The sequence below is a fragment of the Arcicella lustrica genome (assembly GCF_034930985.1).
In the GTDB taxonomy this organism is placed as follows: Bacteria; Bacteroidota; Bacteroidia; order Cytophagales; family Spirosomataceae; genus Arcicella; species Arcicella lustrica.
Map to the genome: position 1 here is coordinate 57672 of NZ_JAYGIM010000017.1, position 57671 is coordinate 115342.

Annotated in this window: 51 protein-coding genes (2 of these 51 cut by a window edge); 29 read left to right on the forward strand and 22 right to left on the reverse strand. The window is 33.6% G+C overall.

The genetic code is table 11. The features are described 5' to 3' along the window. Nucleotides 1–452 carry the 5' portion of a septal ring lytic transglycosylase RlpA family protein gene (locus tag VB798_RS20735; RefSeq protein ID WP_323689149.1) on the reverse strand. 187 nt of this gene lie to the left of the window's left edge, so only the first 452 of its 639 coding nucleotides appear in the window; it begins with the start codon at nucleotides 450–452; its stop codon lies off the left edge, out of view. Between the two features lie 329 nt (nucleotides 453–781). Here VB798_RS20735 and VB798_RS20740 point away from each other — a divergent pair, with 329 nt between their 5' ends. Both VB798_RS20740 and ychF read left to right on the forward strand, forming a co-directional pair. Further along, entirely contained in the window at nucleotides 782–1108 is a 327-nt protein-coding gene (locus tag VB798_RS20740; protein WP_323689150.1) for a DUF3276 family protein, read from the forward strand. Between the two features lie 360 nt (nucleotides 1109–1468). Next, nucleotides 1469–2575: a redox-regulated ATPase YchF gene (ychF, locus tag VB798_RS20745; protein ID WP_323689151.1), complete on the forward strand. Its 1107-nt coding sequence runs from the start codon at nucleotides 1469–1471 to the stop codon at nucleotides 2573–2575. 54 nt (nucleotides 2576–2629) lie between these two features. On the opposite strand, the gene VB798_RS20750 is transcribed toward ychF, so the two are convergent. The 4 genes from VB798_RS20750 to VB798_RS20765 form a co-directional block, all read right to left on the reverse strand. Further along, nucleotides 2630–3928 (reverse strand): type IX secretion system plug protein, encoded by a 1299-nt coding sequence (locus VB798_RS20750; RefSeq protein ID WP_323689152.1) that lies wholly within the window; start codon nucleotides 3926–3928, stop codon nucleotides 2630–2632. 189 nt (nucleotides 3929–4117) lie between these two features. Beyond that, nucleotides 4118–6010, reverse strand: coding sequence for an ABC-F family ATP-binding cassette domain-containing protein (locus VB798_RS20755; protein WP_407654179.1), 1893 nt, complete (start codon nucleotides 6008–6010; stop codon nucleotides 4118–4120). A gap of 425 nt (nucleotides 6011–6435) precedes the next feature. Further along, on the reverse strand, nucleotides 6436–7998 hold the full coding sequence (locus tag VB798_RS20760) for an FMN-binding glutamate synthase family protein (RefSeq protein ID WP_323689154.1): 1563 nt from the start codon (nucleotides 7996–7998) through the stop codon (nucleotides 6436–6438). Nucleotides 7999–8147: 149 nt separating this feature from the next. Further along, entirely contained in the window at nucleotides 8148–8723 is a 576-nt protein-coding gene (locus VB798_RS20765; protein ID WP_323689155.1) for a DUF502 domain-containing protein, read from the reverse strand. Between the two features lie 346 nt (nucleotides 8724–9069). Between VB798_RS20765 and VB798_RS20770 the strand changes: the two genes are divergently transcribed. The 7 genes from VB798_RS20770 to VB798_RS20800 all read left to right on the forward strand — a co-directional run bounded on the left by VB798_RS20770 (nucleotide 9070) and on the right by VB798_RS20800 (nucleotide 14531). Then, nucleotides 9070–10140: an Ldh family oxidoreductase gene (locus VB798_RS20770; RefSeq protein WP_323689156.1), complete on the forward strand. Its 1071-nt coding sequence runs from the start codon at nucleotides 9070–9072 to the stop codon at nucleotides 10138–10140. Nucleotides 10141–10245: 105 nt separating this feature from the next. Then, nucleotides 10246–10494: a hypothetical protein gene (locus VB798_RS20775; RefSeq protein WP_323689157.1), complete on the forward strand. Its 249-nt coding sequence runs from the start codon at nucleotides 10246–10248 to the stop codon at nucleotides 10492–10494. Next, nucleotides 10482–10898 carry a PIN domain-containing protein gene (locus tag VB798_RS20780; RefSeq protein ID WP_323689158.1) on the forward strand — a complete coding sequence of 139 codons (417 nt, stop codon included), beginning with the start codon at nucleotides 10482–10484 and terminating at the stop codon, nucleotides 10896–10898. The genes VB798_RS20775 and VB798_RS20780 overlap by 13 nt, the downstream gene beginning before the upstream one ends. Nucleotides 10899–10983: 85 nt before the next feature. Beyond that, nucleotides 10984–12024 (forward strand): endolytic transglycosylase MltG, encoded by a 1041-nt coding sequence (gene mltG / locus VB798_RS20785; RefSeq protein ID WP_323689159.1) that lies wholly within the window; start codon nucleotides 10984–10986, stop codon nucleotides 12022–12024. 165 nt (nucleotides 12025–12189) lie between these two features. Next, the gene (locus VB798_RS20790; RefSeq protein ID WP_323689160.1) at nucleotides 12190–12597 is read left to right on the forward strand and encodes an acyl-CoA thioesterase; all 408 of its coding nucleotides are present in this window, start codon (nucleotides 12190–12192) and stop codon (nucleotides 12595–12597) included. Between the two features lie 20 nt (nucleotides 12598–12617). Next, nucleotides 12618–13559, forward strand: a complete 942-nt coding sequence (locus VB798_RS20795) for a YihY/virulence factor BrkB family protein (protein WP_323689161.1) — start codon at nucleotides 12618–12620, stop codon at nucleotides 13557–13559. Nucleotides 13560–13580: 21 nt separating this feature from the next. Next, nucleotides 13581–14531 (forward strand): glycosyltransferase family 2 protein, encoded by a 951-nt coding sequence (locus VB798_RS20800; protein WP_323689162.1) that lies wholly within the window; start codon nucleotides 13581–13583, stop codon nucleotides 14529–14531. On the opposite strand, the gene VB798_RS20805 is transcribed toward VB798_RS20800, so the two are convergent. Beyond that, nucleotides 14528–15655 (reverse strand): glycosyltransferase, encoded by a 1128-nt coding sequence (locus VB798_RS20805; protein WP_323689163.1) that lies wholly within the window; start codon nucleotides 15653–15655, stop codon nucleotides 14528–14530. The genes VB798_RS20800 and VB798_RS20805 overlap by 4 nt on opposite strands. A gap of 41 nt (nucleotides 15656–15696) precedes the next feature. Between VB798_RS20805 and VB798_RS20810 the strand changes: the two genes are divergently transcribed. After that, entirely contained in the window at nucleotides 15697–16323 is a 627-nt protein-coding gene (locus VB798_RS20810) for an L-threonylcarbamoyladenylate synthase (protein ID WP_323689241.1), read from the forward strand. A 58-nt stretch (nucleotides 16324–16381) separates the two neighbouring features. On the opposite strand, the gene VB798_RS20815 is transcribed toward VB798_RS20810, so the two are convergent. Further along, the gene (locus tag VB798_RS20815) at nucleotides 16382–17239 is read right to left on the reverse strand and encodes a lysophospholipid acyltransferase family protein (RefSeq protein WP_323689164.1); all 858 of its coding nucleotides are present in this window, start codon (nucleotides 17237–17239) and stop codon (nucleotides 16382–16384) included. A gap of 93 nt (nucleotides 17240–17332) precedes the next feature. Between VB798_RS20815 and VB798_RS20820 the strand changes: the two genes are divergently transcribed. Together VB798_RS20820 and VB798_RS20825 are read left to right on the forward strand one after the other, a co-directional pair. Next, nucleotides 17333–17959 (forward strand): WbqC family protein, encoded by a 627-nt coding sequence (locus tag VB798_RS20820; protein ID WP_323689165.1) that lies wholly within the window; start codon nucleotides 17333–17335, stop codon nucleotides 17957–17959. 156 nt (nucleotides 17960–18115) lie between these two features. Continuing rightward, the gene (locus VB798_RS20825; protein WP_323689166.1) at nucleotides 18116–20659 is read left to right on the forward strand and encodes an ATP-dependent Clp protease ATP-binding subunit; all 2544 of its coding nucleotides are present in this window, start codon (nucleotides 18116–18118) and stop codon (nucleotides 20657–20659) included. Nucleotides 20660–20760: 101 nt separating this feature from the next. Here VB798_RS20825 and VB798_RS20830 read toward each other — a convergent pair whose 3' ends face one another. The 5 genes from VB798_RS20830 to VB798_RS20845 form a co-directional block, all read right to left on the reverse strand. Beyond that, the gene (locus VB798_RS20830; protein WP_323689167.1) at nucleotides 20761–21693 is read right to left on the reverse strand and encodes a bifunctional riboflavin kinase/FAD synthetase; all 933 of its coding nucleotides are present in this window, start codon (nucleotides 21691–21693) and stop codon (nucleotides 20761–20763) included. 95 nt (nucleotides 21694–21788) lie between these two features. Next, nucleotides 21789–22502, reverse strand: a complete 714-nt coding sequence (gene truB, locus VB798_RS20835) for a tRNA pseudouridine(55) synthase TruB (RefSeq protein ID WP_323689168.1) — start codon at nucleotides 22500–22502, stop codon at nucleotides 21789–21791. Between the two features lie 2 nt (nucleotides 22503–22504). Continuing rightward, nucleotides 22505–23293, reverse strand: coding sequence for an undecaprenyl-diphosphate phosphatase (locus VB798_RS20840; protein ID WP_323689169.1), 789 nt, complete (start codon nucleotides 23291–23293; stop codon nucleotides 22505–22507). A gap of 34 nt (nucleotides 23294–23327) precedes the next feature. After that, nucleotides 23328–23462, reverse strand: a complete 135-nt coding sequence (locus VB798_RS24385; RefSeq protein ID WP_407654180.1) for a T9SS type A sorting domain-containing protein — start codon at nucleotides 23460–23462, stop codon at nucleotides 23328–23330. 133 nt (nucleotides 23463–23595) lie between these two features. Then, complete coding sequence (locus VB798_RS20845; protein ID WP_323689170.1) at nucleotides 23596–25089, reverse strand: xylulokinase; 1494 nt, start codon at nucleotides 25087–25089, stop codon at nucleotides 23596–23598. Between the two features lie 141 nt (nucleotides 25090–25230). Between VB798_RS20845 and VB798_RS20850 the strand changes: the two genes are divergently transcribed. From VB798_RS20850 to VB798_RS20860, 3 genes are all read left to right on the forward strand, one after another. Continuing rightward, complete coding sequence (locus VB798_RS20850; protein WP_323689171.1) at nucleotides 25231–25857, forward strand: ABC transporter ATP-binding protein; 627 nt, start codon at nucleotides 25231–25233, stop codon at nucleotides 25855–25857. A 163-nt stretch (nucleotides 25858–26020) separates the two neighbouring features. Continuing rightward, nucleotides 26021–27664, forward strand: coding sequence for a hypothetical protein (locus VB798_RS20855; RefSeq protein WP_323689172.1), 1644 nt, complete (start codon nucleotides 26021–26023; stop codon nucleotides 27662–27664). Nucleotides 27665–27750: 86 nt separating this feature from the next. Then, nucleotides 27751–28515, forward strand: a complete 765-nt coding sequence (locus VB798_RS20860) for an ABC transporter ATP-binding protein (protein WP_323689173.1) — start codon at nucleotides 27751–27753, stop codon at nucleotides 28513–28515. On the opposite strand, the gene VB798_RS20865 is transcribed toward VB798_RS20860, so the two are convergent. From VB798_RS20865 to VB798_RS20890, 6 genes are all read right to left on the reverse strand, one after another. Further along, nucleotides 28494–29144 carry a SanA/YdcF family protein gene (locus VB798_RS20865; protein WP_323689174.1) on the reverse strand — a complete coding sequence of 217 codons (651 nt, stop codon included), beginning with the start codon at nucleotides 29142–29144 and terminating at the stop codon, nucleotides 28494–28496. The genes VB798_RS20860 and VB798_RS20865 overlap by 22 nt on opposite strands. Before the next feature lie 214 nt (nucleotides 29145–29358). After that, nucleotides 29359–32025: a DNA gyrase/topoisomerase IV subunit A gene (locus VB798_RS20870; RefSeq protein ID WP_323689175.1), complete on the reverse strand. Its 2667-nt coding sequence runs from the start codon at nucleotides 32023–32025 to the stop codon at nucleotides 29359–29361. A gap of 192 nt (nucleotides 32026–32217) precedes the next feature. Continuing rightward, nucleotides 32218–33945 (reverse strand): glycosyltransferase family protein, encoded by a 1728-nt coding sequence (locus tag VB798_RS20875; protein ID WP_323689176.1) that lies wholly within the window; start codon nucleotides 33943–33945, stop codon nucleotides 32218–32220. 84 nt (nucleotides 33946–34029) lie between these two features. Further along, nucleotides 34030–34665 (reverse strand): NUDIX hydrolase, encoded by a 636-nt coding sequence (locus VB798_RS20880; protein ID WP_323689177.1) that lies wholly within the window; start codon nucleotides 34663–34665, stop codon nucleotides 34030–34032. Between the two features lie 89 nt (nucleotides 34666–34754). Continuing rightward, entirely contained in the window at nucleotides 34755–36329 is a 1575-nt protein-coding gene (locus tag VB798_RS20885; protein WP_323689178.1) for an NAD(P)/FAD-dependent oxidoreductase, read from the reverse strand. 157 nt (nucleotides 36330–36486) lie between these two features. Next, nucleotides 36487–36927, reverse strand: a complete 441-nt coding sequence (locus VB798_RS20890; protein WP_323689179.1) for a hypothetical protein — start codon at nucleotides 36925–36927, stop codon at nucleotides 36487–36489. Nucleotides 36928–37041: 114 nt separating this feature from the next. On the opposite strand from VB798_RS20890, the gene VB798_RS20895 reads away from it, so the two are divergent. Together VB798_RS20895 and VB798_RS20900 are read left to right on the forward strand one after the other, a co-directional pair. Further along, nucleotides 37042–38661 carry a T9SS type A sorting domain-containing protein gene (locus VB798_RS20895; RefSeq protein ID WP_323689180.1) on the forward strand — a complete coding sequence of 540 codons (1620 nt, stop codon included), beginning with the start codon at nucleotides 37042–37044 and terminating at the stop codon, nucleotides 38659–38661. Next, entirely contained in the window at nucleotides 38661–40634 is a 1974-nt protein-coding gene (locus VB798_RS20900; RefSeq protein WP_323689181.1) for a thioredoxin domain-containing protein, read from the forward strand. Before VB798_RS20895 ends, VB798_RS20900 begins: the two co-directional genes overlap by 1 nt. Before the next feature lie 67 nt (nucleotides 40635–40701). On the opposite strand, the gene VB798_RS20905 is transcribed toward VB798_RS20900, so the two are convergent. Together VB798_RS20905 and ruvC are read right to left on the reverse strand one after the other, a co-directional pair. Next, complete coding sequence (locus VB798_RS20905) at nucleotides 40702–41874, reverse strand: hypothetical protein (protein WP_323689182.1); 1173 nt, start codon at nucleotides 41872–41874, stop codon at nucleotides 40702–40704. A gap of 156 nt (nucleotides 41875–42030) precedes the next feature. Then, the gene (gene ruvC / locus VB798_RS20910) at nucleotides 42031–42594 is read right to left on the reverse strand and encodes a crossover junction endodeoxyribonuclease RuvC (RefSeq protein WP_323689183.1); all 564 of its coding nucleotides are present in this window, start codon (nucleotides 42592–42594) and stop codon (nucleotides 42031–42033) included. A gap of 40 nt (nucleotides 42595–42634) precedes the next feature. On the opposite strand from ruvC, the gene VB798_RS20915 reads away from it, so the two are divergent. The 12 genes from VB798_RS20915 to VB798_RS20970 all read left to right on the forward strand — a co-directional run bounded on the left by VB798_RS20915 (nucleotide 42635) and on the right by VB798_RS20970 (nucleotide 54990). Next, entirely contained in the window at nucleotides 42635–43630 is a 996-nt protein-coding gene (locus tag VB798_RS20915) for a lysylphosphatidylglycerol synthase transmembrane domain-containing protein (protein WP_323689184.1), read from the forward strand. A gap of 193 nt (nucleotides 43631–43823) precedes the next feature. Next, complete coding sequence (locus VB798_RS20920; RefSeq protein ID WP_323689185.1) at nucleotides 43824–44936, forward strand: glycosyltransferase; 1113 nt, start codon at nucleotides 43824–43826, stop codon at nucleotides 44934–44936. 274 nt (nucleotides 44937–45210) lie between these two features. After that, on the forward strand, nucleotides 45211–47157 hold the full coding sequence (locus VB798_RS20925) for a tetratricopeptide repeat protein (protein ID WP_323689186.1): 1947 nt from the start codon (nucleotides 45211–45213) through the stop codon (nucleotides 47155–47157). Nucleotides 47158–47161: 4 nt separating this feature from the next. After that, nucleotides 47162–47626, forward strand: a complete 465-nt coding sequence (locus VB798_RS20930) for a hypothetical protein (RefSeq protein ID WP_323689187.1) — start codon at nucleotides 47162–47164, stop codon at nucleotides 47624–47626. Nucleotides 47627–47720: 94 nt separating this feature from the next. Then, nucleotides 47721–48605: a DUF6175 family protein gene (locus VB798_RS20935; RefSeq protein WP_323689188.1), complete on the forward strand. Its 885-nt coding sequence runs from the start codon at nucleotides 47721–47723 to the stop codon at nucleotides 48603–48605. 17 nt (nucleotides 48606–48622) lie between these two features. Next, entirely contained in the window at nucleotides 48623–49519 is an 897-nt protein-coding gene (locus VB798_RS20940) for a CsgG/HfaB family protein (RefSeq protein ID WP_323689189.1), read from the forward strand. A 39-nt stretch (nucleotides 49520–49558) separates the two neighbouring features. Then, a complete protein-coding gene (locus VB798_RS20945) occupies nucleotides 49559–50506 on the forward strand; it encodes a hypothetical protein (protein WP_323689190.1) in 948 nt (315 codons plus the stop codon). Nucleotides 50507–50530: 24 nt separating this feature from the next. After that, nucleotides 50531–51178: a hypothetical protein gene (locus VB798_RS20950; RefSeq protein ID WP_323689191.1), complete on the forward strand. Its 648-nt coding sequence runs from the start codon at nucleotides 50531–50533 to the stop codon at nucleotides 51176–51178. Nucleotides 51179–51306: 128 nt separating this feature from the next. Next, nucleotides 51307–51951 carry a polysaccharide deacetylase family protein gene (locus VB798_RS20955; RefSeq protein WP_323689192.1) on the forward strand — a complete coding sequence of 215 codons (645 nt, stop codon included), beginning with the start codon at nucleotides 51307–51309 and terminating at the stop codon, nucleotides 51949–51951. 15 nt (nucleotides 51952–51966) lie between these two features. Further along, entirely contained in the window at nucleotides 51967–52977 is a 1011-nt protein-coding gene (locus VB798_RS20960) for a glycosyltransferase (protein WP_323689193.1), read from the forward strand. Between the two features lie 120 nt (nucleotides 52978–53097). Continuing rightward, entirely contained in the window at nucleotides 53098–53877 is a 780-nt protein-coding gene (locus VB798_RS20965) for a TatD family hydrolase (RefSeq protein WP_323689194.1), read from the forward strand. A 48-nt stretch (nucleotides 53878–53925) separates the two neighbouring features. Then, nucleotides 53926–54990 (forward strand): asparaginase, encoded by a 1065-nt coding sequence (locus tag VB798_RS20970; protein WP_323689195.1) that lies wholly within the window; start codon nucleotides 53926–53928, stop codon nucleotides 54988–54990. 94 nt (nucleotides 54991–55084) lie between these two features. On the opposite strand, the gene VB798_RS20975 is transcribed toward VB798_RS20970, so the two are convergent. Both VB798_RS20975 and VB798_RS20980 read right to left on the reverse strand, forming a co-directional pair. Next, nucleotides 55085–55477 (reverse strand): MarR family winged helix-turn-helix transcriptional regulator, encoded by a 393-nt coding sequence (locus VB798_RS20975; RefSeq protein WP_323689196.1) that lies wholly within the window; start codon nucleotides 55475–55477, stop codon nucleotides 55085–55087. Between the two features lie 111 nt (nucleotides 55478–55588). Further along, nucleotides 55589–57671: the 3' portion of a lantibiotic dehydratase gene (locus tag VB798_RS20980; RefSeq protein WP_323689197.1), read on the reverse strand. Its footprint extends 1022 nt past the window's final position; the window shows 2083 of its 3105 coding nt (coding positions 1023–3105); its start codon lies beyond the right edge, outside the window; it ends in the stop codon at nucleotides 55589–55591.

Here is a 57671-nt window from a genome sequence, read left to right on the forward strand (position 1 = left end):
TTAGTTTTTTGATAGAATTTAGGTTCAAAATGTGGAGGAGCAACCAACCTCAACGAATCATAAGGTTCAAGCATGATGTCTCCATCAAAACCAACTACTTTCAGGCGAACTTTGGTAAGACCTTTGTTCGTCATTTTTAGCCATTTTGCTGGATTTTCAGTTAAATCAATAATCCTTCCCGGTTTAAAAGGTCCTCTGTCATTGATTCTAACAATCACAAAACGCTTGTTAGCAAGATTTGTTACTTCAACCATCGTTCCGAATGGCAAAGTCATGTGCGCAGCTGTATATTGATTTCTTTGAAGTATTTCTCCTGTTGAAGTAGGTTTTTGATAGAAATACTGAGCATAGAAAGAGGAAATTCCATAAGATTCATCTCCTAATTTTTGTGCATGGCTAACAGAACAGAAAAGGCAGAAAATTATAATAATTCCTAGAAGTGGTTTTGACATTTTGTGTGATTTAGTGGATTAAATTTAGTGGCTTTCTACACATTATCTACCAAAACTGGAATACAAAACTAGCCTTTTTCGGGAGAAATAAAAATATAAATTTTAGTGCTTATAATTTTGAAATACAGTAATTAAGCACAAAAAATAAAGTTTTTTACTTTAAATGGATTCAGATAAAAGGCTTTTAAAGCTAATCTGTTATAAATCTTCAAAACTTAGTATAGAAAGGATAAACGATGAAGCAGAAATTATTTTTTATGATTAACTTTTGAAACATTCAGAAAATTTATATTTTTACCAATCCGTAAACCCTAAATTGTCATAGCACAGTGGAAGAAAGAGAAAGAGAAGAATTGTTTTCGAAACGTATCAGAGCAGGAAAGCGAACGTATTTTTTTGATGTGAAATCGACCCGCTCAAACGACTACTACATTACTATTACTGAAAGTCGCCGTTATCAAAAGGATGATGGATTTGCTTACGAAAAACATAAAATGTTCTTGTACAAAGAAGATTTTGATAAATTTGTTGAAGGGCTACAAGAGGCTGTTGATCATGTGAAGCATGAATTATTGCCAGATGTAGATTTTACGCAATTTAATCGTGAAGATGAAGATGCTGTAGGTGGTTTTGGTAGCGATTTGAAATGGGAATAAACTAATTGAAGAATTGTATAAGCCTCTGAATTTTCAGAGGCTTTTTTGTTGTTGTAGGATTAAACTTGTAACTTTGCTCATATAGAAAAGCTCAAACAGACCTTATAATCTGCAAAAAATAGTTAAAATGTAAAAATCCCCATAAGTCTTCTTTTTTGAATGAAAATTCAAATTTAGCTGCATTGTCAGATTCATTATTCCCAAATTTTCAAGAAATGAATTGATAAACTTAGAAGTAGAATCTTCGATTTCTAAAGTTTAACACACAATAATAAGCAAGAGTTATGTTATATTCTATTTGCATGTTTAGTCTTGAGGTATACTTGATATTATAAATCTTTGAAATTAATAAGTAGATAAATGGGTCTTCAATGTGGAATCGTAGGTTTGCCTAATGTTGGTAAATCTACTTTATTTAGTGCAATTTCTTCAAATAAGGCGGAAGCCGCTAATTATCCTTTCTGTACAATCGAGCCTAATGTTGGCATTGTAACAGTTCCTGACGAACGTCTTAATATTTTAGAACAATTGGTAAACCCTCAAAGAGTTCTACCAACGGTTATTGAATTTATGGATATTGCGGGTTTGGTAAAAGGTGCATCGCAAGGTGCGGGTTTAGGAAACAAATTCTTGGCAAACATTCGTGAAGTAGATGCTATCTTGCACGTTGTTCGTTGTTTTACTGATGATAACATCGTTCACGTAGAAGGAAGAGTAAATCCTGTTTCGGATAAAGAAATTATCGATTATGAATTACAATTAAAAGATTTAGAATCTGTCGATAAAAAAATTCAAAAAGTAGAACGTGCAGCCAAAGCTGGCGATGCAAAATCTAGAGCACAATTAGCCATTCTTCAACAATATAAAGCTACTTTAGAAGCTGGTAAATCTGCAAGAACTGTTCAAGGTTTAGAACCTGATGCTAAATTTGAAGCAATCGGTGATTTATGTTTATTGACCGATAAACCAGTAATTTATGTTGCTAACGTAGATGAAGCTTCTATTGCAAAAGGTACAAACGAGTATGTAGAGCAATTGAAAGCTGCTGTAGCTGAAGAAGGAGCGGAGGTTGTAGTAATCTGTGCTGCTTTAGAAGCACAAATTGCTGAAATGGAAGATGAAGACGATCGTCAAATGTTTTTGGAAGAGTATAATTTGACTGAATCTGGTTTAGATAAACTAATCCGTAGCTCATATTATTTATTGAACTTGATTACTTATTTCACGGCAGGTGTGAAAGAAGTGCGTGCTTGGACAATCCAAAAAGGTTGGAAAGCTCCAGCCGCTGCTGGTGTTATTCACTCAGACTTTGAACGTGGTTTTATTCGTGCGGAAGTAATTAAATTTGCAGATTACCAACAATACAAATCTGAAAATGCTTGTAAAGAGGCAGGTAAACTATCGGTTGAAGGTAAAGAATACGTTGTAATTGATGGTGATATTATGCACTTCCGTTTTAACGTCTAATAACAATATTTAGTGATAAAAAAAAGCCTTCCAACATTCATTGGAAGGCTTTTTTTATTGATTTTTTATCAAAGTATAACCTACTAAAGCATCGGCTCTTGTTCCTATTGAACGATGGTATATCAAAATTTCATACACATTTTCAGTTTGTGAATGTGTGCCTTCTAGTTCTGCTTCGCTGATATTTCCTTCATTATCTTTTGTTACGTACAAATAATTGTACACTCCTTGTTTTAACTGAATAAAAGCTTCATAAGCTCCACTTTCTGGTACATAGTGCATTTGGTTTACTTCGTTAAGATTCCAATCGTTGAAAGCTCCGTTAATGAATACCTTTTTGTTTTCTAAGGAATCAGTTTTCAATAAAAAACTTACTCTTACATAATCCGATTCCGTATCGCCATGATTGGTTTCGTAATTATCTATCACGTACATTCCGTTGAAATCATTCGTCGCTACATAAGCCAAACCATTTTGTGGTTTTTCGGGACGAACCTCTATGATACTTTCTTTTTCTGCCTGAACAATTCTAGCAATATTCACTAATTTTTGTTGGGTACTTCTTCCATCAAACATTCTAAATTCATTACTGCCTTCTAATTGGTTTTCTCCTTCAAAAAACTGATAATCCATTTTACGATTGTAGGAATCAATCATAAATGGTTTAAGATTTGTAAGGGTTTTGTTGTCTCTAAAATTCTGGCGGATTACAATTTTCAAATCTTGCTTGGGGTCAATAATTTCGTAGCCACTATAATTTACACTAAAGTTTACCTGTTGATGAGTACGCCTTTTCTGAACATTATTCGGGAAAGTAACATTGCCAGCAACGCCTACACGATTCTGGAAAACCATAAATCTACGAGTAAGCACGATGTCGTCTTCATTACGGTTTTTATAAACCATTACCAAGTAGTTGCCTGCTAATTTGGTCTTAGGGATTTCTACAGCAAAATGGGTATATGGAATTTTGGTAGCAAATGAATTTCTATAATCGTTAATTGGGAAATCGTTGAATTCCGTCAAGTACTCAATATCATTCAATACAGAAGGTGTCCAATCTGCATTACAATGAAATATCTTTACTCTGAAACTCTGAAATTCAGGGGCTAAACAATCAAATTCTAGTTTTAAAATTTGATTTTCCTGTAAATTGATTACAGGTGGGTTTAAGGTTTCTTGAGGTGTTTTTGTAGCACTTAAAGAAGGATATAATTGAACAGTACGAATGTAAGGTTCATAAATATGATTATCGTAAATAATCTTTTTAGACTCGTATTGTACAGCTTTCTTTCTTTGCGCAAAAAAGGTAAATGGAATCAATAATAAGAATAAGATGGTTGAAATTTTCATAAAGAATAGCGAATGGATTGAGCGTCTAAGTGATAAAGCAAGATGTTTCTAATAACGAAAGGGAGACAAAATTATTCTGAAAGTAAACGAACAAAGGTTTAAAATCAAAAACGCAAATAAAGCAGTGTTTACCGTTTATTTGCGTTTTTAGAAAATTATTACTCAAAGTTTGTAGTCAATAATTAAACTTTACTGAAGTACACTTTCTGTTTCCTCAATCTCCAACATTACAGCTTCCCAAGTATCGCTTGCTTCTTCTAAAGAATTGAGAATTTTTTGGTAAGCAATGTTCTCTTTTTTCAATGTATCAGCATTGTTAAAAGTAATTGGGTCGGCAAGGGTTTTCTCTTTTTCGACTTTCTCTGCTTCTAATTTTGCGATTAAGCTTTCTGCATCAGTCAACTTTTGATTTAACTTCTTGAGATTCTTTTGTGCTTCCTTTTTGGCAAAATCATCTAAAACTGGCTTTTTCTCTACAACTTTCTCAACGGTCTTTTTCGGAGAACCTTCTTTTGGAAGTGTTCCATCTATTCTACGTTGTTCCATCCAAGTTTCATATTCATCATAAGTGCCTGGATATACTTTAATCTCTTCGTCTTCAATATACCAAATCTTATTAGCAATTTCAGAAACGAAGAACCTATCGTGAGAAACCACTACATAAGTACCTTCGTACTGTTGTAAAGCTTGAATCAAGATGTTTACAGACATCATGTCCAAGTGGTTAGTAGGCTCATCGAGTAATAAAAAGTTAGCCTCAGAGATTAATACTTTAGCCAAGGCTACTCTTGATTTTTCACCCCCCGAAAGTACTTTAATTTTCTTGAAAGCATCATCACCTGAGAACAAGAAACAACCTAAGATACTTCTTAATTCTGTTTCTAACTTCCCTGTTCCTGTCATTTTCAATTCATCCAACAGGGTATTGTTTACGTCTAAGCTTTCTAACTGATGTTGTGCATAAAATGAGTCGATAACATTATGCCCCAATTTGCGTTCACCTTCAAATTGCTCTGAACCATCAATGATTCTCAACACCGTAGATTTACCTTTACCATTGGCACCAATCAAAGCAATTTTATCTCCTCTTTCGATAACCGCATTGGTGCTAGTAAGAATCCTTTTTGGTCCATAAGCCTTTGTAATATCTTCCAAGTGCATGATGAAACGACCTGGCTGAGTACCGAAGTTGAACTTGAAGTTTACTTTCGCATTTTCATCCAAAACGTCATCAATCAATTCTAATCTTTCTAAAGCTTTTACTCTTGATTGTACCTGACGAGCTTTAGTCGCTTTTGCTTTGAAGCGAGTAATAAACTTTTCAGTTTGCTTTATTGCTTGTTGTTGGTTCTCGTAAGCACCTTTCTGTACTTCATTTCTCAAAGCTTTTTCTTCCATATAGTAAGAATAGTTGCCAGAATAAGAAACCAACTTCGAACCCGTTACTTCTACAATTGTAGTAACGGTGTTATCTAAGAAAAATCTATCGTGAGAAACAACAATAATTGCTCCCTCGTAAGTATTGATATAGTTTTCTACCCATTGAATAGACGGTAAGTCCAAGTGGTTGGTAGGCTCATCTAGCATCAATAGCGAAGGACGTTGTAAAAGCAATTTTGCTAACATTACACGCATTCTCCAACCTCCAGAAAACTTCTGTAAAGGCTGTGCTAATTCCTCGGTGCTGAATCCTAAACCTTCCAGAATTGCTTCTGCTTCCGACTGGATGGTATATCCGCCTAAAGCATCAAATTCATCTTGAAAACGAGCCAGTTTATTGACATCATCATCTTCAAAATTGGTTTCCATCTTATGTAAAACCTTATCGATTTCAGCTTGTAAGAAGTTCTGTCTTTCAAAAGCTTGCATCGCCACTGAAAGAATAGAATCGTCACTCTGATATGAAAGTAAGTCTTGATTTAAAAAACCAATAGTACAGTCGCCTGACTTAGAAATACTACCACCATCGGGTAAGTATTCACCATCTATTATACGAAGTAAAGTAGATTTACCAGTACCATTTGCCCCGATAAGACCGATTTTGTCTTTGGGCTTAATATGTAAGTTCGCCCCATCATACATTGGGCGAGAACCGAAATAAAACGAAAGATTATTGATAGATAACATACTACAAAGATAATGAAAATTGCCGAAAGAGCCGTCAATTGAGGTTATGGAAAGATGAATGAACGATATTTATCGAATTATCTCGAAAATTCACATCGTCTTTTTTAATCTTTTGTAATGTATTTTATTAATTCTGGGAGTCGTGTTGGCAATTCAAGCAGTCGGGTCGTCAATTCAAACAGTCATGTTGGCAATTCAAGCAGTCGGGTCGTTAATTCAAACAGTCATGCTGGCAATTCAAGCAGTCGGGTCGTCAATTCAAACAGTCATGCTGCCAATTCAAGCAGTCGGGTCGTTAATTCAAACAGTCAGGTTGCCAATATTAATTTGTTTTTTTACCAATAAAAAAGGATGGCTTTAAACCATCCTTTTTACAATTATTAATTAAGCTTTGCTTTTCCACCACCTAAATAAGGACTTTGCAATAATTTTTCTACACTTTCAAAAGGCACTTTAGTTTTATTGTATCCAAAGGTTGTTGCTAATGATTGTGTTTTGTTATTATCGCCCATTACCATATCAACATCTTGCATTGTCATCTGACTAGGGTGTTCATAACCACAAGCATGAGTAATCTCCAGAATTTCTTTGTTTAATGTCTTTACATAATTGTAAAAACGCTCGCTTTTAAGCGCTGGGTCGATTCCACCTTGTAACCAAGGACTTGAAGTAGCCACACCCGCTGGACAACGATTGGTATGACAAACCTGTGCCTGAATACAACCGATAGACATCATTGCTTCACGGGCTACATTGATTACATCACAACCCATAGCAAATGCCATCATTGCCTTTTCAGGAAAACCTAATTTACCAGAACCAATAAATACAATTTTATCTGCCAATTCATACTTCTGGAAAATCTTATAAACCCTTGTAAAACCATAATTAAAGGGTAAAGAAACGTGATCTGCAAAAGCATGAGGTGCAGCACCCGTTCCACCTTCGCCACCATCAATTGTAATAAAGTCTGGACCTTTTCCAGTTTTCACCATATACTGTGCAAGTTCTTCCCACATCTCTAATTTCCCTACTGCCGACTTAATTCCTACAGGTAAACCAGTTTTACTAGCCATTGATTCAATGAAATTAACCATTTCAGGAATGCTAGAGAACTCTGAATGAAATGCAGGAGAAAGAGCATCTTTACCCATCGGGATATGTCTGATTTCAGAGATTTCCTTCGTGATTTTAGCAGCGGGTAACATCCCACCTTTACCCGGTTTTGCACCTTGAGAAAGCTTTAGTTCCAATGCTCTGATGAATTGATTTTCTGAAGTCATTTTAATTAATTTCTCCATCGAAAAATTCCCATCATCATCTCTTACACCAAAGTAAGCAGTACCAATATTTACTACCACATCAGCACCATATTTATGATATGGCGAAAGTGAACCTTCGCCAGTGTTGTGATAACAGCCAAATTTTAAAGCTCCTTTATTTAACGATTCAATGGCTTTTGCAGACAAAGAACCGTAACTCATTCCAGAAATATTTACGACAGAATATGGTTTATAAGGACGCTTACGTTTATGGTATTCACCAATAGTTTTTGAACAAGGCACCGCACTTGGGTCTTTTTGATTGGGATGATTTGCCGAAACTTTATGCCCAAGCATGGCATGTTTAATAAAAATATATCCTGCTGCATTAAAATCTTGGTCAGAACCAAAACCTTGTAAATTGTTTTCTTTCTTAGAAGAAGCATACACCCAAGCTCTTTCTCCTCTGTTAAAAGGAAGTTCTTCACGGTTGTTGGCAACGATATATTGTCTGAGTTCAGGACCAATTTTTTCGAGCATATATCGAATATGACCGACCACTGGAAAGTTATGTTGAATGGTATGGCGATTTTGAAGAATGTCACGAAGTGCCAAAACGAGTAAGGCAATTGGAATAATGAACCACCAAGAAAAATTGGAAAAAATACTTATGAGAACCATAAATGATGAGCGTAAATTAGAATGTTAGAATTTTGTAAGAAAGCAAAATTAATCAATAGCAAAGCGCATTAACTTTTAAGGAGAATTACGCTTTGCAATCATTTAACTAAATAAGAAGATTAATGTTGTATAGAAATACCCAAAAAAAATTAAGGGGCGCTTGATAAAGAAACGCCACCTGAAACAATCATTTTCATGGCATCGGAAGCAGGAATATTCAATAAAGTAACATTGGCACTTGGAACAACAAAGATTTCACCAGAGAAAGCATAAGAATGTGGGCAGTAAACTAGCACTGCATCTTGAATATCTAAAAAACCTAAATCAGTCTGTGTAATGAAACCTAGCTTTTGGATACCATTTTCTTTGTTCAAAATAAATTTTACGGGTTGGTTAAACTTCTTTTTATCGCCAACAAACGCACCGATGAGGTCTTTTAAAGAAAAGTAAATTAAACCCACCAAAGGAAGTTTGGAAACCCCTTCTTCCAGAATTTGAATCAATGGCAAAGAAATGAACGTTGAACCTAAAAAGCCAACAATCATGATGATTGCCACCATAATGACTAAGCCAGTTCCACGGAAGTAAAAGTAAAATTCTTGGTCTAATGAATTCAGCAGGTTGAAAATGATGTAACCTGTTATGTAAACAGGGGCGAGTAAAAATAAACCTTTTACGAAATAGCCAAAAAGGCTGGCACTAATACGTTTGAATCTGAAAGACATTTTATTAAAATTTATATGCTCAATGGATGCTTGATTAACGTTTTACTAGATAGCTGGGTTCTTTGATTGAAAAGAAACAGTGACAATATTTTTCAATTTCTCACAAAAGTAAGTATTGATTGAGATTCTACTAAAGGAAAGTATTTATTTCACAAGGAATATACAAAATCTTCATTTATTTACCTTCCTGAACAAAGCAAGTTTGAGCAGATTTACAGGATAATCATCGTGATATTTCTGCTTTTTACTCGAAAAAAGACTTTCATCGAACAATTATTCGTAATTTTGCCCTCCTTGAATCTCAATAAATTCATTCAAATTTTAGAAAATAATCTCAAATTCATTTATGATTTACGAATATAGCTACCTGCAAAACTTTATTAAAAATGTATTTCTTTCGATAGGTTGTTCTGAAACAGATGCCGATTTGGCTTCGAAAGTATTAATTTCTGCTGATTTACGAGGAGTAGATTCACACGGGACAGCAAGACTAAGTGGCTATGTTCGTTTGTATGATAATGGAAGATTAAACCCAACGCCGAACATCAAAATCGTACATCAAACTCCTTCAACAGCAGTAATTGACGGCGACAAAGGTTTAGGCTTGGTTGTAGCACCGTTTGCGATGAAAATTGCGATGGAAAAAGCAACAAATGTAGGCTCTGGTTGGATTTCGGTACAAAATTCTAATCACTTTGGTATTGCAGGTTATCATGCCATGATGGCTTCAGACAATGATATGATTGGTTGGGCGATGACCAACGCCGCTCCATTGGTAACACCTACTTTTTCAAAAGAAAAGCTTTTAGGAACTAATCCCATTGCAGTAGCAGTTCCAGCAAAGAATAATCCTGCTTTCGTTGCAGACTTTGCCAGTACAGCAGTTGCTTATGGGAAAATGGAGATTTTACAAAGAAAAGGTTCGCCAGCACCAATTGGTTGGGTACAAGACAAAGAAGGGAATCCAACAGACGATTCTAATGCCGTAAAAAATGGAGGCGCATTATTACCCCTCGGTGGCGACCGTGAACATGGTTCGCATAAAGGTTATGGTTTAGGAGCGATTGTAGATATTTTCTCAGGCGTATTATCTGGTGCAAACTTTGGTCCTTGGGTTCCTCCGTTTGCAACCGCAGGTTTTATGACCGCAGGTGAACAAGTAGGAAAAGGAACAGGACATTTCTTGGGAGCAATGAGGGTTGATGCTTTCCGTCCAGCAGAAGAATTTAAAGCAGATATGGATAAATGGATTGACCGTTTCCATGCAGCCGACGCTGTAGAAGGCAAAAAAGTATTAGTGCCGGGTGATCCAGAAAGAGAAATAGAAGCTGAACGCAAAGCCAATGGGATTAATCTTTTAGAACCCGTTGTAAAAGATTTACAAGCTTTAGCAGATAGATTTGGGATAGCGTTTTAAGGATAGCGGTAAAATGTTTTATCTTTAATGGTGATTTTAGGGATTCATTAACAATAATTATTGTATTGTAACTTTATTGAAAACAACATTATTTATTTAAGAAATATGAACACAATCATCATTGAACCAAATTCTCAGGCAGATTATCAGCTTTTTATAGATTTGGCTAAAAGGTTGAAAGCTAAATTTAGAATTAGTGCTAGTGAAATAGACATAACAGATAATGTTTCGGATGAAAAGGCTTTTTATGCGTTAGCAGGAAGCTTTGATTTACCAGAGACAAGCGATGAATTGATAAAAATAATTGAAGAATCAAGGACAAATAAAGATATTGATACTTCATGGGCAGAATAAAGTATTTATTGGACTCAAATATTTGTATCCATTTTATCAAAAATGATTTCAATATTCCTGCTAAAATTTCTTCTGTAGGGGTAGAAAATTGTTTTATCTCAGAGTTGACTATCCTTGAGTTAATGTATGGAATAGCCAATAGCACTTCCACAAAGAAAGAAGAAAATCGGCTTAAATTAAAGCAGTTTACAGAAAGTTTTCAAAATAGAGTTTTACCTATTAGACCTGTTTTTGAAATCTTTGCAGAACAAAAAACTAGATTAAGAAGAATAGGAACTCCCATCAGTGATTTTGATTTGTTGATTGGTTGCACAGCAATATTAGAAGATTGTGTACTTGTAAGTCGAAATGTAAAAGAGATGATGAGGATTGAAGGACTAGTCTATGAAAATTGGATAGATTAAAAAGTTCTATAATTCTAAAAACAAATCATTAAAATAAAAACAATCATTTTAAAAGAACGCTTGCGTTTATTTCATTATCATCACAATGCAACAAAACAATAAATTATTACGCTACTTCTTTCTCGCATTCGCTTTATTTGCGACAATGTTTTCATATTATATTTGGCAAATTACCAAAACGCCTAATTATGAAGTAGATGAGAAAAAAGGCTTTGCCCTTTTGATTCCAAAAGGAGCAACTTTTGAAACCGTTTGGGATTCTTTGAGTAAACATAAAATTGTTAAAGACGAATTGTCATTCAAGTTTTTAGCAAAATTATTGAAGTATAAAGACAATGTTCGTGAAGGACGTTACGTCATTAAAGCAGACATGGGTAATTATGAAGTAATCAAAAAACTTCGTTCTGGAAACCAAGATGCCATTAAGCTTACTTTTAATAACATTCGTTTAAAGAAAGATTTAGTTCATAAAATCGGTAATCGCTTTGAATTTGATTCTACCGCTTTGGCAACAATGTTAGAAGACACTGCCGTTGCTAGAAAGTACGGATTCACCAAAGAAACAATTATGTGTATGTTCTTGCCAAATACTTATGAAGTATATTGGAATACAAGTCCCGATGAGTTAATGAATACCATGAAAACTTGGTATGATAAGTTTTGGACAGAAGAACGCAAAAGAAAAGCTACAGAAATTGGTTTAGACCCAATCAGAGCGCAAATCATGGCTTCGATTGTGGAGGCTGAAACAAAAAAAGCAGATGAAAAGCCAAGAGTAGCAGGTGTTTACATGAATCGCTTGAATACCAATATGCCTTTAGGAGCAGACCCAACCGTTATTTTTGCTCATCAAGATTTTTCTATTAAAAGAGTAACGAAGGCATTGTTACAAATTAATTCACCATATAATACTTATCGTGTTGTTGGTTTGCCTCCTGGCCCAATCAACTTACCAGATTTAGCATCTATTGATGCCGTTTTAAATTACGAACACCACAAGTATTTGTATTTCTGTGCGAAAGAAGATTTCTCAGGCTATCACAATTTTGCAGAAACCTTTGCTGATCATCTTAACAATGCCCGTATTTATCAAGAAGCATTGAATAAATTGAATATTAGGAAATAGCTTTTTTTGCTGTGAGCCTTGAGCTACGAGATTTGAGTTGTAAGCTGTGAGCTTTGAGCAAAATATAGCTGAAGACTAAAAAAATATTTATATTTTTTGCCAATTAGGAACTAATTAGCTCAAAGCTTATAGCTCAATACTCACAGCTAATAAAAAATTTAAGCAATGTATCAACACGATTATCAGTACAGAGTAAGATATGCCGATACCGACCAAATGGGTTATGTATATTATGGAAATTATGCAAGACTGTACGAAATAGGTAGGGTAGAAGCATTGAGAAGTTTGGGCTTTAGTTATAAAGCAATGGAAGATTCTGGCGTGATGATGCCCGTTTATGAAAATACTTCAAAGTTTATTGCTCCTGCTTTGTATGATGATTTGTTGACTATTCGTACTACCATTAAAAACCTTCCTGCCGCTAGGGTTGTTTTCTTTTATGAAATTCTCAATAGCAAAGGTACGTTGGTACACAAAGGTGAAACTACTTTGGTTTTTGTAAAAATGGAAAACAATAGACTTACAACAGCCCCGAAAGAATTGTTAGACCGATTGAGTACATTTTTTACTTAATCGGTCATATAAAATTGGAAATGCTAGAAAAAATAAAACATACAGAACCCTATTACCGTTTTCGCCTTTTCTTGAAGACCTATCATTTAGAAAATGCAGCAAAAACTGTATATCAAGTATTAGAAGTATTAATCAATAAAATTCTTCAGTTTGATATTGATGTTCGTGCAGCGGCTGTGGCTTATAATTTTACTTTAGCGATATTTCCGACAATAATTTTCCTTTTTTCACTCATTCCATACATTCCTGTTAATCATCTTGATTTAAAAATTATTGCATTACTTTCAGAAGTATTGCCCAAAGGAATTTTCCATGAAGCACAAGAAACCATTATTGAAATCGTAAGTAAACCACGTGGAGGAGTACTTTCATTAGGTTTTATCTTTGCTTTGTATGCTTCTACAAGTGGAATGATGGCTTTGATGAGAGCTTTTAACCTAACGTATAAAACCTCTGAACAACGTGGTTTTATTAAAGCAAGGCTGATTGCAGTGATGTTAAATTTCCTACTCACTTTTGTGTTGATTGTAGCGATAGGTTTCTTGATTGTGGGTCGATTGATTGTAGATTTCTTATTTGATGAAGGAATAATGAATCGAGATTTTACTTTTTACGCCTTACAGTTACTTACTTATTTGGTAATATTTTTAGTGTTTTTTATTACCATTTCCATCATTTATTATTGGGCGCCAGCCATTCATAAAAAATGGAAATTTATCAATGCAGGTTCTATCACCGCTTCAATTCTTACGATTCTTCTTTCAAATTTGTTTTCTTATTACCTCTCAAACTTTGCAACGTACAATAAACTTTATGGTGCAATCGGTACTTTTATCGCCTTAATGGTTTGGCTTTATTTGGTTGCTTTAGTTTTGATTTTAGGTTTTGAAATCAATGCAAGCATCGCTGAAACTTTATACGGTTCAACGGAATCTAAAAAAGCGATTGAAACTGAAACATAATTAAACAAGTATTTCTACAATATGAAAAATCCTGAAAATCTACCTATTGTTACTGTTATTGCCCTTTGTTACAATCATTCAGCATTTCTGGTAGAATCTCTTTCTTCAGTACTTCATCAAACTTATAAGGCAATTCAATTAATAGTTGTTGATGATGCGAGTGAAGATGATAGTCAACAAAAAATACTTGCTTTACTGCAAAATTACCCAACCGTTAAATGGTTTTTTAATGAAAAAAATATTGGAAACTGTAAATCATTCAATCAAGCACTTTTATTAGCTAAAGGGAAATATATCATTGATTTATCGACAGATGATGTCTTAGAAAATACCAGAATAGAAAAGCAAGTAAAGTACTTTGAATCATTGAGTGATTGGTATGGAGTAGTTTTTTCGAATGCCACTTTTATAGATGAGCAAGGAAATACTTTGAGAACTTTATATGATGATGAAAACCAAAGTATTTCAGAGGGAAATATTTATTCAAAATTGATAGAGCAATCTTTTATTTTGCCTTCTACAATGATGATAAAAAAAGAAGTATTGGATAGTTTTAATGGCTATGATGAAACATTGGCTTATGAAGATTTCGATTTTTGGATTCGGTCATCAAGAAATTGGGAATATGCTTATTTGCCTGAAATATTGACCTTTCAAAGAAAAGTATCATCGTCACTTTCTTCCAGATTTATTCAAAAAAAGAATCAATTAGTTGTTTCAACGGTAAAAGTTTGTGCCAAAATACAAAGTTTAAATCGTAACGAAACTGAAAACGAAGCCCTAGCTAAAAGGCTTTATTTAGTGTTAAAACAATGTGCTTTTACTGAGAATTTTGAAGCAGGTGAAGAAGTAATTAAAATGCTAAACCAGCTAAAAGGACATACTTTTAAGAGTAAATTACTTTGTATTATCATTAGATTTAGTATTCCATTGAACTTTGTTTATCTGAAATTTAATAAATTCAGACTTTAATCAGCTAATACTTTCTGATAGAATGCTATTAACTTTTTAGCTTCACTTTCCCAATTATATTGTTTTTGAATGGCTTCTTTTCCTAAATTTCCCATTTCTTTCGCTTCTTTTGGGTTTTGAATAAACCAATTAATAACTTCAAAAATCTCTTGAACACTTTCAGGGTTTACTCCGAATCCAGCTTTTGTGGAATTAATTACCGATAAACAATGTTCAAAATTTGAAGTAATTACGGGCAAACCAGACGCCATATATTCAAACATTTTGGTAGGATACGAGATGCTGTAATCGCCAACATCCTTGAGTAAAGCGATTCCAACAAAAGCATTTTTAGCAATTTCGGCTGCTTCTTTAAAAGACGTCATCCCATATTTTAAAACATTTTCTTCTAAATCATATTCTTTTATTAATACTTCTAGTTTTCTTGGGAAATCATTGCTTGAAAAATATCCAAATAAATGCAATTTGATGTTTGGATAAAGCTCTTTTAATAGATAGATTGCCTCCAAGAGTTTTTCAATACATCGATTACTTGAGATTTGTCCAATATAAAAAACTTCAGGTTTACTAATATTGAAATGGAAATGGATAGTTTCAAAGTCGGCTTTTCGAGGATAATTTAAAATGACTTCGTGATTTTTTATAATGTTGGGATAACTCGTCAGATAAGTATTCTCGGCAAAAATTAGGTTGAAATGTTTTGAAGAAAGTTTGTCGAAATACGAAAACAATGATAAAAGAATGTTGTTTTTCTGCTTTGTTGGAAGTTTTTTATGAAAATCTTCGTAGATGTCAAAAATCACTTTTGTCTTGAGTAAAGAAAATAGATAGGCAATCGGGATTAACTCAATCACATGGATATGAACGACTTTGGGTTGAATTTTAAAATACCAAAATAGAATTTTAGGAAAATTAAAACAGATTCTTTTCCAAAGTTGTGGGTAATAATTGATGTGATAAAAATGAGCTTTAGGTTCACTGTCTTTTAATCTAACAGCTTGAATTACATAGACTTCGTAATGTTCAACTAAAGTACTTACTTCTTTTATTACTCTTGGTGAATAATTACCAGTAGCAATATGCAGAATTTTTGTTTTTTTATTTGAAGGTTTAGTGACGAACATTTTATTATTTTAGGTACAACAAATTAAACAATCTGATAAAACTGATGGCTGAATTTATAAAATTATACGAAAAAGGCACCGATATGAAAAAAATAAATCATATTGTTGATTGCCTAAAAAACGGAGGAGTAATTATTTATCCAACCGACACAGTTTATGGAATGGGTTGCGATATTCATAATACTCGTGCTGTGGAAAGGGTTTGTCAAATCAAAGGAATAAAACCTAGTAAGAACAATTTTTCATTTATTTGTAACGATTTAAGCCATATTGCAGATTATGCAAAAGTATCAAATACTTGCTTTAAATTAATGAAAAAAGCTTTGCCAGGTCCTTTTACTTTTGTTTTGGAGGGGAATAATAAAGTCCCAAAAGTGTTATCACAAAGTAAAAAAACAGTTGGTGTCAGAATTCCTGATAATGAAATTCCGAGATTAATTGTAGAAGAACTTGGAAACCCAATTGTTACTACTTCAATTTATGATGATGATAGTATTGTGGAGTATTCAACCGACCCAGAATTGATTTTCGAGAAATTCCAAAATCAGGTAGATATTGTTATTGATGGAGGTTATGGAAATAATATGCCTTCAACCATTGTAGATGCCACCAACGATGATTTTGAAATTATTCGTCAGGGATTAGGAGATTTATCTATTTACTTATAAAATGTTGGCAATTGAAGATTTGCCAACATTTTTGTTTTTTAAAGCTTTAAAAACTGGTTTAAACTTCTTCTGAGATACTTCTCTTATGTTTCCATCTTCTGTGCGACCATAAGTAAGAAGAAGGGTTTTGCTTTATTGAAGCATCTAATGTTTGAACAAAACGCTCAAGAATTTCATTAGAACTGAGATTTTCGTAAGGAGGACTTGCTATTTCTGAAAGATTCATATCATAATATCCTCTCTTTTTTCTGACAAATTCCATGAAAATAACAGGATAATCAAATTTTCGTGCAATACGCTCTGGTCCAGTAAAAAAAGCAGAATCTTGATTCAAAAAGTTTGTCCAATAGGCAGATTTTAAATGACTAGGAATTTGGTCAGCCGCCAAACAAATAGCTCTGACTTTGTCTTTTCTTTCAATTGTTACTTTTATAGTATCCTTTCTTTCAATTAAAAAAGCACCAAAACGATTTCTGATTTGATAAGTAAGATTATCAAAAAATGGACTACTGAGTTTTTGATAGACAACATCTAAATCAACACCATTTAAACTAACAGAATGAATAGCCCATTCCCAATTTCCTTGATGCCCGCCAACAAAAATGATTGGAATGTTATTGTCTAAATACTTTTTCACAACTTCTATATTATTTACTTGCACTCGTTGTGTTACTTCTTCTGCCGAAATACTTAAACCTTTAAAGAATTCGATAAATACATCAGCTAAGTGATGATAAAAACCTTTAGCAATTTCATTGATTTCCTTTTCTGATTTTTCAGGAAAGGAATTTCTAAGGTTTTCTAAAACGACTTTTTTGCGATATTTGATTACTCTAAAAAGCAAAAAGTAAGCAAAGTCAGAAATGCGATAAAGCATCCAAAATGGTAAAGCCGCAAGAATCTTGAAGAAAAGCATATTAACTTTTGGTAATTTGTATTTTTTCTTGAAAAATAGAATGATTTTGGTATAAAAATTTGAAATTAAATCATTCTGCTGTATTTTAGGGAAATGATAATTGATTTACAATATTTACCCAGTCTCGAATATTTTGTGTGTTTACTTCAGCACGACACGATTGTTATTGAAGCACACGAATATTACGAAAAGCAAAGTTACCGAAATCGTTGTATAATTCAGACAACTAATAAGATTGATACGCTGTCTATCCCAGTAAAAAATGGAAATTCAAAAGTATTAATTCGAGATTTAAAGATAGAGTATCATCAAGATTGGATTCGCCGACATTGGGGTGCTATTCATTCTGCATACGGAAAATCACCTTTTTTTGAATATTATTCAGAATATTTTAAAAATATTATTGAAAAAAAGCCTGACTTTTTGTTCGATTTGAATTTAGAATTGCTGTCAATTTGTCTGAAACTTTTACGTCTCGAAAAAAAGATTATATTTACAGAAAAATATGAAAAAAATGTGGAGAGTGATTTTAGGAGTAAAATTCATCCCAAAACAGATTTTTCATTGAATGGTATTTATAATCCAATCGCATATCGCCAGAACTTTGGCAACGAATTTGTACCTAATTTATCTATTCTAGATTTGCTATTTTGTCAGGGAAGCCAATCTTTAAAGATACTTCAAAGCTCATTAGTAAATGAACAAACAACAATAAATTAGTGTTTAGTATATAATTTGGAAGAGATTTACAGAAAGTAATTTTAAAGAAAAACAGAGATTACCTTCAGCCTCAGTGTAAAGAAAATTGGATTATTCCATCATTCTTACGAACTGAACTCTGAGGTTTTATAACGCTATAACTCAAAAACTCTAAGCATGGAGGCAAAATTTTCAAACAGAGTAAAAGAGGTTATCTCACTCGCACGTGAGGAGGCAATCAGGCTTGGGCATGATTACATCGGGACGGAACATCTTATTTTAGGTATGATCAGAGAAGGCGAAGGCATTGCTCTTGATTTGATAAAAAAATGTGGCACTAGCCTTGATGATTTGCGTGTTACTATAGAACAAGCTACAAAGAGTACGGTTAGATCTACGTACACTATCAAAAACAAACAAGATATTCCACTTTCAAGACAATGCGAAAAAGTGTTGAGAGTCACCTACTTGGAGGCAAGAATTTTTAAAACTAATCTTGTCGGAACGGAACATTTACTAATGGCAATCCTTAGAGATGAGGATAATTTGGCCAAACAAATTCTTGAGAAGTTCCAAATACATTATGAATTAATTAAGGATATGGTGGAATATCAATCAAACCCTAATATCAAATCAGGCCCGTCTGACACAGACGATAATGATGATGATGCAAGAATGTTTGCAAGTGGAAACGCAGCTGGAGGAAGTTCTACCGCCAATAAAGGAACGGAAAAATCTAAAACTCCTGTATTAGATAATTTCGGTAGGGATTTAACAAAAGTTGCAGAAGCGGGTAAACTTGACCCAATTGTTGGGCGTGAAAAAGAAATAGAAAGAGTTGCTCAAATTCTTTCACGTAGAAAGAAAAACAATCCGATTTTGATTGGTGAGCCAGGTGTGGGTAAAACAGCTATTGCTGAAGGACTAGCACTAAGAATCGTTCAGAAAAAAGTATCTCGTGTTTTATTCGGTAAAAGAGTTGTTACACTAGATTTGGCTTCATTAGTGGCTGGTACAAAATACCGTGGTCAGTTTGAAGAAAGAATGAAAGCAGTAATGAACGAATTAGAAAAATCACCAGATGTGATTTTGTTCATTGATGAATTGCATACCATTGTTGGTGCTGGTGGAGCTTCTGGTTCTTTGGATGCTTCGAACATGTTCAAGCCTGCTTTAGCTCGTGGTGATATCCAAGTTATCGGGGCAACTACTTTAGATGAGTATCGTCAGTACATTGAAAAAGACGGAGCTTTGGCTCGTCGTTTCCAAACAGTAATGGTTGATGCCACTTCTATTGAAGAAACTATTGAAATTTTGAACAACATCAAAGATAAGTACGAAGATCATCACCACGTAACTTATACAGATGAGGCAATCGAGCAAGCAGTAAAATTATCAGAACGTTATATTTCTGACAGATTCTTACCAGACAAAGCGATTGACGTAATGGATGAAGTAGGAGCAAGAGTTCATATCTCAAATATTACTGTTCCTGAAGATATTGTTCGTTTAGAAGAAGCTATCGAAAATATCAAGAAAGAGAAAAATGCAGTAGTTAAATCGCAGAAATACGAAGAGGCTGCTCAGTTACGTGACCGTGAAAAACGTTTGTTAGACCAATTAGACCGTGCAAAACGTGATTGGGAAGAAGACACCAAACGTCGTCGTTATACAGTTTCAGAAGAAAGTGTTGCTGAAGTAATTGCACAAATGACTGGTATTCCAGTGAATCGTGTAGCTGCTACAGAAGGACAAAAACTTCTGAATATGAATGAAGAATTGCAAGGTAAAGTAATAGGGCAAAATCCAGCCATTGCTAAACTTGTTAAAGCTATTCAACGTACAAGAGTTGGCTTGAAAGATCCTAAAAAACCAATCGGTTCGTTTATTTTCTTAGGTCCAACTGGTGTAGGTAAAACAGAATTAGCGAAAGTTTTAGCGACATATTTATTCGATAAAGATGATGCTTTAGTAAGAATTGACATGAGTGAGTACATGGAGAAATTCAGTGTATCTCGTTTAGTCGGAGCTCCTCCGGGATATGTGGGTTATGAAGAAGGTGGACAATTGACTGAAAAGATTCGCCGTAAACCTTATGCCGTAGTATTGTTGGATGAAATAGAGAAAGCTCACCCAGATGTATTCAATATTTTATTGCAAGTATTGGACGATGGTATTTTAACGGATGGTTTAGGTAGAAGAGTAGATTTCAGAAACACTATCATCATCATGACTTCAAATATTGGAGCAAGAGATTTGAAGGATTTTGGAACAGGTATCGGTTTCTCTACGAAAACTAAAGTTGATGGTTTAGATGATGCAATGAAAGGAACTATTCAGAATGCTTTGAAAAAAGCTTTCTCTCCAGAGTTCTTGAACCGTTTGGATGATGTAATCGTGTTTAATTCATTAGAACGTGAACACATTCACCAAATCATTGATTTGATGTTGAATAAATTATTCATCAGAATTACAAATCTTGGTTATACCGTTGAATTGACTGAAAAAGCGAAAGATTTTATTGCTGAGAAAGGTTATGATTCACAATATGGTGCAAGACCGCTGAATCGTGCTATTCAACGTTATTTGGAAGATCCAGTAGCAGAAGAAATATTGAAAGGTGATTTAGCCAATGGAGATGTAATCTTAGCAGATTATTCTGGCGAAGGCGATTCATTAACACTTTCAAGAATTCTAGCAACTACTGCAACAGAAGAATAGAGAGTAATTTTAAACAGAAAGAGGTCGATTCATTAAATTGAATCGACCTTTTTTGTTGAAGTGTTATGAAAAATATGGTTTTACTTACTTTTAAATCAGTTTTATTTACGCTGTAAAATCTCTTTGATTACTTCTTTATCTTTGGCAATTTGTGCTTTTAGGGCATCTAATCCGCTAAATTTTTGTTCGTTTCTTACTTTTGTAATAAATTCAACACTGAGGTTTTCTCCATAAATTTCACGATTGAAATCGAAAATATTTACTTCGATTGTCTGATAGGTACCATCAACCGTCGGGCGATTACCAATATTTAACATTCCTCCAAAAGTTTCATCGTTGTAATGTACTTTTACGGCATAAACTCCATCGGTAGGAATTAATTTGGCTACTTCTCTTACTTGAATATTGGCTGTAGGGAAGCCAATTGTTCTACCTAATTGTTTGCCTTTTACAATAAGCCCTGAAATAGAGTAATTTCTACCCAAAAGATGGTCGGCAGATTGAACGTTTCCTTCTAATAATGCTTTTCTGATTTTTGAAGAACTTACACCTACATTATCAATATCTTGACGAGCGATTTCTTCAATTGAAAAACCATATCTTGAAGCATTAGTTTTCAAGTAATCGAATCCTCCTTCACGATTTCTTCCAAAACGATGGTCATAGCCAATGACAAGCGTTTTAGTGCCGATGGTTTCGATAAGAATCTTTTGAATAAATTCTTCGGATGAAAGCTCTGAAAACTCTCTGGTAAATGGAATAATCAAAAGATGTTGTACGCCATTTTGTTCTAAGAGTTCAATCTTTTCATCGAGTGTGGAAAGTAACTTGATGGTCTGATTGTCAGAAGAAATAACGCTTCGTGGATGTGGATAAAAAGTAATTACAACACTTTCTCCTTGCGTCTGTAAAGCTACTTCATTCAAGCGATTTAATATTTTTTGATGTCCAAGATGTACACCATCAAATGTTCCACTAGTGACTACCGCATGGTCTAATTTTTTGAATTCCTGTATTCCGTGGTAAACTTGCATTTTTATATTAGCTCTGTTCAAGATCTTTTACGAGTTGGACGATAACAGAGTTTTATCCTTTACATTATTACTTATTACAATAAAATTTAAAATTACTAATCCACTTTTCTTTGCTCAATAAACTCTTGAATTGTTAGTGCATTTTTAACATCAAATTCACCGATTTTTTCTCTTCTTAATGAACTTAAATAAGCGCCTGATTGGCAAGCCAAGCCAAAGTCACGCACTAAACTTCTGATATAAGTACCTTTCGAACAAACGATTGTGAAGCTAATTTCTGGAAAATTACTGCTATCAATATCAAATTTAGAGATTTCTACTTCTCTTGATTTGATTTCAATGTCGGCATCTGTTTTCCCTTTTCTGGCTAACTCATAAAGTCTTTTGCCATTTACTTGAATGGCAGAGTAAATAGGAGGAATCTGTAAAATTTTTCCTTGAAATTTACTTAAAGCTTCTTGAAGTATCGTTTCGTTGATATGTTCAGTCGGAAATTCTTCGTCAAATCCTGTTTCTAAATCTATAGATGGCGTTGTTTTGCCTAAAACAAAAGTGCCAGAGTATTCTTTTTCTTGTGCTTGGAAAGAATCAATTTGTTTGGTCATTTTTCCTGTGCAAAGAATTAATAGACCTGTTGCCAGTGGGTCGAGAGTACCAGCATGACCGATTTTTTTGAATTTACCAGCAAATTTTAATTTCTTAACGACATCAAATGATGTCCAAGTAAGGGGTTTATCAATCAATAAAACCTCCCCAGGGTCTGGAGAGGTCTGATTAATATTCTTTTGTATAGTTTCTTCTTGATTCATTATTAATGTGAGCCAACCGTCAAAGCTAAAATGACGATTCCGACGATGATACGATAAATACCAAAATATTTAAAACCGTATTTGTTTAAAATAGTGATAAAAAATTTGATGGCTAAAACAGCAACGATAAATGCTACAACATTTCCGATGGCTAAAAGTTTAATTTGATCTCCTGTAATACTTCCTTCATCAGAGATGAATTTCAATAATTTATATCCAGTAGCCGCTGTCATTGTTGGAACTGCCAAAAAGAAAGAGAATTCTGCTGCCAAACTTCTACTTAATTTTTGTTGCATACCACCAATAATTGTTGCGGCACTTCTACTTAAACCCGGAAACATAATGGCTAAACATTGGTATGCTCCGATTTTAATGGCTGTTACATTATTAATATCTGGTTCTTCGGTAATTACTGGATTTTTGAACCAATTATCTACGAACAATAAAATGATACCTCCAACTAACAATACTGTAGCAATAAAAACTGGATTGCCCAAATGTTCGTCAATAAGGTCGTCAAATAGTTTGCCGAAAATTAAAGCTGGAACAACAGCTAAAGCAAGTTTTACATAAAATTGCCATTTAGAAAAATCAAAAAACTTTTTCCAGTACAACACCACTACAGCCAAAATAGCTCCAAGTTGAATACAAACTTCAAAAAGTTTGGTGAATTTGTCATTTTCTATACCCAAGTAAGAACTCATTAATACCATGTGTCCTGTAGAAGAAATTGGGAGGAATTCAGTTAAGCCTTCGATAATTGCAAGTATAATTGCTTGAATTGTTGACATTGGTTTAAGGGATATTTTATTCTAAAATAAATTTCTAACTGTAAATCTCTTGATTATTGTTGATTATCACAAGATAAAGCCCTTTTTTCAAGCCTGATAAATCCAAAGAAATTAAATCTTGATTTGAAAAAGTCTGCTCAAATACTTTATTTCCTAAAAAATCTAAGATGAATGCAAGCTTGTAGTAAAAGCTTTAGTTGAAGTTTGTGAGGAAAATGTTTTCAGAAATAAATAATAGAAAAAACGCCTCTTCATTTTTTTTGAAAATGAAGAGGCGTTTAGATAATTTACCAAATCAGCAATTAATCATTAGCCAATTGATTATCAAGAATATTTTTCCAATCTTGATAAATGTCTTGATAGGTTGATGCTTTTTCTGTTTCTGGCTCAACAACACCTATTTTTTCCATATTTACAAAAGCATCTTTTGGATTAGCAAAGTATTTTACCCCAATACCTGAACCCAAAGCAGCTCCTTTTGCACCATCGGTATCATATAATTCTACAGCAACGCCAGTGACATTTACCAATGTTTGCGAGAATATATCACTTAAAAACATATTGGCTTTCCCTGCTCTGATGACTGATGGAGAAGTACCATTTTCTGCCATGATGTCCATTCCGTATTTTAAAGAATATGCAATTCCTTCTTGTGCTGCACGAATAATATGTGCATTGGCATGAGCATTCAAATTTAAACGTTGGAAAGTAGCACCAATTACTTTATTTTCAAGGACTCTTTCTGCCCCGTTGCCAAATGGTAAAATTCTTAAACCATCAGCACCTTCATTTACTTTTGAAGCAAGTGCATTCATTTCTTGATAGCTCAATCCACTTGCTACATTATCTCGTACCCAACGATTTAAAATTCCCGTTCCATTAATACATAAAAGTGTTCCTAAGCGATTCTGACCATTCAATTCATGATTTACATGGGCAAAAGTGTTTACTCTTGATTTTGGGTCGTAGCTTACTTTATCAGAAACGGAGTAAATCACACCTGAAGTTCCTGCTGTTGCGGCTACTTCACCCGGATCCAGTACGTTTAGTGAAAGTGCATTATTGGGTTGGTCGCCTGACTTATAAGTGACTGGAATTCCAGCTTTTAAACCCAAAGCATCTGCAATTGAGCTTTTTACTTCTCCATGATTTGAAAATAATGGACGAATTTCAGGTAAAATGGTAGTAGGGAAACCGTAACATTTCATCACATCTTCAGAAACGCCATTCGTTTGGAAATCCCAAAAAATACCTTCTGAAAGTGCTGAGTTTGAAGTAGTAATCTCTCCCGTAAGTTTCATGGCAATAAAATCTCCAGGAAGCATAATCTTATAAATAGAACCATAAACTTTAGGTTCGTTTTCTTTTACCCAAGCCAACTTTGAAGCCGTGAAATTTCCGGGAGAATTCAGTAAATTAGAAAGACATTTTTCATGCCCAATTTTATCAAAAGCTTTTTTTCCTATTTCAACGGCACGGCTATCGCACCAAATAATTGAAGGACGTAAAACACTTAGATTTCTATCTACAATGACTAATCCGTGCATTTGATACGCAATTCCGACCGCTTGAATATCTTTAGGATTGTATTTCCCAGATGAATTACATCTTTGAATTGCTTCTTGCACACAAGTCCACCACATTTCTGGGTCTTGTTCTGCCCAGCCATCAAAGGGAGAGGAGATGGTGTTTTCTGTATCTGGATATTGTGCGGAGGCAACTAGCTTGCCTGTTGAGCCATCTACTACAGATGCCTTGATGGAAGAAGTACCTAAATCTAAGCCTAAAAGTAACATAATCAGAGTTTGTAAGTAATTGAGATTATTTGGTAATTTTTATTGACTACCTTGTTGCAAAAATATAGAAAAAACCGTTAATGTTCTATAGTGTTCTAGTTATATTTTATTTTAAATCATAAATTAAACCGAAACAAAAAAATGGAAGAACTTAAACCCGTTATTTCAATACGGAATCTACAAAAAAACTACGGTGAAAAAAAAGTCTTAAAAGGCATTAATCTTGATATTTACAGAGGCGAAATTATCGGCTACATCGGTCCAAATGGTGCAGGTAAAAGTACTACTTTAAAAATCTTAATTGGCACTTTGAGCGATTTTTCAGGTGAAGTGTCAATTTTAGGCTATGATGTTACTAAAGATGCGATGGAAGTGAAGAAACATATCGGTTATGTGCCTGAAAATGCCATGCTTTATGAAGTACTTACGCCAATGGAATATCTTTTGTTCATCGGTCGCTTGTATCATTTAGAAGATGCTCAGATTGAAAAAAGGGCTACAGAACTACTTTCTTTGTTTGGATTGAGTGAAGTGATTGATACCAGAATGAGTACTTTTTCAAAAGGAATGCGACAAAAAGTATTATTGATTTCAGGTTTGATTCATAATCCTGAAATTATTTTCTTGGATGAGCCACTTTCTGGTTTGGATGCTAATGCAGTGATTTTGGTAAAAGAAATTCTAGCAAAACTAAAAGAAGCTGGCAAAACAATTTTGTATTCTTCACACATTATGGATGTCGTTGAAAAATTATCTGACCGTATCTAATCATCAATAATGGAGAAATTGTCGCTAATGGTACTTTTGAAGAGCTCAAAACACAAGGTTCTATGGCTTCGCTTGAAAGTGTTTTTGGAAGTTTGACAGGTGGAAATCAAGAAAATCAAACCCGTGCCGACGATTTTATTCAAGCTTTATCCTCTCAATAATTATGACAAAATTTATTCTTTATTTTCTTGATAAACTTCAATGGCTTTTTAAATGGCTAGCTGTAGATTATCATTCTTTAAGAGCCATCGTTGAAGTAAAATTGATGATGGAGAACCGTCGTGTTCATGGTTTACAAAGAAATCAAGTACAGAAAAAAGAGCATAGCAATACATTTTTGAAATCATTACTCTTCCAAGCACTTTTTAGTTTTATTTATGGGGTGATGATACTTTTCATCAAGCAACCAGTTTATTTAGTGATGATGTTGAGCTTCTCTTTTATCATGTTCATGGTGGCTTTCAATATGATTTCAGATTTTGCAGAAGTACTTTTTGATACAAGTGATAATGTTATTTTACTTCCTCGCCCCGTTGAAGGAAAAGTAATTTGGATGGCTCGCTTAATTCACATTATTGTATTTTTAGGTGCTTTAACCTTAGCCAACTCTTTAGGTTCTATCATTTTTGCAACTTTTAAATTTGGTTGGCAAGCAGGTTTTCTCTTCTTCATTTGTGTGATTTTACTTTGTTTGATTACTATTTTTCTGACAAGTATTTTGTATTTATTGTTGACGAAAGTAGTTTCTGAAGAAAAACTAAAAGATATTATTGGTTATGCACAAATTGCTTTTTCAGTTTTTATAGCGGTTGGCTATCAGTTTATAGCAAGAACAGATAAATTGATTGGCACAGAAACACAAGAAATTGTCATAAAATGGTGGCATTATCTGGTGCCTCCAGCTTGGTTTGCTGGCGTGATGGAAGCCTTTGTAGCCAAACACTTTGAATTACCTTATATTATTTTTACTCTTTTGGTATTAATTGTACCTTTTGCTTCTTTGTATATCATCAATAATTACTTATCGCCACTTTTTGCCAAAAGTTTATCAGGTTTGGGAACGCCAGAGATTACAGAAAAAAGAGCTGTGAAAACAGCGAAAAAAAGTACTTTTTTGAATGTACTTTCTGGATTTTTTACAAAAACCACCTTGGAGAAATCGGCATTTGAATTAGTTTGGATTATCACAGCTCGTGACCGAAAATTTAAAGTAAGGGCTTATCCAATCTTCGGTATGTTGATTTATTTTATCTACAATTACTTTACACAAAGCCAAAAACAAGACGTAAATGTGTTGATGATTTTGTATTATGCCATGTTTCTCATTTGGATTTTTTCGCAACAAATCTACATTTCTGACGACTGGAAAGCATCTTGGGCTTATCGTGTTGCACCGTTGACAAATCCTGGAGAAGTATTATTGGGAGCTTTGAAATCAATATTAGTTAAAGTTGGGCTTCCTATTTTTATCATTATCGGTGCTATTTTAATTGGAAAAGCTGGTTTTGGAATGATTGATGATATTCTTTTTGCCATGGCAAGTACACTTTTGTTTATCAGTTTAAATGTCTTTACTGGAGAATTTGCACTACCTTTTTCAATGGAAATGGCTAATGCTAAAATTAAAGGGAATCAATGGATGAAGTTTCTATTCTTGTTTTTGGTAGCTCCGATATTAGGTTTTGTTCATTACTTTATTGGAAAAACCTCTTATGGTTTAATTACTTTAACGCCCATTTTACTAATAATTGCTTTACTTTTGTTGAAAGAATACCGAAAAATAGGCTGGGAAAGGATTAAAGAGTAATTCTAAAGCTTTATCAAATATTGAATAAATCTCATTTTCGGCTTAGGATTGAAACAATCTTAAGCCGAATTTATTTAACATTATAGATGCTTAAATTAGAAAATATCACCAAAAAATACGAAAATAAAATAGTTGTTGATGACCTTTCCATAGAAGTATTGGCAGGAGAAATATTGGCAATAGTAGGAGAGAGTGGTTCTGGGAAAACAACTTTTTTAAATATTATTTCAGGCAATATCATGCCTGATACTGGTAAACTTTGGCTGAATGAAGAAACTATTGATTTGTTTTTTAACCGATTAATTAGAGATTTTCCTAATATTAAGCTCGTTCCGCAAGATTATCGACTAAAACCTGAACATAAAATTTGGGAAAATATTGACCTTGCTCTTACCGAATATACGCATGAATATCGAAAAAAGCGAGTAAGTGAATTACTAGAACTTTGTGGGATTACTGCGATTAAAGATAAAAAACCAAGAGAAGTATCAGGCGGAGAAAAGCAAAGAACAGCTATTGCTCGTGCCATCGCTGAGGAACCACAAGCTTTATTGTTAGATGAACCTTTTAGTAATTTAGATTCTATCAATCGAAGTCATTTGCGCTCAAAAATTGTCGAGATTATCAAAAAAGAAAGTATTGCTTGTGTATTGGTAACGCATGATTTATTAGATGCTTTTTTGGTTGCAGATAAAATTGCGATTATGCGTCAAGGGAAAATATTAAAAATTGATACTCCTGAAAAGATTTTTCAAGAAAAAGAAGATGACTACGTTAAACATTTTGTAAAAAGTGCCATTGAACCTATCAAAATGTTTGAAGAAAGATATTATTCTTCTTCGGCTTCTTGATACTTGGCTCTGTCAAATACATATACATCAAGAATCGCTTTGGGACGAGCGAGATATTCTCTGAAATAAGTTTTGTATCCTGATTGCACATCTTGTGCGGCAAATGCTACAGCATCAAGTCCTAAATTATTGGCAAGAAACAAGGCTCTGGCATTATGCGTAGGTTGAGAAATGATAGTGAATTTTCGTTGATTAAATACTTCTTTACAACGAATAATAGAATCATAAGTACGATAGCCAGCATAATCAAGAATTAATACGTTTTCTGGAACGCCCAAACGCATCAAAGATTTTTTCATGTCATTGGGTTCGTTGTAAAAAACAGAGTCGTGATTGCCACTGAGAATCAAAAACTTTACTTTACCTTCTTTATACAAACGAGCTGCCGCCTCCATTCTGTATTTGTAAAATAAATTCGTTTTTCCACCTAGCACAGCTTTACTTGTACCTAATACTAAGCCAACATCGTTTGAAGGTAATTTATCAAGACTATAATAATTGCGGTCATCAGTAGAATAGACAATCCAGATATTACACATTAAAATACCAATCAACGCAAAGAAAATCAATGCGATGATTCCTTTGAAGAACCATTTTACTGATGTAGTGAAATCTAATGGTTCTCTCAATGATATTTCATAGGTATTTTTCAGTGCTGATAATCATTTATTGTGGAAGTTACTGATTATAAATATATTAAGTAATTGCCAGATTTAAAAATAAGTGTTTGCTTAAAATCTGCTAAACACTTATAAAATATCTTTTGTTATCTTTTTATGTATTTATAATCAGTAATTTTTGTATTTTTCCTTGAAATGGTTCCTTCTTGTATTTTGATGAATGTTAGAATAATCCTAATTGTTCACCGGTTGTAGCTTCGCCCGACTCTGGAAATTCAATTTCTTCAGGAGGAATAAGTTTAGTTATTTGACTACCTTCTTCTTTCTCTTTTGAAAATTCTTCCTGTTCGATTACTGGAATTTCTACAATTTTCGATGCTAAGGGAGTAATTTGTTGCACTTTGAAAGTAGATAATTTACTTCCCATCGCTTTCCAACCTCTTACTTCTGCTATTTCATCAAGATTAACTTCTTCTTTAATTAGCCCAGATTGATTGTCTTTTTTATAAGTCATTTCGATGCGTGGATACACATCAATACTCGCTAGAATTAGTTTTGAACCTTTTTCGTCCGAAATAAACAAGAATTTTTTGTCAATCGTGGTTGTCTCTATCCTGAAACGTTTTACATAATAGAGTTTTGAAGCACCATCGAAATAAAGTGCCGTAATAATTCCATCAGGAATAAATTTACTTAGTGAAACAATGTCTTTAGCCTCATAACGATTAGTCAATTCAAAGTTTGTCAACTCATACTGACCATCTTTGTATATCACTAAAATGTTATCTTTTGCATCAAAATTTCCGAGATACTTTCCATGTTCGTCTCGATTGAGGCGACCAACATTTTCATCATAATAAATATCAACACCCCCTAAAGTAGAAACACCTGCCGATTTCAAAGTGATTTTTCGGATAGGATATTTAGTTAATAAATTTCCCATTGAATCTCGTCCTTTGATGAGTAATTCTTTGAAATCGTATTCAAATTGTTTTACTCTAGCCGTGCAAGAAGCTGTAAGGTTAATTTGAATTGTTTCAGCTTCACCGTTTTCATTGGCTGTAAAGTACAGTACTTTAGATTTCGGATTGCCAGCCGTTAAATCATACTCACGGTCACGAGTTACGGCTGTTACTTTAAAACGTTTTACATAAGAAATTCCTGATTTCCCATCAAAATATGCCAAATTATATACTTTTCTGTCATCGTTCTTTTTGAAAACAGAAACATAAATAATGTCTTTTCCAACAAATACTTTTTCTTGAACTTTAGTAACAACACAACGACCATCTTGTCGGAAAACGATGATATCATCAATATCCGAACAATCCATTACATACTCTTCTTTCTTCAAACCATAGCCAATAAAACCGCCCACACGGTCAACATAAAGTTTCTGGTTTGCAGCAGCCACAACAGCCGCAGAAATTGTATTGAAGTTTTTAATTTCAGTTTTACGCTCACGACCTTTACCGTGTTTCTTTAGAATATTTTTGAAGTAATCAATAGAATAACGGATGATGTTTGCAAGATTATCCAATACTTCTGCCAACTCTTCTTGCAAGCGTTTCATGGCTTCTTCTGCCTTGAAACCATCATATTTTGAGATACGCTTGATTCGAATTTCTAATAATCTTAAAATATCTTCTTCAACGATTTCTCTATAAAATTCAGGTTTGTAAGGTTCTAAACCTTTGTCAACTGTTTTTATTACGTCTTCAAAAGTTTCACATTCTTCAATATCACGATAGATACGATTTTCGATAAAGATTTTTTCAAGAGAACTAAAGAGTAATTTCTCCATCAACTCGTCTCTTCGAATCTCTAATTCTCTTTCTAGTAGTTTTACCGTTTGTTGTGTACAAACTTTTAGTACTTCCGAAACACCAACAAAATGAGGTTTATCAGCAATAATAACACAGGCATTTGGCGAGATTGAAATTTCACAATCTGTAAAAGCATACAAAGCATCAATAGTTACATCTGGCGAAACACCCGGTGCTAATTGTACTTGTATTTCTACATCTTTAGCGGTATTATCAATTACTTTCTTGATTTTGATTTTTCCAGCATCATTTGCTTTGATGATAGATTCAATCAAATTCGTAGTTGTTGTTGAAAATGGAATGTCTTTGATAACAAGTGTTTTCTTATCAAATTCTTCGATTTTTGCCCTTACTCTAATTTTTCCACCACGATGCCCATCTTGATAATTTGAAACATCAATAGAACCACCTGTTAAAAAATCTGGATATAATTCGAAAGGCTTATTTTTAAGCACAGCAATTGAAGCCTCAATTAATTCAACAAAATTATGGGGCATAATTTTAGTTGAAAGACCAACTGCAATACCTTCTACACCATGTGCTAATAATAAAGGAAATTTAACTGGAAGGGCAACAGGTTCACGTTTACGACCGTCATAAGAAAGTTGCCAGTCGGTAGTTTGTGGATTGAAAATTACATCAAGGGCAAATTTTGAAAGTCTTACCTCAATATAACGAGCTGCCGCAGCACCATCGCCAGTGCGATAATCTCCCCAGTTTCCTTGACAATCAAAAACTAAATCTTTCTGACCTAAATTAACCATTGCTTCATTGATGGAAGCATCACCATGAGGGTGATATTGCATGGTTTGTCCGATTACATTGGCAACTTTATTGAAACGGCCATCGTCCATTTCTTTTAGTGCGTGTAAAATACGACGTTGAACAGGTTTTAATCCGTCCTCAATTGCAGGTACAGCTCTTTCTAAAATTACATAAGAAGCATATTCCAAAAACCAGTTTTCATACAACCCTGCCACAGCAACTTGTTGATGTAAGGCATCATCTTGAGGATTATTGTTTGTGTTTTCTTCTAAATTTTCAGGCAGACTTTCGTTTTCCATTGACACTTATTTTACTTCTCTACGTTTTTTGTGGTATTTCAAAACCCTAATTTACACAAAAAAAGCCAAGAAAAAGCATCTCTATCTAGTATCATTCATGAATTATCATCAAGAAAACATCACTTTGAGTACAATATTTTATCGAATTTGAATTGAGAAATCAACGATAAAAAGATTGTTACTTGCTCTAAATCATTGAATTACAATCGTTTGTTTCGTAAAATGGCAGACGATACGATTATTTATTTTTTGGACGATGCCAATTTGATAAGTATTTTTTTCAAATGAATCTAAAAGTACTGAAGTATAAAAGCCAGCCGTAAAATAAGACTCCAGTTGTAGGAATTTTCTTCGTCCAGATTTTTGATGATAAACAGGATAAATGTAAGTATTCTTTGGAGATTTGAAGAGCACAAAAGCTTGTCCTTGATAGTCTAATTGCGTATTTCTTAAGAGTACTTTAGGTAAATAAATTGCTTTTTTTGCATCCAATAAGATAGAAGAGTCTTTTGAGATTTCAACCTTGTATTTATCTTCAACATCAGAATTATCTGTACTGATGACTGAAATAGGTTGATTTAGATAATTTTCAGGAAAAACGCTTACCCCATTTTGAAAAGATTGAGCAAGTATCACACTAATGTTTCGATTGAACGATGCTACGTTTTCAATCGTGGTTTTGTTATGCTGATAATTATAAGCTTCACTTTGATTTAAATGCTTTTGAAAAATTATTTTATCAAAATTTTGATACCAAGCGAATAGATTAAACAAAAGACCAGTCACTAAAAAAATGTTTCCAATCATTACTCTGAATTTTGGTAAGTAGCATAATAGACCACAGTAAAATAACACAAAAATAATGTAAGAATTATGTAAATATCTGTTGGCAAAACTTGATTCTAGCCCAGACCAAGACCTACTTAATGCCACCAAAAGTGCAGTGATGCTGAAGAATAAAAAGGATGCTAATAAAAAAAGATTTTCATTGTTTAAGTAATTGTTTGGTAAGCTTTTGTCGTCTTTTTTAAATAAGTCAAGCGTATTGTAGTAAATCGTTTTTACATTGAAAAAAGATAATATTACAAAAACCAAAAAACCTAATGCTATTGCCAAGTAAAAAGTACCTAAACTATGTGAAGCCACAGAAATAAAACTTCCCCAAAATGCCCCAAAGCATAAAAGTAACCTGACTGGATTACTTAAACTACCAGCCAAATTTGAATTTTGTCCGTTTTGATAGTCCCAGAAGTAAATGACAGCAATGAAAATCATCAACGATAGCCATATTGCTAATGCTTTAAATCTTTTTTGAAAAATTAAGATTAAGGCAACAACTGGAAAACTGAATAAACCATTGCCATGTGTAAACGTAAGAATAATGACGAGTAAAATGGAAACCCAGAAGTATTTTTTTTTGAAAAAATTAATACTGTAAAAGAGTAACATTGCCCAGAAAATATTGCCTACTTGTTGTAACGTAGAAATCGTCCAAAGGTAATTTTCGGTACAAGCTGGTTGGAAGATATAAAAAGCAACTGGAACTAAATACCAAATTGCCAATTTCATCTGTTGTAGAAATTTAGCGAAGATGATAAAAATGCCCAAATAATATAAAGTAGCAATGGTATTTAATACTTTCCAGTCGATATGTCCTTGAAAATAATCTCCTATTAAAACGAAAAGTCTTGGAAAAACAATTCGATGTTCGTTATGTAAACTCCAAAGTGCTTTTAATTTATCTCCAAAACTTAACTGTGAATGATGAGTAGTATTTACGAAACTGAGTAGATGGTAGTCGTCCTGAAAAAAGAAGTTAAATGAATAAGAATAACAAATGAAATAAAAAAAACAGATAACCAGTATGATGGCAAAATATGATACGACAGTCGAAAATGAGTTTTTTATAATAAGGTTCATCGCTATTCTTTAAAATGTTTAGTAGCTTATACGCCTACTAAATTAGTGTAGATTGATTGATAAAGAGGTATTTTTATGTAAAATTTAATTATTACTCGACTCAAGTACTGCTACAAGTTCAGCAATCATCATGGCAGTAGCCCCCCAAACTACATGTTCTTGGATTTGGTAAAAAGGCGCATCTACTTCTACGCCACGTACATTCAATACTTTTCTACCAATAATCTCTGGATTTAAAATCTCGTCTAAAGTTACTTCTACTACTTTGTCAACTTCACGTGCATCTGGATAGAATTCAGGTTTATGACTCATAAAGCCAATCACAGGTTGTACATAAAAATTGGAAGCAGGAATAAAAAGTTTAGTAAGTTTTCCAAGAATTTTAACGTCGGTTAAACGTACTCCAATTTCTTCTTGAGCTTCACGCATGGCTGTTCTGACAAGGTTCTCATCTTCTTTTTCAGCTCTTCCACCAGGAAAAGCCATTTGTCCGCCATGAACACCATCGTATTGAGGACGTAAAATTAAGGGAATATAAATTTTGTCGTTTTGTGGATAAAATAAAATCAACACAGCACTTTCTCTGGTGCGCTCGCTAGGTGAAGGCATTTTCAATTTAAGCCTTGCATCGGATGCCATTTTTTCATGAGCAATTCTTCCCGGTAAAGGTTCTTGAAGCCGTTTTTTTATATTTTCAATAAATGGTACAAAACCTATCATAAGCTGTTGTATTGTTTGATTAAGAATGGGCTGATAAGTTTTTATGAAAATGATTCAATTAGTAAATTAACATTAATTTATCATACAAATTAACTTTTAGCATATTTTTCCACCAATTTTTCTGCACAACGTTCGCCATCCATCGCTGCCGACATAATTCCGCCTGCATATCCAGCACCTTCGCCACAAGGGAATAATCTTTTTATTTCAAGGTGTTCTAGGTTTTCTTTATCTCTCGGAATACGAACAGGAGAGGACGTTCTACTTTCAATCCCAATAATTTGCGCTTGGTTTGATGCATAATTTCTCATCTTTTTACCAAATTGTTGTAAGCCATCTTGTAAAGGCTTTCCAATAAAATCTGGAAGTACTTCCAACATATCCATCGAAACAAGTCCGGGTTGGTAAGAAGTATCAATCAAGTTTTTTGAAGTTCGTTGTTTGATAAAATCATCTACCAATTGTGCGGGTGCAGTTTGTCCACCACCTGCCATTTTACAAGCTTTTTGTTCAAGTTCTTTCTGTAATTGCAATCCTGCCAAAGCACCAAATTCTTTATAAGGCAAAACGTCTATTTCATTAATCGCAACTACCATTCCTGAATTAGCAAAACGAGAATCACGACGAGAAGGAGACATGCCATTTACCACTAGCTCGCCCGGTGCTGTAGCCGATGGAACAATAAATCCACCCGGACACATACAAAATGAAAACACACCTCTTTGCACGCCTTTATGAAAAGTTTGTGCAACTAAACTGTAAGAAGCCGCTGGCAAGTATTTTCCACGTTCTTTGCAGTTGTATTGTAAAGAGTCGATTAAAGATTGTTGATGTTCAATCCTAACGCCCATAGCATAAGGTTTTGATTCAATCAAAACATCTTTTTTCTGACATAACTCAAAAATATCTCTTGCTGAATGTCCAGTAGCTAAAACAACTCCAATTCCAGCAATTTCTCTTCCATCTTCCAACACAACTCCTTTGATTTCCTTTTGTTGCATGATAAAATCAACAACTTTGGTGTCAAAATGTACTTCTCCGCCAGCATTTAAAATACTTTCTCGAAGTTCAGCAACTAATTGTGGTAATTTGTTTGTACCAATATGCGGATGAGCATCTACTAAAATCTCTTCTGTAGCACCGTGGGCTACAAAAATTTCTAGTACTCTTCTAATATCGCCTCTTTTTTTACTTCTGGTATATAGTTTTCCATCAGAATATGTTCCTGCGCCACCTTCACCAAAACAGTAGTTTGATTCAGGGTTGACGATGTGTTCTTTATTGATGGCTGCTAAATCTCTTCTTCTACTTCTAACGTCTTTTCCTCTTTCTAAAAGAATTGGTTTTACGCCTAATTCTATCATTCTCAATGCAGCAAATAATCCTGCTGGTCCAGCACCAACAATAATTGCTTGCTTTGCTTTGGAAACGTTTTGATAGTTTTTTTGAAATTCTATTCTTGGTGTTGGTGTTTCATCTAAAAATACTTCTGCTTCGATGTTTACTTTTACTTGTCGTCCACGGGCATCAATTGACCTCTTCAATGGACGAACAATCGCATCTGCATCAGCAGGAAATTGAAGTAATTTACTTAAATGATTTTTGAAGTTTTCTTGGTCGAAAGCAATTTCTGGCTCTAAAACTAATGATATATGTTTTCTCATGATTGTAAGGTTTTTATCCTTAAATGAATAATAATTTCTTTGGAAAAAGGTTTTTAGAAAGACAATTGTCGATTGTTCAACAAAAGTCAATAAAAAACCCGTAAGTTTTTTTACTAAGAAAGAAGTAAAAAAACTTACGGGATGAATAAAAGTTTACTTATTTAAAAGGAATAAATTCCATGTGAATTGGCACTGAAACCCCAGCATAAACGATATTATTTTTTAAAATCATTTTTTGCTTGGTCAGTGAAACCACTTCAAAAATACCAGTAAAACCTTGAATGTTGATGTCTAATTTAGTGTCATTTTCAACAAATTTCCATGCACCATAAGCTTGTGCTTGTTTAGAAACTTTGTCGTAAGAACGTACAGTGAATGTTTTATCGAAAACATAAGTAAGTTCACCAATTAATTTTGAGTTTCCTCCGAATAATGTTGGATCTACCACGTCTCCAGAAGTAGTTGTGAAACGGTCAATTTGCCATTCAGAAGATTGTATAACAGTAACTTTGGTATCAACTGGATTTACATTATCGTCAGAACAGGCAAAAGTGACAATTGCAAAAAGGCATAATAAGAGGAAATGATTTAGTTTCATGTTGTTGCTAGTTTAAAAACTCAAGAATCGAATTTTCTTTAACAAAGTTAAAGGTTTTCTTCCGAAATTGCCAGAAGTTATCCTTCAAACACTATTAAAATACAATCACGAAACGTGAAAAAAGCTTCTATTATTATATTTATCTTATTGTTATCAATGCAATTGGCTTTCGCACAGTCCGACTGTCAGCCTGCTTTTCGATATACTTCATCAACTCAAAATGGAGTAATTAATTGGGGACAATTTCCTGAATTTTCATTACCCTTCAAGATAGTTTATACAGGACCTCGTTTCAATGATGCAAACAGACTTCCCTTGAAACATGGATTTACGCATTTAGCTACTTTTACCGAAGCAGATGCAAGTTTGCCCAAAGAAAACAGAGCGGTTTTATGGGGAGGAGTAGCTAGTTTGGTAGGCCAGCCTTGGTATGAAATTGAAAGTCCTTGGGCAAATGATTTAACCAAATATAAAGCAAAATGGGATGATGATATGCGTGGAATGGCAGGTTTGTTTAACGATACACAAGGAAAAACAATGCCCAATTTGGATATTTTGATGTTGGATATTGAAAGAGAAATTCCTACAGATGCAGGGATTCGGGCTTTAAAAACGGATTCTTCTATTCCCTCTCAGTATCGTTCTTTGTCAGACATTGACTTTACAGAACGTTACAAAAGAGATTTGTCAAAATTGTATGCTGAACCGATTACTTATCTTCAACAAAAAAGTATTCCTACCAGTACTCAATTTGCTTCTTATTCAGACGCTCCAATAAAAAATACGGAATTTCCACTCAATTATACTTGGCAAGAATGGCTGACAAGTGATAAGGTTTTGAATTATTACATGAAAGATACGATTACGAACCTAACAGGGGGTAAATTCTATCAACAAAATACTTTTTTAGCACCATCAGCTTATTTTTGCTATGAGTATGGTTCTTTGCCATATCCTAATATTGCTTATCAATTGTTTCAAGTTGAAGCAAATGTGGCTAGGAGTAACAAAGATGTAATGTTGTTCCAGTGGCTTACTTATAATAAATGTCAGGAAAGTTCTACTTATGGTTTCAACGTTAATATCAAAAAATACTTAGCGGAGGCTCAGGGGATTTTTCCTTTTTTTTCAGGTGCTAAAGGACTTTGGCTTTGGGAAGGACCATACACTCCCGACAATGTGAATTACTCTATTTACGAATCTTATATTTATGGTCTATACAGACTTTCTGAATTTAAAGATTTTTTCACAGGAAATTATCGTTTAGTGATTCCTAAAACTGCTTATGACCATTTTAAAGATCAAGATGCTATTTGGAGAGGCGTTGTAAAAGGTAATGAAATTCTAATTGCTGCCATCAATGAATTTGCTCAAGATGGTGCAACCACTGAACTGACAGTTAATTATGGAAATTGGTCTCAGAAAATTACTTTAAAAGGGAAAGAGACTTTTCTGTGCAAGTTCACATTGCCAGATTTGCAAAATAGTTATGCACTTTATCCAAATCCGACAACAGGGAAATTTACTTTTGAATATTTTGGAGAAGGATTTTTAAGGGGAAGTTTTAAAATATATGATTTCTTGGGAAGAGAAGTGTATTCAAAAGATTATAATCCTGCCTCAAGTTATATTTCTGCAAAAATGGAATTCGATTTGAATTTATCTTCGGGCAATTATATTTTGAAATATGTAGAGGGAGAGAAAAGTGTTGTTAAAAAAATTACTATCTATTAATGAACAGATTAGCCAAAGAAACATCGCCATATTTATTACAACACGCTCAAAATCCTGTGGATTGGTTTCCGTGGGGAAAAGAAGCATTAGACAAAGCCAAAGCTGAAAACAAACCCATTTTGGTAAGTATTGGTTATTCGGCTTGTCACTGGTGCCATGTGATGGAACATGAATGTTTTGAAAAAGAGGAAGTAGCAGAGTTAATGAATCGCTATTTTGTCAATATCAAAGTAGATAGAGAAGAACGACCAGACGTAGATGCTGTTTATATGGATGCCGTTCAGGCGATGGGCGTGCATGGCGGTTGGCCTTTGAATGTTTTTTTAATGCCAGACGGAAAACCTTTTTACGGCGGAACATATTTCCCCAAAGCCAATTGGTTGAAATTACTCCAAGCTGTTAATACTGGTTTTACAAATAGTCAAGCAGAATTGCAGAAATCGGCAGAAGGTTTTACACAAAATATGCTTTTTAAAGATTCTGTAAAATATGGATTAGAGCCTGAAAGTCAGATTTTCACTAAAGAAGATTTAAAAATAATAGCTTCAAAATTAGCCAGTACTTTTGATGATGTTTGGGGTGGTTTTGAAAGAAGTCCAAAATTCCCAATGCCTTCTATTTGGGCTTTTTTATTGAGATATGTTCATGAAACAAAAGATGAAAAAGTACTGAATCATGTGAAATTGACGCTAAATCGTATGGCAATTGGTGGAATTTATGACCAATTGGGCGGAGGTTTTGCTCGTTATTCAGTGGATGGAGAATGGTTTTGTCCACATTTTGAAAAAATGATGTACGATAACGGACAATTAGTAAGTCTGTACTCCGAAGCCTATTCTTTAACAGGCGAAGCCTTGTATAAAGAAGTAGTCTATGAAACGATTGATTGGCTAAAACGAGAAATGACCAGCGAAGAAGGTGGATTTTACTCAGCTTTGGATGCGGATTCGGAAGGAGTAGAAGGGAAGTATTATGTTTGGACGAAAGACGAAATTGAAGCTATTTTAGGTGACGAAGCCGAAGCATTTTGTGAAAACTATCAAGTAACAGAACAAGGAAACTGGGAACATGGCGTAAATATTTTATGGAAATACGAGCCAACTTTGAATGAAAGATTTAAAGGACAAATTGCCAAATTGAATACGATTAGGAATACACGAATTCGTCCAGGATTAGATGATAAAATACTTTGTTCTTGGAATGCTTTGATGTTGAAAGGTTTAGTGGATGCTTACAGAGTATTCGACGATGAAAACTTCTTGACTTTAGCTGTTCAGAATGCACATTTTATCAAAGATAAGTTTTTCGCAGGCGAGCAATTGATGCACAGTTATAAAAATGGAGAAACTAAAATTCAAGGATTTTTAGAAGATTATGCTACTTTAATTGACGCTTATTTGAATTTATATCAAGCTACTTTTGATGAAACTTGGCTACATTATTCCGAAAAGCTAACATTATATGCTTTTCAAAATTTCTGGGATGAAGAAGACGAATTATTTTTCTTTACTGATAAAAATGCGGAGGAATTGATAGCTCGTAAAAAAGAAATTTTTGATAATGTGGTGCCAAGTTCCAACTCAATTATGGCGAGAAATCTCTATACTTTAGGTTTGATTTTAGAAAGAGAAGATTTCTTGAGTTTATCAAAATTGATGCTTTCAAAAATGAAAAATCTATTATTGAAAAATGTTGATTATCTAACCAATTGGGCTTGTTTGGCAACACAAATGGTTTCGAAAACACCAGAAATTGCCATTGTTGGGAAAGAATTTTTGACTTTCAGAAAGCAATTCGACCAACAGTTTTTCCCTAACAAAGTACTCTCTGGAACTGCAACTATCAGTAAATTACCATTATTAGAAAATAGAAGTGCCAAAGAAGGCGAAACCTTGGTTTTCGTTTGTTACGACAAAACTTGTCAATTGCCAGTAAAAACAGTGGAAGAGGCTTGGGAGCAGATAGATAAGTGATGAGTTAAGAGTTTTGAGTGCTGAGTTCTAAATCTGAAATTTTCATTCATAACTCAGCACTCAAAACTCACAATTCAAAAGAAATCCCCTCAGATTCTTTCTTATCCGCATACAAAATTATCTCTTCTTTTTTGCCATTTACGGTGAAACGAATGGCAGTTGTATTGGCTCCTTCATTTCCTGTATTATTGGCGAAAACCGTGAGCATATTTTTCTGTTTTGTCTTTAATTTCAACGTCAATACTTTAGATTTTCGGGTCAATAAATGTTTTTCAAGTATATATTGTCCGTTGAAACACACTGATACAATATCGCCATCTTCATTTTCATGGTCGAAAAGTTCGATGTTTAATTCATCTTTACTTACTTTGAAATGATGCTTGATTTTTACTTTTCGCTCCATTTCGCAGTAAATTTTATCTGCTTTTCGTTCGAGGTAAGATTTTGTGATGGTTTTGATTGGTAAATGATATGAAAGTTGAAAACCGATGTAAGCTCCGTTTTCCAAGGCTGAAGTAGAAGCTACCACTTGGTTATTGATAATTCCTGAATAAGTATTATCGACAAAATGCGATAAAGGAATACCAACTCTGATGCCCATATTCAATGAACGCATATCGTTGGCTGGTCGCCAAAAAGTTTTGCCAATTTCAAAGAAAACCATGTTGTTAGTTCTATTGACAACTTTGCTTTCAATCCTGAAACCTTGTCCATTCGCAATCCAATCTTCGCTTTCTTTAGCGGATTGACTCAAGAAATTCATCGTTCTTCCTCCAATTTCCAGATAATTTCTTACTTCTCCCAAACCTCTTCTTCCCCTTGATTTTGAAGTATATGTTACACTTGCCGAAAAGCCAGAGTACTCTAAAGTATTTTGCCAAATACTTGATTCTTTCCCGCTTACAAAATAATGGTATTCGTCTTTAATAGCGTAACTATTTGGAGACGAAGTATAATAAGCACCGATTTCGGTTTTGAAAATACGATTGTTCCTTAGAAGTTTTGAATATGATATCCCCAAATCAAAAGAGCCAATTAAACCGTAAAGTTCGGTTTTCCCATCTCTATTTACACTTGTATTAATCGGCAAAGCAGTAAATGGAAAAACATTATAAGAAAATGCGCCTTGTTGAAAACCATTTGTAATCGAAGTGTTTTGTGGTAAACCAAAAGTAAATAAAGTAACCGAAGGATGAATGCTAATAGTGCTAATGCCTTCTTTATTAGATATTTGAGCCAATGAAAAATGACTTAAAAACCATAATAAGAGGATAGAAGATAAGTTTTTGAGAAGTATAGATTTTTTCACAAAATGATTATGTTTAGATGATTAGTTAAATTACAGAAAATCAAGTAAGTATAAACAACTCCTCATTCCAAACTCGCCATTCCTCACTTATTTAATTCTATTAGGATTTTCATTTACAAAAGCTCCCCAACCTTTTTTCGTCCCTTTATTCGTTGCCATGATACTTGTACCATGAAAATGATGACAAACCGCAATCCCCAAAGCATCGGTTGCATCAAACATTTTTGAATCTAATTTCATCTTCAAAAGTTGGTCTAACATGTGGGCAACTTGTTCTTTTGAAGCATTTCCATTACCCGTAACCGATTGTTTAACTGTTTTAGGGGAATACTCTACAATCGGAATTTCACGAGAAAGAGCCGCTGCCATCACAACGCCTTGAGCTCTACCTAATTTCAACATCGATTGTACGTTTTTACCAAAAAAAGGTGCTTCAATTGCCATTTCATCAGGCATAAATTCTTCTATGACAGAAATGATTCGTTCATAAATTTTCTTTAACTTAATTTCCTGCGTGCTATATTTGCTAACATTGATAACGCCATATTGTAAAACTTTCATTTCGTTACGTTCAACCAATATCACACCATAACCCATAAAACGAGTGCCTGGGTCAACGCCTAAAATTATTTTCTCTGTATTATTTACCATTTCTTAGCACAAAAATTTCCGTCCCTGCCTTTATCTTTTCATGCAAAATACCAACGAAACAAATCCTAAAACAAGCATTTTATCTGAAAAACTATTTTCGTTGGTCAAAACTTTGCTTTTTGTACTCATCGTTTGGATGCTTTACAAAACATTCAAAGACAAACAGCAAAATATTGGAGACTTGATTGTAGAATGTCAGAAAGCTTTGGTTTGGGAAAATCTATGGAAAGGCATTTTATTGATACTCTTAATCTTTTTTAACTGGGGATTTGAAGCAAAAAAATGGCAACAATTAGCTTTGAAAATTGAAGATATTTCTTTTCAAGAAGCCTTCAAAGGCGTTTTGATGGGCTTGTCTTTAGGCTTTATCACGCCAGCTAATTTAGGTGATTATGCAGGAAGAATGTGGAAATTTCAACATCAAAAAAGAGCTGAAAGTATTGGAGCAATTCTGTTGGGGAATGGCATTCAGTTTTATATTTCACTGTTATTTGGCACTTTATCTTTTGTCTATTTCTTAGTAACGCAACACCAGTTATTTTTGGGTTTTAATGCCGTAATTGTGATTGTCTTGGCGATAAGCTTGTTTTTGGGCTTTTTTGCTTATCAAAAAAGACATCTTTTTTATCTTTTAATCTTAAAAATTCCATTTTTAAAGAGATTTGCTCACACGATAAAAATCTTAGAACATTTTACGAATCAAGAAGTAAAAAAGGTATTTTTCTGGGGTTTGATGCGTTATTTAACGATTTCCTTACAGTTTGTATTGGTCTTATTAATTTTTCAAATTAAGTTAAATCTCTTAGATTTATGGACTATCTCTTGTTTGATTTTTCTGGTAAAAACCATTGTGCCTGCCATTAATTTTCTGGGAGACTTAGGCATCAGAGAATTTTCAGCGATTTATTTTTTTAGTTTTTATCAAGTAAATACTGCTGCTGTGATTGCGGCTACTTTTGTACTTTGGTTAATCAATATTCTATTTCCAGTATTGGTAGGAAGTATTTTAGTGCTTAAAACAAGGGTTTCAATTTGAAAATGTGAGTCTTCTAATTTGAAAATTTGAAGATGAGTTTTTTTGATTTGAAGATTTGAAAGTTAGTTTATAAGCTTTTCAATTCGTAATTTATAAATTCTCTAGTTTTCATTTTCATCATCAAATCTTCAAACTTTCAAACTGAGTTTTCATTTTCAAATTTTCAAATCATAAAATTTTCAAATTAAAGGATATGCTCTTTATCATTTTAATAATAACCAGTTTTTACTTTATTTTCAATCTGTTATTAATAGCCGTTTGGAAAGAATTGAAAGTGAAACATAAAGTATTTCCAAGTGACAAAGACACAAAACTGACGGTAATCATTCCTGTTCGGAACGAAGAAAGAAATATTTTACAATTACTCCAAGACCTAAACCAACAAAGTTATCCTGCTGAGAATTTTGAAGTAATCGTAGCCAACGATGGTTCGACTGACAATACCGAAAATATTGTTTTAGCATTTCAAGAAGAAGCAAAGTACTCGCTCAAAATCTTAAATTTATTGAATGATGCCAGTACTTCGCCCAAGAAAAGAGCGATTCAAAAAAGTATTGAAATTTCTTCAGGTGAATTATTGATAACTACCGATGGAGATTGTAGTGTTTCTCCGAATTGGCTTATGTCAATTCAGCAATTATATAAATCAAAACATGCCAAATTAATCAGTTCGCCCGTTACTTTTACTGAAACCAATACTTTCTGGAACACCATCCAAATCATAGAATTTGCCAGTTTGATAGGTTCAGGAGCTTGTGCGATGTATTTACAAAAGCCAAATATGTGCAACGCAGCCAATTTGGCTTATACTCGTGAAGTGTTTGAAGAAGTAAATGGTTTTGCAGGAAATGAAAACGTAGCTTCGGGTGATGATGAATTTTTAATGCACAAAATCGCCCAGAAGTATCCAGAGAAGGTATTTTTTAATCCTGATTTTGAAGCCATTGTCAGAACAGAATCGCAAGAGGATTTAGCGCACTTTTATCAACAAAGACGACGTTGGGCAAGTAAATGGAAACATTATGATAATTGGCAAGTAACAGCTTTAGCCATCTTTATTTTCTTAGCAAATTTGAGTGTTTTAGCAGCTTACTGTTTGATAAACGGATATTTTGGGATAGGAATTTTGTTTTTAAAATTCTCAGCAGAATTCTTCTTTTTGTATGCAGTAATCAAGTTTTTAGGCTATAAAAACAAAGTAGTTTACATTCCAATCGTTCAAGTTATTTATCCATTTTATGTAGTGTTTTTTGGTTTATTGGCACAAGGAAAAGGTTATCGTTGGAAGGGTAGGAGGTTGGAGTAGTTAATGCTAAGCGAAGATATGACAACTTTAGTTATTTCGGTACTCAACCGAATGGTTTGTCTTACCTTCATTGTTAATACATAGAAATCTGTTGAAAATAGTTGTCTAAATGTATAAACAAATGAAAGCAGTACTTACAAAGAGTACTCGCTTCTACTATGAAGTTAATGTTATTAAGTAACTATAAAAAATATTTAGCATTTATACTTTGTTCGATTTGTTTTCGAACTATATTTGTTCATAATATTCTGCTAACTTAATTTAAACTACCCTCATGAGAAAATTTTATTCACTAATGCTTTTATTATTTTGTTCAAGCTTACTAACTGCACAAAAAATTGATTTAGATAAATATGCTATCAAAGCATCTTATCTTCAACTTCCTTCAAACCCTCTTCCAGTAGAATTTACTACATTTTCAACAAAGTTTATTGCTAATGGTATCAACTTAAATGATGCAGGATATACAAATCGTGAAAGTGATTTGGAAGCAGTTTATTTCAAAATTAGTGGTTTTAAAAGAGTTACTACAGGGGGGCATATATCCATTAAAGTACAAATTGATGGATACGATATGGGTAAACCCGAAGTGGTTAAGAAAGAAGAAAAATCAAAGGATAAGGATGGGAAGGAAACAATTACGGTTTCCTACAAAATAACATTCAAGTATCTGGTTCCGATGAAATATACCATTACAGATTTAAATGGGAAAATAGTGAAGGATGGCTCATTGGCTGAAGGAATTCTTAGTTACAAAACTTACGAGTCAGGATCTTACAGTACTTCTACAGCCTTAGAAAACTATTGGAAAGAGAATGGCTCATCTGTAAAAAGAGGCCTACTTGGCGGCTTTATATCTGAAAGGCTCTCTACTTTTGAAGGAAGATTAAATTATGAAATAGGTTATGTTCCTCGAACAGTTAACGATATTCTGTGGTCGACAGACTCTCCAAAACATCCAGAAAATGAACAGTTTAAAAAGGTGTGTAATGATGTAAAAGCTGCGATAGCAGAAATGACAACAGAAACACCTTTGAGCTTATCAAAGGTAAAACCTGCCATTGCTTATTACGACAGCATATTAGTTAAATATGCAAAAGACGAAAAACCAGAGCGTAAGTTAAGATATGCAGCATGGTACAACATGGCAATTATTTACTATTGGTTAGAAGACTATGACAATGCCATTCGCTGTTGTGATGGGCTTGTTGCCAACGATTACGATAAGTCTGATGCTAAAGATCTTAAAGCTGGTAGCGAGAGAATGAAAAGGGTATTGTCGGGAGAAATAAAGAGTAGTCATTATGTCCGAGATGTGAGCAATGCCACTGCACCTCCATTAACTACTTTTCAGCAGGAAGAAGAACAAGCTAGATTAAGTGCCTTAAAAGATAAAGCTATTCAAGAACAAGTTGCTAGAGAAGTTGCTAGTGCTAACCAACCTGTAGCCAGATCAGGTATGCTAGACTTAGATAAGACTGTCAATTCCATCGGTGGATTATTAGGTAAAATGGGCAATAAAAAAAGTTCTGTAGTTTTTGATAAGCCTTTAGCTGATTTAATAATTAGTATGAATGAATCATTCGCTAATTACCAATTAATTAGCAAATCGTTAAGTGTGAATGGTTGTTCTTCCAATGCTGCTTTGGAGATGGGAACTCAATTAGAAAAATTCAAAACAGAGTATAATAACGTAGGAGGTAAACTTGATAAGCAATCTTCAACGAAAATGAAAACTTTGCTTTCAGTGTATGGAGAAATAACGGTTAAAGAAATCATGACAAGCTACATGATACCTTCTGACCCTGCAAAGTTACAGAGCCTAATGGTTGACCCTATTAATTTGCTGAAAGATATGACAAATGATTGCTTAGACTTAGTACTGAATAAAAATCAGGATAAGAAAATCATCTTGACATTACTTGCAGATATGCAAAAAACATTGAATTATGGAACTCATGGTTTATTCAATGATAATAATTGTAATAACCAAGCCTATGATTTAGCAAAATCAAGTTTTAGGAGATTGAAAACTGTAACAGAGCAATCTAATTTGTCTGAAGAAGTAAAAGGAGATTTCGCTCAATTACTTAATGCTTATTCGCCTCTTTTTCAAAGTGAAGTAAACTTGACTAGAGAACCCCAAAATACTAAGTTGATAGAAGACATTAATAAAAATAGTTATCCTGCATTTGTTTTAAAACTATTACAAACTCAATAATAATATGTTAAAATGGTTCTGCATTTTTTCGGCGTTCACAGTTTTTATCTCATCGTGTGTCGTTAGGCAACCAAATGCCAATCAGGTTAGTTTTGTTTCAGAGGAGAACACAGGATTAATAAGAGTCCATGTGGCTGGAGTTGGCAAGAATCTTCCTGAAATAGAGCAAGATGCTAAAACCAAAGTGTTTGAAAGCATTTTGTTCGTAGGTCTCCCATCGTCTTCTACAGAGGCATATCGTTTACCAATGGTTGAAAATAAAGCAGAAATGCAAACCCATCCTGCTTTAAAAATATTCTTTAATAATAAAGAGTATGATCAATTCATTACTCGAGTAGATAGGCTTGAATATCTAAAACAAAGAGTAACGGGAGGTGGCAGAGTCCTTAATTTTAACATTACGGTTAACCATACAGCACTGAGACGCTACATGGAACAAAATCAAGTAATTAGAAAATTTGGATATTAATCAAAATAAATATCCAAGTTTAATTCCCTAGAATTTTCCACTGATGACTATGTGTAAAAAAATAAGCTTAATAATATTCCTAAGTTTTGTTGCTATGGCTGGTTTTGCTCAGAATAAGACTGATGTTAAAACAAATGAAACGCCTAGTTCAGAAAAAAATGTAATTGTAAGACCAACGATTATGGTTTTCCCATTTTTTAAAGAAGGACAAAATATCCGTACGCTAGTAGAAGATGATGTGAATACTAGGTTAGTAATGGCAAAAGTGAAAGAGGCTTTTGATAAAAGAGGATACTCTACTATCGACTTTTTGTCGAAAGTAAGAAATTTAGCAGTGAATGAAGTATTGAATAGTGAAGCCCAAAGTGACTTGAAAACTCAAATTATTCAATCGTCTGGGGCTGATATTTGTGTGGAAGTAGAATACAATTTCCTCGAATCAAATATTGGAAATGAAGTAAAGCTAATATTGAATTCTTACGAATCGTCAACCTCTTCAACGTTATCAAATAAAGTAGGCTTTTCAGGTAAATTTTACTCGCAAGACATCGGGAAATTAGCTGCCAGAGCCAATGACTCAGTCATAGAAGATTTTCTGAATGTGATGCAACAAAAGTTTACTGACATTATAGAAAACGGTCGATATCTTTCATTAGAGTTTAATTTAGCAGCTTCTGCTGATATAAAAATGAGTAGTGAAGTAACCAACGAAAAGCTGCCACTTTCAGATGCGTTAGAATTATGGGTTGCAGAACATACAAAAAACTATCACATTCAGGGGGTAACAGATTTAAAAGTACTGTTTGATGTTATCAGAGTACCTAGATTAGATGCTAGTGGTAAAATGCTTACTACAACAAGGTATTCTCTTGATATTTTTAGATTTTGTAACACGTTGTTTCCTTCAGAAAAACCAGACAAAAAACTAAAAGTTGAACGACTGATAAAAGGAAATACCATCTTTATAACATTCAAATAATAAGTCTAGCATATCTTATGAATAAAATTATACTTTTTTCAATATTGTTTTTGTCAACATTTTCATTGGTAGCTCAAAATGAAAAAATTACTATCGGTATAACCTATTTTACATATCCTTCTTATCGTGAGAGAAACTATGTTGAGCAAATCAACGAAATTGTAGCCAATGAATTTGTGAAAGCGGGAAGGTTTACTGTGGTAGATCGTACGAAACTTCAGGCTATTAAAGCTGAGCAGGAGCTTCAGAAAACAGAAGATTTCCTTGATAGCAAAGTAATAGAGCAAGGTAAAACATTAGGTGCAAAATACATCGTAACAGGACAGTTAGTAAGCGTGGCTACGACAAGTGCGTATTCAGTTGAATTTAAAAAATATCAGTATTCAGCATCTATATTGGTGTCTGTTAAGTTGATTGATGTAGAAACAAGTGAAGTACTTCAAGCAGAAACGTTTGGGCGTGGTTCTTCTAACGCATCCGTTGAAGGAGGTTTCTTTAAACAATTAATGAATTCATCATGTGATGTAGCTGGAAATGGTAATTCTACAGACGAAGCGTTGCGGAATGCTATGAGTAATCTAAGTTGTGGATTGAAAAACTGGATAAAAAGAGTTTTTCCCACGATGGTATCTGTTGTAGAAGTTCAAGAAACACATAAAAAGAAAGGTGCCGTTAAAATATTAATAGCTGGGGGTTCTGGTATTGGGCTTAGCTCAAGAAAAGAATTATCAATCATTGAATTTTTAAAAGTTGTTGTAGACGGCAATGAATTAATCAGAAAAAAAGAAATTGGTAAAGTAGAAGTGATAAAAGTGGAGGATGAAAATTTTGCTATTTGTGAAGTAAAGGAAGGTGGCTTAGAGATAAAGGATAGGATAGACAAAGGAATAGTACTGAAAGCTTTTGTTAAATAATGTTCAATTTGCTTAAAATTTAAAAGTGCATCTATCAATATGAAAAGATACTTTAGTAATTCATGTGTTCATTTTATTATATTGTTCTTAAGCTCTTTATTAACAGGTTTTGGACAATCTAATAATATCAGTTTTGCCTTAGTAATGCCTGAGGAAGTTGATGGGGGGCTTAGTAATACCCACCTCCGAAGATTGCATGATAATTTAATAGATGTACTAACTCAGAATGGAATTGCTTCATTAAATATTCAAAATAACTTAGTGTTATATCCTGTCATTAAATTGTATAATCAACAGACGGTGAATGCTGGGGTACAAAATATCACGGTCGTTGAAGCAGACTTAAGTTTGTATGTAAAACAGCTAGATAATAAGTTAGTCTTTTCTTCAATTACAAAAAAAATGAAGGGGAGCGGGAAAACCTATGATTTAGCTTTGAACAACATGATTTCGAATGCCAAACTAGATGAACCGAATGTAGTTGGGTTTCTAGATAAAGCAAAGCAAAAAGCCATAACTTATTACAATCAAAGATGTTCTAGTATTATTACTCAAGCTGAGCAAATGATGAAAATGAATAGATACGAACAGGCTTTGGTTAGTTTATTAAGCGTTCCTTCTGAAGTTGACTGTTATCAACAAGCAATCACTAAAGCAGTAGAGGCATTTAAGTTATATCAAAATCAAAATTGTAATCAAATGCTTTTGAATGCGAAGGCAAAGATTGCGAATCGTCAATTTGAAGAAGGACTAAATATCATCGCTATGATTGACCCATCTTCGTCATGCAAAGCAGAGGCATTACAGGTAATTCAGCAAGCAAGCGGGCAAGTTGAAGCAGATAATAAACGTAAATGGGATTTATTAAATAAAATCTTTATGGATTCTGCTGAGATAGAAAAGCGTCGTTTGGATTTGATGAGTCAATTTTTGATTAGCCACTCAATGAATCTTCCACATTACTATTACCAAAATGTTACACGTTAAATTACATTTTAATTAAAAATCATTATGAAAAAGATTACTACAATTTTATGCAGTCTGTTAATTTTATTTGTTTTTACCAGTAATGCACAAATACCATTTAAGGAAGTAAATTGGTCTGAAACTAAAATACCGGGATTTATCATCAATAAAGATGCCTCCAAGACAGAGGTGATTTTTGATACCTATATACGCATCTCAATTCGTGAAATTGGTTATGGTGATGTGGTTTATATAGAAAAGGGTGGCTCAAAAATTATGAGGTCGGTACCTAAAGAATGTATTGGGTTTCAAATTAATGATAAATTATTTGAGAAGGTTGACTTTAATGATGTGAAAGGTGGAAAGAGTCTGAAATTTATGCAACCTTTGTCAAAAGGGAAAATCAATTTATATATGTATATCTACTACTCGTCTTCTATCATAGAAAATGGAGAAACTAAGCAAGGTAACTATTATTATTATACTTATTTTTTGCGTAAAACAGCTACTAATGAGGGTATTATGATTGGTACTGCCAGTAAATTAAATGATTTACAAGCTTTGATAAGTGATAATGCTAATGTTTCTAAAAAATATCAGGATAAAGAATATAACAATGCTGAAGTAAAAGAAGGTGTAACTAAAAATATTGATTTGATTAAAATGATTAACGATTATAACTCGGCGAATTAATTTTACTACTTATTGTTGTAAATCCCTCTTAAAGGCTTGTAAGCTATTTAGGAGGGATTTTACTTTATCTAATACCAATAAAATGCCTAAATTGCATACATTCTGCTTGACAACTAATAAAAAACCTCATGTTTATCCACAAAACCAATTTCCTGATGCGGGCTTTGCATCCAGATTTTGTCTGGAATATTAAGCGTGATGAAAAAGTAATTTACTTGACTTTTGATGATGGCCCAATTCCTGATATTACGGAATTTGTTTTGGAAGAATTGGCAAAGTATCAGGCAAAAGCTACTTTTTTTTGTATCGGCGATAATGTCAGAAAACATCCTGAAGTATTTCAAAAAATAATAAAACAAGGTCATGCAGTTGGAAATCATACTTTTAATCATTTGAAAGGTTGGATAACTGAAGATGAGCTTTATTTGAAGAATTTTAAAGAATGCGAGGCAATTTTGGAGAATGATTTTCAAATAAAATATGATTCTTTACTCACTAAAAAGAAATTTCGTCCTCCTTATGGGAGAATTAAAAAAAGTCAGGCGAAAGTGATTTTGCCGAGTCACGAAATCATTATGTGGGATGTACTTTCTGGGGATTTCTCACAAGAATTATCGCCCGAAAAAGTATTAAAGAAAACAATACAACATACAGAAAACGGTTCAATCGTTTTATTTCATGACAGTATCAAAGCCAACACAAATATGTCTTATGCTTTGCCAAGAGTATTGTCCCATTTCTCAGAAAAAGGTTTTACTTTTAAGGCATTGTAAACCTAAATGGATTGAATGAATACTTCACAACAGCCTAATATTACCGTCTGGATTGCTGCCAGAAACGAAGAAGATACAATTTTAAATTGCCTTCGTTCTATCGATAAAGTCCATTATCCCAAAGAAAAGCTACAAGTATTAATTGGAAATGACCAGTCAGAAGACCAAACAAAAGCTTTGGTTAAAGATTTTATAAAAGACAAATCTTATTTTCAACTTATTGATATTCAGAATGTAATCAATAATCAACGTGGGAAAGCCAATGTGTTAGCAAATCTTTATGAATATTCTACGGGAAAATATTTTTTGATTTGCGATGCCGACGTAACGGTAAATCCTGATTGGATTGAAGGAATGATTGCCAATTTTGAAGCTGACGAAAACATTGGTCATCAAGTTGGTATTACAGATATTAAAGGGACAAACGTCTGGCATCACTTTCAGTCAATCGACTGGCTTCATGCGCTTACTTTATTGAAAATTGCGGCAGATTTAAAAATTCCTTTGACGGGTTTAGGTAATAATTCTGCTATTACTCGCAAGGCTTATGAAGCTACGGGTGGCTATGCTAAAATACCTTTTTCGATTACGGAAGATTTTGCACTTTTCCATGAAGTAGTCAAAAACGGATTTGGTTTCAAAAATACCATTAATCGTAAAGTATTCAACCAAACTTTACCGATGATAAACATAAAAGAATTCTTGCATCAGAGAAAACGTTGGATGGTTGGCGCATTACAATGCCCGTGGTGGATTGTTACTTTACTTTTCTTGCAAGCTTTATTGTTACCGATTTTAATAGTGATAGGTTTTACTTTTTCTTGGCAGTTGGCTGGTACTTTATGGTTTATCAAATGGCTGAACCAAAGTATTACAGTCTTGCCAACAATTTTAAAATTAAGGCGATTTCACTTAATAAAACATTTACTTTTGTATGAAATCTATGCCAATTGCTGGCAATTAACGATGATACTTTTCTATTATTCGCCCGTTGCGGTGGATTGGAAAGGAAGAATCTATCGTTGAAAAGATTTGGTAGATTTGACTACGTTTTAAATTTTCAAATCTGTACTTTCAGTTTATTTCTTTAAAAATCAAAAGCTTATAGCCTAAATCCTATCGCTTAAAGCCAAATTAAAATATCAAATGAATCATTCATCCTTACAAATTATTGAAACGCACGCCCATATTTATGATGAAACTTATTTAGAAGACCGTGACGAAATGCTGGAAAAAGCTTTTTCATCTGGTGTTTCGCAAATTTGGATGCCAAATTGTGCCTCAGAAACAATCGGAGGAATGATGGCTTTGGCAGAAAAGTATCCAAATCAATGTTTTCCGATGATGGGTTTACATCCATGTTATGTAAAAGAAGATTTTGAAAAAGAATTAGCCATCGTGGAAGATTGGTTAAATAAGTACAAATTTATTGCTATCGGCGAGATTGGGATGGATTTATATTGGGATAAAACCTTTGTAAAACAGCAAGAGGAAGCCTTTTTATATCAATGTCAACTAGCAAAAAAACATAATTTATGGATTGATATTCATTCAAGAAATGCTTTTTTGGAAACTGTAAATTTGATAGAAAAAAATGCTGACCCCAATTTAAAAGGTATTTTTCATTGCTTTACAGGTACTTTAGAGGAAGCACAAAAAGCCATAGAATTAGATTTTTTGTTGGGAATTGGTGGCGTGGTTACTTTCAAAAATGGGGGATTGGATAAAATTCTTCCGCATATTGATTTAATATCAATTGTCTTAGAAACGGATGCCCCTTATTTAGCGCCAGTTCCGTACAGAGGAAAAAGAAATGAGCCATCGTATCTTTCTATTATTGCTCAAAAAGTAGCCGATTTAATGCAAATTCCCGTAGAAAAAGTAATTGAACAAAGTACACAAAATGCGCTTAACTTATGTCAATAAATTAAGTTTATAAATGCTATTCATCATTCACAACAACTAAATTATACTATGTATAATATTATAAAAATTAATACGAAATCAGATAGTAAAGACGATGTAAAAGTACTCGTAATTTACACTGGAGGAACTTTAGGAATGGTTTATGATGCCAAATCGGATGGTTTAGTACCTTTTGATTTTGCTCAAATTCCTGAAAATTTACCAGAAATGGCTCGTTTAGATTTTGATATTTCAGTACTTACTTTTGAAACACTATTGGATTCTTCCAATATGAATCCTTCTGTTTGGGTTACTTTAGCAAAAATCATTGGTGAAAAATATCATGAGTATGACTCTTTCGTCATTCTTCATGGTACAGATACTATGGCTTACACGGCTTCTGCTTTGAGTTATTTATTGGAAAATTTGAACAAGCCAGTTATTTTGACCGGTGCACAATTGCCAATTGGAGTAGCTAGAACAGATGCTAAAGAAAATTTTATTACTGCACTTGAAATTGCAGCAGCGAGGCTCAATAACCAACCAATTATTTCAGAAGTTTGTATTTATTTTAATTCTGTTTTATTGCGGGGCAATCGTGCAAGGAAAAGTGAAAGTGTTCAATTCAATGCTTTTGAATCAGAAAATTATCCAGTTTTAGCGGAAGCTGGCGTGAAAATAGAGTACAACAAACCTTATATCAAGCATCATCATCCCAATGCAAAATTGATTGTGCATGAGAAATTGGATGAAAATGTGGTAATTCTGAAAATTTTTCCAGGTATTTCGGAAAAAGTTGTGAGAAGTATTTTAGGAATAGAAGGATTAAAAGGCGTTGTTATGGAAACTTTTGGTTCGGGAAATGCACCGACTGTTCAATGGTTTTTGGATTTAATGAAAGAATTCATCGACAAAGGAATTATCATTTATAATGTTTCACAATGTAACGGCGGAAGAGTAATCCAAGGTCATTACCAGACAAGCCAATACTTGCAAGAAATTGGAGTAGTAAGTGGAGCAGATTTAACGACTGAAGCAGCGATTACCAAATTGATGTACGTACTTGGTCAAGATACTTATTTTGCTGAGAAAAAGAAGAATTTGAGATATTCAATTGCTGGAGAAATGTCTTAGTCAGCAAAATTTCAATCACCAAGTATTTTCTTATTAGCTGGAGAATTAATTCTCCAGCTAATAAGAAAATCATAAATTTTAAACGGACTCGCTATCAATGTGTAATGTTAGAATAAATAGTATCAAGAATTTTTACAAAATTTTTATAATCTTCTTCCGATAAATCTCCCCAGCCTTTTCTTCTTACTTCTACAACAATTGGGTAAGCCTGCTCAAATTTCTCTCTTCCTGCATTTGTAAGTGTAATCATAAATCGGCGACGGTCGATTGTTGCCATTTTCCTTTCAGCAAACCCTTTTTTTACTAATAAATCAATGATTCTAGTAACGGTAGGGGCGTCCTTAACAGTCATTTCAGCTAATTCATTCTGACTAATCCCAAATTCTTCGTGTCTTTTAATATGGTCAAGTAAAACCCATTGGTCAACAGTTAGGTCAATATTGGCATCATCTAATTTTTTTTGGAGGATGAGCCTTATTTTTTTCATTGTTGTGTCAATTTTGAAAAAATAAGCTCTGTTATCTGCTGGATTGGTAGTCATATTTTTATTAAATGAATTGAAAAGGTTTAAGCAATTAGATTATAATTTAATGAGAATTTAACTCAAATTTATCTTAATCCCATTCTTTTTTAATTTGGCTAATTCGGCTTGGTAATAGCGATACATAAAATCATAAATAATTAATTCATGAAAACGCTGATTGTCAGCAATTACACGATTGACCGTCATGTGAATGGTATCGGATAAGTATTTTTTGAGCGTATTGTCTGATTTCAACACTTTTATCTGAGCAATACTTTCTTTGATTTGCTCGCTTTTATGTTGAATTGACTCAAAAAGTGCTACATATTCCTCACTTGTTTCAGAAGATAAAATACTTTCTATCTTTTTCCGATATTCTCTAAAACGCTTGTCCATTTGTAGTTTCATCGGTTTATCTACGTTGAATTCTTGGGCAAAATTGTCTTTTGCTAAGTTCATCAAATCTAGCTTTTGACTGAGCGAAAGCCCAAAATCATCCAAATAAATATCAATTAGTTTCATCGCAAATTGCCAACGAATTTGCTCTCTTTCATCGCCCCAAGTTTGTGCTAATAGATTTACGATGGCTTCACTATCGTGAAAAAAGATGCTTTCTGTTAAAATCATGACATCAGAACCATATCTTTCTATTTCTCTTTGATAAGTATCATATTGAATTTTCCAGATAATTCCTTCTTTTTCTAAATTGTCTAAAGTTTCTTTCAGACTAAGAATTACTTCTCCCAAATGCTTTAAATCTGTAAAATGAAGTCGTAAACGAATATGATTATCAGGGTCAGAATATCGGATAAAAAACCATTTGTCAATCAATTGTTTTTCCAGAAATTGCTCAACCAACGACTTGATATTTTGTGCTAAAATATCGTCTGCAGCTTTTACGCCTGAATAAATTTTAAGATAAAGCCATTCTGAACCCAAAGAAAAAGTACGTTGTGTTTCATCAATCAGAGGTTTTTGAAGTTGAATTTTCTCAAAAACAGTTTTTTTGTTGACTAATGAAGCAATAAATTGATTTGCAAAAAGTGCTCCAGATTCGTCAACGACATGCCCATTGTTGGGTATAAATAAAAATTCTTTTAGCTCAATCTTTTCACGATTTTTAATGGTATCAAGCCAAGTCTGAATACTCAATAAATTTTCAGCATTTACCAACAATTCATTATCAAAATCAACTAATACAAATCGTTTTGGCAATTGCCACTTTATGCTAAATTCATGGAAAATGGCTAATAAATTTTCAGATGAATTGATGAGTAAATGTTCAAAATCTTCTTTTTTAAATTGCCAAGTAGCAGCTTCAAGAATGATATTTTTATAAGTAAGTCGAGGTGAAAACTTCGTATTCAAAGTCGCTTTTTTCCAGCCAGTATCAAAAGCAACGACTAAATTAGTACTTTGTAAATCACATAAAAAATGATAAATAGGCAAAGCATTCATTGAATAATTATGAGCATTACTAAGCCTCGGAATTACTTCTTTGTTTAATCTTTTTGATTTTAACCTGATTTTTTGTTGACTAATATCCACAGAAACCAATAAATCTTCCAGTAAAATTTGCTGATTTTCTGGTAAAGACGATTTTGCTAAGTATGGAATTTCATAAGTCCAGAAAGCAGGATGAAGTAAAATATTACCAATTCTATTTTCTGGTAAATGTACAATTTCAGCAAAGACAACTTCGGGATTTAATGCTTGTTCTTTTTCAGTAATTTCTTGGATAATATCCAAAATTGCTTCGTCAGTATGAGCGAACCTTCCTAACAAATTTACGGCACTTGTACCGCCTAATTTTTCCAAATAAATTGGGAATTGCTCATCTCCAGTCAGTCTGAAAATCAGTGACGTAGAACTTGGCGTTTTATATTTTTTATGCAAAAAAGGTTTAAAATCATCTTCTTCCAAATTTACTTGTAAAGCATTTTCTTTAAGCGCATTCAAGTATTTTCTGAACAGATATTGCTGAAAAGGATTTAGCCTAACGGAAAGTTCCTCTTTTTCTTCTTGATTTAATTCAAAACCATTGGCAATGGGAGTAAAGTTACTTTTGCCGGATTGTCCATAACCAATGCCCGTTTCTGTATCCATTGCAATGAGTAAAGGAATTTCTTGGTTTTCGTAACGTTCATAAAACTTCTTG

Coding starts and splice junctions, on each gene's coding strand:
- ychF (WP_323689151.1), top strand. CDS start 1,469: ATGGGTCTTCAATGTGGAATCGTAGGTTTGCCTAATGTTGGTAAATCT.
- VB798_RS20750 (WP_323689152.1), bottom strand. CDS start 3,928: ATGAAAATTTCAACCATCTTATTCTTATTATTGATTCCATTTACCTTT.
- VB798_RS20755 (WP_407654179.1), bottom strand. CDS start 6,010: ATGTATGATGGGGCGAACTTACATATTAAGCCCAAAGACAAAATCGGT.
- VB798_RS20760 (WP_323689154.1), bottom strand. CDS start 7,998: ATGGTTCTCATAAGTATTTTTTCCAATTTTTCTTGGTGGTTCATTATT.
- VB798_RS20765 (WP_323689155.1), bottom strand. CDS start 8,723: ATGTCTTTCAGATTCAAACGTATTAGTGCCAGCCTTTTTGGCTATTTC.
- VB798_RS20770 (WP_323689156.1), top strand. CDS start 9,070: ATGATTTACGAATATAGCTACCTGCAAAACTTTATTAAAAATGTATTT.
- VB798_RS20775 (WP_323689157.1), top strand. CDS start 10,246: ATGAACACAATCATCATTGAACCAAATTCTCAGGCAGATTATCAGCTT.
- VB798_RS20780 (WP_323689158.1), top strand. CDS start 10,482: ATGGGCAGAATAAAGTATTTATTGGACTCAAATATTTGTATCCATTTT.
- mltG (WP_323689159.1), top strand. CDS start 10,984: ATGCAACAAAACAATAAATTATTACGCTACTTCTTTCTCGCATTCGCT.
- VB798_RS20790 (WP_323689160.1), top strand. CDS start 12,190: ATGTATCAACACGATTATCAGTACAGAGTAAGATATGCCGATACCGAC.
- VB798_RS20795 (WP_323689161.1), top strand. CDS start 12,618: ATGCTAGAAAAAATAAAACATACAGAACCCTATTACCGTTTTCGCCTT.
- VB798_RS20800 (WP_323689162.1), top strand. CDS start 13,581: ATGAAAAATCCTGAAAATCTACCTATTGTTACTGTTATTGCCCTTTGT.
- VB798_RS20805 (WP_323689163.1), bottom strand. CDS start 15,655: ATGTTCGTCACTAAACCTTCAAATAAAAAAACAAAAATTCTGCATATT.
- VB798_RS20815 (WP_323689164.1), bottom strand. CDS start 17,239: ATGCTTTTCTTCAAGATTCTTGCGGCTTTACCATTTTGGATGCTTTAT.
- VB798_RS20820 (WP_323689165.1), top strand. CDS start 17,333: ATGATAATTGATTTACAATATTTACCCAGTCTCGAATATTTTGTGTGT.
- VB798_RS20825 (WP_323689166.1), top strand. CDS start 18,116: ATGGAGGCAAAATTTTCAAACAGAGTAAAAGAGGTTATCTCACTCGCA.
- VB798_RS20830 (WP_323689167.1), bottom strand. CDS start 21,693: ATGCAAGTTTACCACGGAATACAGGAATTCAAAAAATTAGACCATGCG.
- truB (WP_323689168.1), bottom strand. CDS start 22,502: ATGAATCAAGAAGAAACTATACAAAAGAATATTAATCAGACCTCTCCA.
- VB798_RS20840 (WP_323689169.1), bottom strand. CDS start 23,293: ATGTCAACAATTCAAGCAATTATACTTGCAATTATCGAAGGCTTAACT.
- VB798_RS20845 (WP_323689170.1), bottom strand. CDS start 25,089: ATGTTACTTTTAGGCTTAGATTTAGGTACTTCTTCCATCAAGGCATCT.
- VB798_RS20850 (WP_323689171.1), top strand. CDS start 25,231: ATGGAAGAACTTAAACCCGTTATTTCAATACGGAATCTACAAAAAAAC.
- VB798_RS20855 (WP_323689172.1), top strand. CDS start 26,021: ATGACAAAATTTATTCTTTATTTTCTTGATAAACTTCAATGGCTTTTT.
- VB798_RS20860 (WP_323689173.1), top strand. CDS start 27,751: ATGCTTAAATTAGAAAATATCACCAAAAAATACGAAAATAAAATAGTT.
- VB798_RS20870 (WP_323689175.1), bottom strand. CDS start 32,025: ATGGAAAACGAAAGTCTGCCTGAAAATTTAGAAGAAAACACAAACAAT.
- VB798_RS20875 (WP_323689176.1), bottom strand. CDS start 33,945: ATGAACCTTATTATAAAAAACTCATTTTCGACTGTCGTATCATATTTT.
- VB798_RS20880 (WP_323689177.1), bottom strand. CDS start 34,665: ATGATAGGTTTTGTACCATTTATTGAAAATATAAAAAAACGGCTTCAA.
- VB798_RS20885 (WP_323689178.1), bottom strand. CDS start 36,329: ATGAGAAAACATATATCATTAGTTTTAGAGCCAGAAATTGCTTTCGAC.
- VB798_RS20890 (WP_323689179.1), bottom strand. CDS start 36,927: ATGAAACTAAATCATTTCCTCTTATTATGCCTTTTTGCAATTGTCACT.
- VB798_RS20900 (WP_323689181.1), top strand. CDS start 38,661: ATGAACAGATTAGCCAAAGAAACATCGCCATATTTATTACAACACGCT.
- ruvC (WP_323689183.1), bottom strand. CDS start 42,594: ATGGTAAATAATACAGAGAAAATAATTTTAGGCGTTGACCCAGGCACT.
- VB798_RS20915 (WP_323689184.1), top strand. CDS start 42,635: ATGCAAAATACCAACGAAACAAATCCTAAAACAAGCATTTTATCTGAA.
- VB798_RS20920 (WP_323689185.1), top strand. CDS start 43,824: ATGCTCTTTATCATTTTAATAATAACCAGTTTTTACTTTATTTTCAAT.
- VB798_RS20925 (WP_323689186.1), top strand. CDS start 45,211: ATGAGAAAATTTTATTCACTAATGCTTTTATTATTTTGTTCAAGCTTA.
- VB798_RS20930 (WP_323689187.1), top strand. CDS start 47,162: ATGTTAAAATGGTTCTGCATTTTTTCGGCGTTCACAGTTTTTATCTCA.
- VB798_RS20935 (WP_323689188.1), top strand. CDS start 47,721: ATGGCTGGTTTTGCTCAGAATAAGACTGATGTTAAAACAAATGAAACG.
- VB798_RS20940 (WP_323689189.1), top strand. CDS start 48,623: ATGAATAAAATTATACTTTTTTCAATATTGTTTTTGTCAACATTTTCA.
- VB798_RS20945 (WP_323689190.1), top strand. CDS start 49,559: ATGAAAAGATACTTTAGTAATTCATGTGTTCATTTTATTATATTGTTC.
- VB798_RS20950 (WP_323689191.1), top strand. CDS start 50,531: ATGAAAAAGATTACTACAATTTTATGCAGTCTGTTAATTTTATTTGTT.
- VB798_RS20955 (WP_323689192.1), top strand. CDS start 51,307: ATGTTTATCCACAAAACCAATTTCCTGATGCGGGCTTTGCATCCAGAT.
- VB798_RS20960 (WP_323689193.1), top strand. CDS start 51,967: ATGAATACTTCACAACAGCCTAATATTACCGTCTGGATTGCTGCCAGA.
- VB798_RS20965 (WP_323689194.1), top strand. CDS start 53,098: ATGAATCATTCATCCTTACAAATTATTGAAACGCACGCCCATATTTAT.
- VB798_RS20970 (WP_323689195.1), top strand. CDS start 53,926: ATGTATAATATTATAAAAATTAATACGAAATCAGATAGTAAAGACGAT.
- VB798_RS20975 (WP_323689196.1), bottom strand. CDS start 55,477: ATGAAAAAAATAAGGCTCATCCTCCAAAAAAAATTAGATGATGCCAAT.